Consider the following 57,243-nt stretch of genomic DNA (forward strand, 5'->3'; position numbering starts at 1 on the left):
CCCTGGAGTTCCGCATCCTGCGCGACCGTCTCTACCAGTACCTGGAGGCGGTCGAGCCGGAGGCCGAGTCCGGCTTCGACCTCACCGGCGAGGTGCTCACCGAGCCCGGCGCGCTGGCCGGTTGGCTGACCACGCACGTCGCGACCGGCACCCCGGTCGGGTTGGCGGTCAAGCTCGACACCGGCCCCAACCGCCGGCACACCGCCTCGATCACCGGTCTCGCGCTGGCCACCGCCGGCGGCGCGGCGGCCTGGGTCGACCCGGCGCAGCTCGACCCGACCGACGAGAGCGCCCTGGCCAGCTGGTTGGCCGACGAGCAGCGCCCCAAGGTGCTGCACGACAGCAAGCCGGCCGTGCTGGCCTGCGCCGCGCACGGCTGGCAGCTCGCCGGCATCGTCCGCGACACCCAGATCGCCGCCTACCTGGCCCGCCCCGACCAGCGGTCCTACGACCTGACCGACCTGGCGCTGCGCTACCTGCACCGGGAGTTGCGGGTCGACGTCCCGGAGTCCGGCCAGCTCACCCTCGACGGCCTCGGCGACGAGGGGGTGGTCGAGCAGAACCTGATGCTCCAGGCCCGGGCCACCCTCGACCTGGCCGACGCGATCGACGCTGAACTGTCCCGCGACGGCGAGCAGTCCGCCCGGCTGATGGCCGGCGTGGAGCTGCCGTTGATGCGGGTGCTGGCCACCATGGAGAGCACCGGCATCGCCGCCGACACCCACTATCTGTCCGAGCTGGAGGCCCACTTCGCCGCCGAGGTGAAGGCCGCCGCGCAGGGCGCGTACGAGGCGGTGGGCCGGGAGTTCAACCTCGGCTCGCCCAAGCAGTTGCAGGAGATCCTCTTCACCGAGCTGGGTCTGCCGAAGACCAAGAAGATCAAGACGGGTTACACCACCGACGCCGACGCCCTGCAGTGGCTCTACGCGCAGCAGCCGCACCCGGTGCTGGCCCACCTGCTGCGTCATCGGGACGTGGCCAAGCTCAAGTCGACGGTCGACGGGCTGCTCAAGTCGGTCTCCGACGACGGGCGGATCCACACCACGTTCAACCAGACGGTGGCCGCCACCGGCCGGCTCTCCTCCACCGAGCCCAACCTGCAGAACATCCCGATCCGCACCGAGGAGGGTCGTCGGATCCGGCGGGCCTTCGTGGTGGGGGAGGGCTACGAGAGTCTGCTCACCGCCGACTACAGCCAGATCGAGATGCGCATCATGGCGCACCTCAGCTCGGACGACGCCCTGATCGACGCGTTCAACTCCGGCGCCGACTTCCACGCCGCCACCGCCTCGTCGGTCTTCGGGGTGCCGCTCGACGAGGTCACCCCCGACCAGCGCCGCAAGATCAAGGCCATGAACTACGGCCTGGCGTACGGGCTCAGCGCCTTCGGCCTGTCCCAACAGCTCAGCATCAGCACCGAAGAGGCGCGCGGGCTGATGGAGAACTACTTCGCCGGCTTCGGCGGGGTGCGCGACTACCTCCAGCAGGTGGTCGCCCGGGCCCGCCAGGACGGCTACACCTCCACCATCCTGGGTCGACGCCGCTACCTGCCCGACCTGGTCAGCGACAACCGGCAACGCCGCGACATCGCCGAGCGGATGGCGCTCAACGCCCCCATCCAGGGCTCCGCCGCCGACATCATCAAGGTGGCGATGCTGCACGTCGACACCGCGCTCGGCGAGGCCGGGCTGCGTTCACGGATGCTGTTGCAGGTGCACGACGAGCTGGTCTTCGAGGTCGCTCCGGGTGAGCGGGAAGCGTTGGAGGCGCTGGTCCGGCGGGAGATGGGCGGGGCGTACCCGCTGTCGGTGCCGCTGGAGGTGTCCGTCGGTCTGGGCCGGGACTGGAACAGCGCCGATCACTGATCTTGTGTTGGTCGCGGCTCTGGTGGTTGCGGTGGGGGGTTTCGGGGCAGCCCGACCCACTCCGGGCGGTCAGGCTTGATCCCTGCGTGGGTCGGGCTGCCCCGAAACCCTGACCGGGCTGCCCTGGTCGCGACCGTTGGCGTTGGCGTTGTGGATCAGGGCCGTCGCCCTTGGTCTGATCTGTGGTGTGGTTATTTCAGGGGGTCGTGGCCCCAGTTCATGAGGGACCAGCGCCACTTGGTGTCCCGGACGTCGCCCGAGGGGCGCTGCGCCATGTGCCGGCGTACGTAGCCGACCACCTTGCGCATGTGCTTGTAGTCGCCCTCGGACAGGTCGCCGCGCTTACGACGGAGCAGATTGATGATCTTCCGGCCGGACTCGTGCCCGACCGACTCGCCACCACCGGCGTGACCGCCCTTGTGCCAGCCGACCTGCTTCGACTCGTCGGTCTCCAACCACGTGGACAGCTCACCGGGCTTCATGTTCACCGCTTCGGTGAACTCCCGGTAGGTGTCCCGGCCGTCGTCACTTCTGCTCATGACGCAACGCCTCGGGGCGGTGGGCCACGTCGCGGCCCGTGCCGTCACTGCGGACCCGGTACTGCGGGTCGTCGGGAGCCGCGTTCACGGCCCGCCCGCGGATCCGCGTCCGCTCGGTGATCGTCCCCCGCACCACGCCGTACGCGCGGCTGCCGTGGGCCGACCAGGAGACATGGTCGCCCTTGCGGAATCTCTGTTCGGCCATGGTCGTCGGCTACCCGAGGCGGCCAGGGCGAAACGACTACGGGGTGATCTCGGCGACCGGCAGCTTGATGTCGAACGGCTCGGTCAGCTCGATCACGTCGGCGCCGTCGGCGACCAGCTCGTACTGCCGCTCACCGCCCGGCCCCACCCGGTCGCCGATCCGGTACGCGTACACATGCACCGGGTCCTGCTCGATGCGCCAGTAGAACGGGATGCCGGCGGCGGCGTACTCGCCCGGCTTCGCGAACCGGTCGATCCGTCGCGTGCCGGGCGAGACGACCTCCACCGCGAGCACGACGTCGTGTGGTCGTAGCGAGGACCGGTCGGACAGCCGTCGCACTGTGCGTGCGGCGCTCAGTCGGCGGGCTTCTCGGTGACGAAGATGGCGGTGCCCGGGAAGAGTCGTCCGCGCAGCGGGCTCCACTGCCCCCAGATCCCCTCGTGTCCCTCCGGCCACTCCGGCTCCACCAGGTCCAGCAGCCGGAAGCCGGCGCCGACCAACTCGCGGATCCGGTCGCCGAGGGTGCGGTGCTGCTCGACGTAGGTGGCCACGCCGGTCTCGTCCTGCTCCACGTAGGGGGAGCGGTCGAAGTACGAGTGCACGGCCGTCAGGCCGCCCTCACCGGGGTCGTCGAGGAAGATCCACCGCATCGGGTGGGTCACCGAGAACACCCACCGGCCGCCAGGGCGCAGCACCCGGTGCACCTCGGCGAGCAGTGCCGCCGAGTCGTCCACGAACGGGATCGCGCCGAACGCGGTGCAGGCGACGTCGAACGACCGGTCGGCGAACGGCAGGGCGAGCGCGTCGGCCTGCACCAGCGGCACGCGTACCCCGGTGCGGTCGGCGGCCTCGGCGGCGTGCCGCAACATGCCGGCGGACAGGTCGAAGGCGACCGGCCGGGCGCCCTGGGTAGCGAGCCAACGGGCGGCGGCCGCGGCGCCGGCGCCCACCTCCAGCACCCGTCGCCCCGACACGTCGCCGAGCAGCCGGGCGTCGGCCTCGCGCAGGCCCTCGGGGCACCACACGAAGTCCACGTCGCCGAGGAACGCGCCGTGTTCGGCCTGGTAGTCGTCGGCGTCGGTGTCCCACCAGCCGCGGTTGGCGCGCCGGGCCTCGGCGTCACCCACCCGGCGCCGGGTAACCCGGCTGTCGTCATCCACGCGCTCACGCTAGGCCCCACCAACCCCGGTGGGTACGGCGACGCGTCCACGATCTGCCCGACCCCTCGCGCGACGGCCTTGATCGTCTCGTCTTCGGTGAAGTTCGGGGTGTCCGGGCGGGCGGACACGCCGGACACGCCGGGGACACCGGGTCGAGCAAGCGTGGCGCGCGGGGCTGCTGTGACGCAGGAGACAGCAGGGGTCATTTCCGGGCGATTGTTCGGCTTTCGCAGGTCATCGCACGAAGAGAACCCGGGAGGGCTTGCACGCTGTGGTAATGCGCACGGTAGGCTAGACGATGCGCTCGCGGATCGCGTTGCCTCGGCAGGGAGCAGGTGCGCGGTCGACGGAGCCACATCATGATCTCACTAGGCGATCGTTCGGTGTGCCCGGCGACGGATCCGCTGGCGCGAACAGGTCACTGCGACACACCAGCCTGCTGTGACAACCCACCGACCGGAGCAACCGCCCACATGACGAGCAGCATCGAGGCCCCCTCGAGCGCCACCCGGGTCACCCACGACGATCTCGGTTCCGAGGAGGCATTCCTCGCCGCGATCGACGAGACCATCAAGTACTTCAACGACGGCGACATTGTCGAAGGCACCGTCGTCAAGGTCGATCGGGACGAGGTCCTGCTCGACATCGGCTACAAGACCGAGGGTGTCATCCCCTCTCGGGAGTTGTCGATCAAGCACGACGTGGACCCCGCCGAGGTTGTGACGGTTGGCGACCACATCGAGGCCCTGGTCCTCCAGAAGGAGGACAAGGAGGGTCGTCTGATCCTCTCCAAGAAGCGGGCACAGTACGAGCGGGCCTGGGGCACGATCGAAAAGATCAAGGACGAGGACGGCGTCGTCCGCGGTTCGGTCATCGAGGTGGTCAAGGGCGGCCTCATCCTCGACATCGGGCTGCGCGGCTTCCTGCCCGCATCCCTGGTCGAGATGCGTCGTGTGCGCGACCTGCAGCCGTACGTCGGGCGGGAGCTCGAAGCCAAGATCATCGAGCTGGACAAGAACCGCAACAACGTGGTCCTGTCCCGCCGGGCCTGGCTGGAGCAGACGCAGTCCGAGGTGCGCACCGAGTTCCTCAACAAGCTGCAGAAGGGCCAGGTCCGCAAGGGCGTCGTGTCCTCGATCGTCAACTTCGGCGCCTTCGTGGACCTGGGCGGCGTCGACGGTCTGGTGCACGTCTCCGAGCTGTCCTGGAAGCACATCGACCACCCGTCCGAGGTCGTCGAGGTGGGCCAGGAGGTCGAGGTCGAGGTCCTGGACGTCGACCTGGACCGCGAGCGGGTCTCGCTGTCGCTGAAGGCGACCCAGGAAGACCCGTGGCGGCAGTTCGCCCGCACCCACGCGATCCAGCAGATCGTGCCGGGTAAGGTCACCAAGCTGGTGCCGTTCGGTGCGTTCGTCCGCGTGGACGACGGCATCGAGGGCCTGGTCCACATCTCCGAGCTGGCCGAGCGCCACGTGGAGATCCCGGAGCAGGTCGTCCAGGTCGGCTCCGAGGTCATGGTCAAGGTCATCGACATCGACCTGGAGCGCCGCCGGATCTCGCTGTCGCTCAAGCAGGCCAACGAGGGCTTCGTCGAGGGCGAGGAGCACTTCGACCCGACCCTCTACGGCATGGCCGCGACGTACGACACCGAGGGCAACTACATCTACCCCGAGGGCTTCGACCCGGAGACGGGCGAGTGGCTCGAGGGGTACGACAAGCAGCGCGAGACCTGGGAGAACCAGTACGCCGAGGCTCGTCTGCGCTGGGAGGCCCACACCAAGCAGGTGCAGACCTCTCGGGCCGCCGACGCCGAGGCTGCCGCCAACCCGACTCCGGCCGTTCCGGCCGCTGCCGGTGGCGGTGGCGGTGGCACCACCTCTTCGTCCAGCCCGGCCCCGAGCCGGCAGGCCGAGGAGCCGGCCGGCACGCTGGCCACCGACGAGGCGCTCGCCGCACTGCGGGAGAAGCTCGCCGGCGGTAAGTGACCCGCTGAACGACGACGGGCCCCGTCCCCGCGATCTCCGGATCGCTGGGGGCGGGGCCCTCGCCGTACCCGCCGTGCCCCGCGCGAGCTGCGGGCGGGGAGTTGCCCGGGCGAGTTGCGGCCTCGGGTGCCCCGGGCGAGTTGTGGGCGCGGCGCTCCCGCGGGCCGGGGCTCCGCCGTGGGCGCGGCATGCGCGGCTGGCGCCGACCGCCCAAGATCGCGCTCGATCCATGATGGAGGGGCCTCCCGGGCACCGAACACCACTACATCCTGGTTCGAGCGCGATCTTGGCGGCCCGTGGGCGCCCGAACCCTGGTCCCGGTCTGTCGGGGGGCGGCGTTCGTCGTCAAGATCCGCGCAATATCGGGGATGTTGCTGTCTCCTGCTTGTCGGAGGCAGCAACATCGGGGAAGTTGCGGAGATCTTGGCGCCGGGCGCCGGGCGCCGGGCGCCGGGCGCGGGGCGCGGGGCGCGGGGCGCGGGGCGCGGGGCGCGGGGCGCGGGGCGCGGGGCGCGGGGCGCGGGGCGCGGGGCGCGGGGCGCCGGGCGCCGGGCGCCCGGCGCGGGGCGCGGGGCGCGGGGAGCCGGGACGGGCGCGGTCGCGGCTTGGGGCGGGGTGGTTGGGAGGTCGCCGGGCCGTGGGTGGGTTTGGCGGCGGGCTTGTCGATCCGGTTGACTGTTCGGGTGCTGAGAGTGGGGTTGACCGGCGGGATCGGGTCGGGCAAGAGCGCGGTGGCCGCGCGGCTCGTCGAGCGGGGCGCGGTGCTCATCGACGCCGACCGTGTGGCCCGGGAGGTCGTGGCGCCGGGTACGGACGGGCTGGCCGAGATCGTGGCCGCCTTCTCCGACGCGGTGGTGGACGCCGATGGCGCGCTGGACCGTGCCGCCCTGGGAGCGGTGGTGTTCGCCGACGAGAGCGCCCGGCGTCGGCTGGAGGCGATCACCCACCCCCGGGTGCGGGCCCGTACCGCCGAGCTGGCCGCGGCGGCGGCACCTGACGCGATCGTCGTCAACGACGTACCGCTGCTGGTCGAGGTGGGTCTCGCGCCGACGTACCACCTGGTGGTCGTGGTGCAGACGGCCGTGTCGACCCGACTGGAGCGGCTGGCGCGCGACCGGGGGATGGGTCGCGCGGAGGCCGAGCGGAGGATCGCCGCCCAGGCCGACGACGCCCGCCGTCGGGCGGCGGCGGACGTGGTGCTGACCAACGACGGGAGTCTGACGGCGCTGCACGACGCCGTCGACCTGCTCTGGAAGCAGCGGCTGGTGCCCTATGAGGACAACCTGCGCCAGCGGCGGGTGGTTCCGCCGGCTCCGGCCGAGCTGGCGGGGGCCGACGCGAGTTGGCCGGAGCAGTACGCGCGGCTGGCCGCCCGGATCCAGCACGCGCTGGGTTCGGATGCCCTACGGATCGATCACATCGGTTCGACGGCGGTGCCCGGTCTGGCCGCCCAGAACGTCATCGACGTGCAGGTGGCGGTCTCCAGCCTCGCCGACGCCGACGGGCCGTTGACCGATCGGCTGGCGAACGCCGGGTTCCCGCGGGTGCCGGGGCAGTGGTGGGACGACCCGCGTCCGGCCGGCCGGGGCCGGTGGGAGAAGCGGCTGCATGGCAGCGCGGACCCGGCCCGCCCGGTTCGTCTGCACGTGCGGCTGGCGGATTCGCCGGGCTGGCGGTACGCGCTGCTGATGCGCGACCACCTGCGTGCCGACCCGGATCAGCGGGCCGCCTACCTGATGTTCAAGCGGGACCTGGTCGACGCGGCGCCGGAGGTCGGCGATTCCGGCACGGCCCGGAACCCGTGGTTCGACGAGGAGTACCTGCGGGCCGAGCAGTGGGCCGCCCAGACCGGCTGGCGCCCCTGAGGTCAGCGGGCACCGGGCCGAGGGGCCGAAGACCGAGGGGCTGACGGTCGAGGGGCGGCAGGCCGGGGGTTGGCGGCCAGCCGCGGTACGACGGCGGGGCGGAGATCCAGGTGGGCCCACGCACCGGCGTCGGTCCGCAACTCGAGCCGGCGGAGCGACCCGTCGCGGTCGATCCAGTAGCGCAGCCGCGCGTCCGCCGGACCCGACTCGATGACGTCCACGGTCCGTCCGGCGGCGACGTCCTCGCGGACCCGCACGGCGGTGCCGCGGTGCCCGACGGATCCGGCGGTCACGGCGGCGTCGACCAGCACGCTCAGGGCGTCCCGGCCGGGTCGGGAGACCCGCCACGCCACGGCCGGGGGCGGCAACGGCGGCCGGGCCGGCGCCTCAGCGGTGCCGCCGCCGGCACTGGCCGCCGGCAGGTCCGCCCGGGCCAGACCGGCGGCGTCGCGTCGCAGCAGGGTCCGGCGATCGGGTACGCCCAGGTCGGCGACCCCGAGGTACGCGGTACGGGCGGTCCAGCTCAGCCAGCCGGCGCCCCGCAGGTTCGTGGTCGTGCCCATCGGCGCGGTCAGCGTCAGCGTGGCGCCACCCTGGGCGCGGAGTCGGGCTGGCAGCCGGTCGAGCCGACGTTGCTCGGCGTCGGTCAGCGCGCGGGGCAGACCGGGTCGGCCGCCGAGTGCGTCCACCGGACGTAGTGTCGGCCGGTCGGCCCGGTTGAAGATCATCGTGACCGGGCCGGCGCCGGGCAGCCGGGTCACCAGCTTGTGCAGCCGGGCGTCCTGGTCCAGCCAGTACCGGGTCTGTCCGTCCGGGGCGGGCGTCGCGGCGCCGGGGGTACCGATCGCGGTGCTGGCGGCCGGCAAGCCGCGAGCCAGCGGTGCCTGTATGACGTCCAGTGCTCCGGCCGGCACCGTCTCCCGGGCGATCCAGCGTGCTCCGCTTGACGGCGCCGTCCGGGTCGTGGTGTCCGGGCGGTCGGCGGCGAGGTCGAGGAGCAGGTCGAGCACCGGTGCCAGTTGCGCCCCGGGTGCCAGTCGGTGCAGCCGCCACCGGTCCTCCGGGGCTACCAGTGGTGGCGCGGCGGGAGTGGGTACCGCCGCCGGATCGGGCCGGATCACCAGCACCGGGCCGCTCTTCTGCAACAGCCCGCGTTCGGCACCCGCGCCCGGCCCGCCAACGTCGAGGTAGAGCAGCGACCGGGACCAGTCCACCCAGCCCACCAGCTCGATGCGGGTGGCGTCGGTGCCGGCCGTGACGCGTACGCCGGCGCGCAGGTCCCGCAGGTTGGTGACCCGCACGGCGGCCAGCCGCTCGCTCTCCGCCACTGTCAGCGGCCGGGCCGGCTCGGGTGGGTCGGGCGCCCAGCTCAACAGCCCGAGCACCAGGGCCGTCGCGGACGTCACCGCCGTCAGACCGAGCAACAGCAGCACCGTACGCCGACGACGGCCGGCCGAGGTCGGGCCGGTGGTGTCGGCGGCGCCGGTGGTGTCGGCGGTGTCCGGGGTGTCGTCGCGGCGGGCGGTGTCACGGTTCTCCGCGAGGCTCCGCGCGGCGGCGGCCCGGCGCGTGTCGTCGGTCTTGCGGCCGGCGGTGGCTCGGCGCGCCCCGCCGGCGGACCGGCCGGTCGTGGACCTGCTCTTGGTGTCGTTGGTCCGGCTCGCCGTGGACCTGCTCTTGGCATCGTTGGTCCGGCCGGCCACCGAGGCGCCACCGGCCGAGCCGGTGTGGTGCCGCCCGCTGCCGCTGGCCGGGCCGCTGCCACCACTGGTTGGGCCGCTGCCCCCGCCGGCCGGGCCGTTGCCGGTGCTTCCGGCCTCCGGTCGGGGTGTGGCGGTGCGGGCGGTGTCGGGCGCCGGGGTCGGAGAGGTGTCCACGGAGGTGAAACGGGCGGGGAGGCGCCGGGGTGACGAGCAGGGGCGCTCGCGGCGGCCGGTCTGCGCCTCGAGCGCGACCACACGGGTGCGCACGCCGGACGAGCCGGGTGCTGCGACCGCAGTGCCGGGGGTGATCGGCCGTGATGTTGGCCTGGCCACCGGCCCGGTCGGCCGCCGCGAGCGGCCTACATGAAGAGGGTAGTCCCGGTGACATGGGCCACACAATGGGAATATTGAAGCTGATCACGTACCTGCCGTGACGGCCGTTCCTGTCGGACCTCCGGCGTACCGTTGACGGCATGGCGCTTGACATTCCCCGGCTGGACAGCCGCTTCCAGGTCGTCAGTGAGTTTCAGCCGGCCGGCGACCAACCGGCAGCCATCGACGAACTTGAGCGCCGGGTTCGGCGTGGCGACCGCAACACAGTGCTGCTCGGCGCGACCGGCACCGGCAAGAGCGCCACCACGGCGTGGCTGATCGAGCGGCTGCAACGCCCCACCCTGGTGCTCGCCCCGAACAAGACGCTCTGTGCGCAGTTGGCCAAGGAGTTCAGCGAGCTGCTGCCGCACAACGCTGTCGAATACTTCGTGTCGTACTACGACTACTACCAGCCCGAGGCCTACATCCCGCAGACCGACACCTACATCGAGAAGGACTCCTCGATCAACGAGGAGGTGGAGCGGCTGCGGCACTCGGCGACGATGTCGCTGCTCACCCGCCGCGACGTGATCGTGGTGGCGACCGTCTCGGCGATCTACGGTCTGGGCACCCCGGAGGAATACCTCAACCGGGCGGTGAAGGCACAGGTCGGGCAGGAGCTCGACCGTGACCAGTTGCTGCGCCGGCTGGTCGACATCCAGTACACCCGCAACGACATGGCCTTCCAGCGCGGCACCTTCCGGGTCCGCGGCGACACCCTGGAGATCATCCCGGCGTACGAGGAGCTGGCGATCCGCATCGAGCTCTTCGGTGACGAGGTGGAGAAGCTCTACTACCTCAACCCGTTGACCGGTGACGTGGTCCGCGAGGTCGACCAGCTGGTGATCTTCCCGGCCACCCACTACGCGGCGGGTCCGGAGCGGATGGAGCGGGCGATCCGCGACATCGAGGTGGAGCTGGCCGAGCGCCTCGCCGAGCTGGAGCGGCAGGGCAAGCTGCTGGAGGCGCAGCGGCTGCGGATGCGCACCACCTACGACATCGAGATGATGCGGCAGGTGGGCTTCTGCTCCGGCATCGAGAACTACTCGATGCACATGGACGGGCGGCTGCCCGGCAGCCCGCCGCACGCCCTGCTCGACTACTTCCCCGACGACTTCCTCACAGTGGTCGACGAGTCGCACGTGACCATCCCGCAGATCGGCGGCATGTACGAGGGCGACGCGTCGCGCAAGCGGATGCTCATCGACCACGGCTTCCGGCTGCCCAGCGCGGCCGACAACCGGCCGTTGCGCTTCGACGAGTTCCTGGAGCGGGTGGGCCAGATGGTCTTCCTCTCCGCGACCCCCGGCACGTGGGAGATGGAGCAGGCCCAGGGCGAGTTCGTCGAGCAGGTGATCCGACCCACCGGTCTGGTCGACCCGGAGGTCGTGATCAAGCCGACCAAGGGCCAGATCGACGACCTGATGCACGAGATCAAGCTGCGGACCGACCGGGACGAGCGGGTGCTGGTCACCACGCTGACCAAGAAGATGGCCGAGGACCTGTCCGACTACCTCCTGGAGAACGGCATCCGGGTGCGCTACCTGCACTCGGAGGTCGACACGTTGCGCCGGGTGGAGCTGCTGCGCGAGCTGCGCAAGGGTGACTACGACGTGCTCGTCGGCATCAACCTGCTCCGCGAGGGTCTGGACCTGCCCGAGGTGTCGCTGGTGGCGATTCTCGACGCCGACAAGGAGGGCTTCCTCCGCAGCGGCCGGTCGCTGATCCAGACCATCGGGCGGGCCGCCCGTAACGTCTCCGGTCAGGTGCACATGTACGCCGACAAGATCACCCCGTCGATGGCGGCGGCGATCGACGAGACCGATCGGCGTCGGGCCAAGCAGATCGCGCACAACGAGGCGCACGGCATCAGCCCGGAGCCGCTGCGCAAGAAGATCCACGACATCCTGGACGACATCTACCGCGAGGCGGAGGACACCGAGAATTCCCGGGTCGGGGGCGCGGTGCGTCAGCTCTCCCGGGGCAAGGCGCCGGTCAAGGAGACCCGCAGCCGGAGCCGGTCCGCCGCCGGCACCACCTCGCGGGAGGGGATGGCCCGCGCCGACCTCGCCCAGCTCATCCAGGAGCTCAACGACCAGATGTTGGCCGCCGCCCGCGAGCTGCAGTTCGAGTTGGCGGCCCGGATCCGCGACGAGGTCTCCGACCTGAAGAAGGAGCTGCGCGGCATGGACGCCGCCGGGGTGAAGTGACGGCCACCCGGTCGGCCACGCCCAGCGCTCCGTTGGGGTCCGGCCGACCGGGTCACGCGAAGGGCGGGCACTGTTGACGACGGTGGTGCCGATCGGCGAGATGGTCCTCGGTCTGCCCGATGCCAGCCTGCGTCCGTTCGTCGACAGGTACGTGGGCTACCGGGAACGGGCGGACCTGCCACTGGTCCGTCAGGAGTCGGCGGGCGTCTTCGTGGTGCTGATCCTGGGTTGGGGCGCTCCGCTGGACGTGACCGACCCGCGCAGCGCGGAGCGCGGTGTCACAGCTGTCGACTCGTTCGTGGCCGGCACCTTCGACAGTTGGTGCACCACGCGCACCGTGGGTGTGGGGGAGGGCGTCGAGTTGCTGCTCGCCCCGCTGACCGCCCGTCGGCTCCTCGGCCTGCCACTGAGCGAGCTGACCAATCGGGCCGTCGGCGTCGGGCAACTCCCGGGCCGTTGGCTGGACCGGCTGCGCGGCCGGCTCGCCGAGGCCCCCGGCTGGCCGGAGCGGTTCGCCCTGCTCGACAGGGTGCTCACCGCCCGGCTGGCGGCGTCCCCGCCGGTGGACCCGCGGCTCGACTGGGCGTGGCGGTGGCTCGTCGCCAATGCTGGGCGGGGGAGCGTCGGGGTGCTCGCCGACGAGTTGGGCTGGAGCCGGCGGCACCTCGCGTCCCGGTTCCGGCAGGAGGTCGGGCTGCCGCCCAAGATGGCCGCCCGGCTGCTGCGTTTCCAGCAGGCCCACGCGGCGTCGACCCAGGTCGGCGCGACCGGGCGGGCCGTCGACTGGGCCGCCGTGGCGGCGGGCTGCGGCTACTACGACCAGTCCCACCTGATCCGGGACTTCCACCAGTTCGCGGGGGCGACGCCGGCCGCGCTGCTCGCCGCCCGCTGACGCGGGCCGGCTGACCGCAGCCGCGTCGGCGACCAGCGGAGGTCACATTCGTCCAATCCGGATCGGCGCCGCCGGCAGCAGAATCGGGTCATGCGAACCATCTATCCGATCTTCCGTTATCCCGATCCCCGCGCCGCGATCGACTGGCTCGGTGCCGCCTTCGGTTTCCAGGTGCATGCCGTGCACGAGGCGCCGGACGGCACTGTGGCGCACGCCGAACTGGTCCTCGACACCGGCATGATCATGCTCGGTGGACGAGCCGACGCCCGGCCCCGGCCGGCCGACGACGACTGGTCGGTCTACGTGGCCGTGCCGGACGTCGACGCGCACTGCGCCCGGGCCCGCGCGGCCGGCGCCGAGATCACCCGCGAGCCGTTCGACACCGACTACGGCTCCCGTGACTACGCCGCCCGCGATCTGGCCGGCAACGTGTGGTCCTTCGGCACCTACCGACCCTGAGCCCCCGCCGCACCGGCGGGACGCACGGCCCGCCGGGATCGGACCTCGCCGGCCGTAACCGCTGCTGACCTGTGGAAACGGTACGTGTGGGCCGGCCCGGCCGGTCAGCGGCACCGATTGCCCTGATTGCGGTGTGCGAGCGCGCTATTGCACTGGGTGATCGTCCTGCGTAGTCTCCCTCGGTGGGGAGGCCGGGATGCCGCTGCCAACAAGTCCTGTTATTCGACGTGCACGTCTCGGCGCAGAACTGCGCCAACTCCGTCGGCGCGAGTCGCTGACCCTGGAGCAGGTCTGCGACCGGTTGGGCTGGGCCTCGACGTCGAAGCTGTCCCGCATCGAGCTGGGCCAGAGTCGCCCGGACCTCGCCGACGTGCTCGATCTGCTGGACGTCTACAAGGTTTCCACGCCCGCCCGGGAGGCGCTGATCGTCATCGCCCGGGACGCGGCGACCAGTCGGGGCTGGTGGAAGACGCTGGGCGAGATGAGCGAACGGCAGCGCACGTACGCCGAGTTGGAGGCGGGCGCCGCCGACATCGTGGAGTACCAGCCGTCGGTGGTGCCAGGGCTGCTCCAGACGCCCGCGTACGCCCGGGTGCTGGTGGCGGCCGGCGCCCAGCTCACGCCGGAGGTCGATGTGGAGGCCGAGGTGCGCGCTCGGGCCTTGCGGCAGGAGGTGCTGCGGCGGGCCTATCCGCCGCGCTACACGGCGGTGCTCGCCGAGGCCGTCTGCGACCCCGGTGACCTGCCGGTGGAGATCTGGCGCGAACAGCTGCGGCATCTGGTCACCGTGACCGGCCTGTCCCACGTCACGGTGCGGCTGTTGCCCCGCGGGGCGGCCGGTGGCGGGCTGCACCCGCTCACACCGTATTCCTGCTACGCCTTTCCCGACCCGGCGGACCCGCGGACGGTGATGCTCGAGGCGTTGACCACCGACGTCCGGTTGGCCACAGTGCTCGACGTCGACCGCTACGAACGGATGACCGCGGCGCTGCTGGCCGCGGCGCTGTCACCGGAGGAGACGGTCACCGTGCTGGCCCGCCGCGTCGGCGAGTAACGGCTGCGGGTGTCGACGGTGCGGCGCCGCGCGGCCACCGGGCCCGGCGCCCCCGAGCCCGTCGGGACCGGCGGCCGGCGCGTGCGCCCGGCACGATAACCCTGGGGTACGACAGCTCGGCTCAGGCCGGTACGTCGAGGAAGTGTTCCACCACGGGCGGTCCCGCGAAGTGGGGCCCGATCAGCGCCCGCCACTGCTCGAACCGTTCGGTGGCCCGGAAGTTCTCCTCGTGCGCCTCGACCGAGTCCCATTCGACGAGCAGCACGAAACGGGTCGGTGACTCGATTCCTCGGGTCATCCGCACGGACCGGCAGCCGGTCGCCCCGGCGAGCACCGGGTGACCCTCGGCGTACGCCTTGGCGAACGCGTCCTCGTGTCCGGGAAGTACATCGATTAGCGCGACCTCAAGCACCATGTCGGACAGCCTCCCACGGTGGCCGGGGCCGGTGGTGTCGCGGGGGTCTGTTCCGGCGCCGGCTCCGCACCTAGGGTGGCCTCGTGATCATCGACTGGCTCACCGGCACCGCGTTTCGGGTGGCCGGTACGGGCACCACCTGGGCGGAGCTGCTGGGGTTTGCGACCGGTGTGCTCAACGTGTGGCTGGTGGCCCGGCAGAAGATCGCCAACTGGCCGATCGGCATCGCCAACGTGCTGCTGCTCATGGTGCTGTTCTGGACCGCCGGGCTGTACGCCGACGCGGGGCTCCAGGTCGTCTACGTCGCGCTCGGCTGCTACGGCTGGTGGCACTGGCTGTTCGGTGGCGAGCGGCGTAGCCGGCTCACTGTGAGCCGGACGGGGCGGCGGGAGTGGCTGGCGCTGGCCGCCGCCGGGGTGCTGCTCACCGGCGCGCTCTGGGTGCTGCTGGACCGGGGCACCGACTCGACGGTGCCGCTGCCCGACGCGTTGACAACGGCGCTGTCCCTGCTGGCCACGTACGGGCAGACCCGCAAGCGGGTGGAGAGTTGGTGGCTCTGGATCGCCGCCGATCTGATCTACATCCCGTTGTACGCGTACAAGGGACTGCACCTGACCGCAGTCCTCTACCTGGTCTTCCTCGCCCTGTGCGTACTCGGGTTGCGGGCCTGGCGGGCCGACCTGCGCCGGGCCGACCGGCCGAGCGCGGTCCCGCCCGGCCCGGCGCCGGTCACCGCGTGAACGCCGAGACGTCCGGCCCTGCTCCGGTGCCTCGCGGGCCGGCCCGCTCGGCGGAGTTCGGGCACGGGATGGTGGTGGGAAAGTTCTATCCGCCGCACGCCGGGCACCACGCGCTGATCGGGGCCGCCGCCGCCCGCTGCGCCGAGGTGACGGTCGTCGTGGCGCCCTCACGTCGGGAGTCCATTCCGCTCCCGCTGCGCCTCGGCTGGTTGCTGGAGGTGCACGCGGACACACCGTGGGTCCGTTTCGTCGGCCGGTACGACGATCACCCGGTGGACTACGCCGATCCGGCGGTCTGGGACGCGCACTGCGCGGTGTTCCGTGCCGCGGTCGGGTCGAGGCCGGTGGACGCGGTCTTCTCCTCTGAGGCGTACGGGGCCGAATTGGCGCGCCGCTTCGACGCCGTACCCGTGTCGGTGGATCCGGACCGGCGGACGGTGCCGGTGTCCGGGACGGCCGTGCGCGCGGACCCGGCAGCTCACTGGCGGTGGCTGAGCCCGCCGGTGCGGGCGTGGTTCGTCCGGCGGGTGGTGGTGGTCGGGGCCGAGTCGACCGGGACCACGACGATGGCGGCGGCGCTCGCGGGGCACTACGGCACGTCCTGGGTGCCGGAGTACGGCCGGGAGTTGACCGCTCGCAAACTGGCAGGGTTGCGCGAACGCACACCGGAGGCGACCGTCTTCGACGTCACCTGGGACCGGGACGACTTCCGCGCCGTGGTCCGCGAGCAGCAGGCGGCCGAGGACGCGGCGGCCCGGACGAGCGGGCCGCTGCTGGTCTGCGACACCGACGCGCGGGCGACGGCGGTGTGGGAGGAGCGCTACCTGGGCAGCGCATCGGAGGAGGTGCGGGCGGCGGCCCGCCGGCCGGCGCTGTACCTGTTGACCGATCACCGGGGGGTTCCGTTCACCGATGACGGGCTGCGCGACGGTGAGCACCTGCGGGCGTGGATGACCGAGCGGTTCCGCGCCGAGCTGGCGGGGTGCGGGGTGCCTGTGGTGGAGCTGACCGGGTCGCACGCCGAGCGGTTGGCCCGGGCGGTGCGGGCCTGCGACGACCTGCTCGCCGCCGGCTGGTCGCTCGCCGACCCGATCGCCGCACCCGACCTGCACTAGCCTCCTAGGAAGCCCTAGGCGAGGTGTGCCAGGCCGCAGGTGGTCAGCGCCACCCGGTGCCCGGGGTGCGATCACGGGGCGTGGTGGGCAACAATGGTCACCGAGGAGGGGAGTATTCCCCCGCAACGGAGTCGTCAGCACGGTCGATCGCCGGAACCACGGTGACCCGACCCGGCCCCGTAGGTCGCCGCCCCACTTCGGGGCGACGGCGGAAGAGACCTCCGACAGTCACCAGAGTGAGCGACAGCGGCACGCCGGCTCCCGCAGGGGCGTACGGTGTGCCCGACGCCGCGTGTCTGCCGGAGGAATGAACGTTGGACGTGTCCGGATTGGTGTGGGCGGGGACGCTTGTCGCACTGACTGCGGTCCTGCTCGTCGACCTGTTGATCATTGGTCGGCGCCCGCACGAGCCGAGTGTGCGGGAGTCGAGCCTCTGGGTCGCCTTCTACGTCGGTCTCGCCCTGCTCTTCGGCGCGGGTGTCTGGCTGACCTCCGGGGCCAGCGCGGCCGGCCAGTTCTACACCGGCTGGCTCACCGAGTACAGCCTCTCGGTGGACAACCTCTTCGTCTTCGTGATCATCATGGCCCGCTTCGGGGTGCCTCGGCAGTACCAGCAGAAGGTGCTGCTCGTCGGCATCGTGCTGGCGCTGGTGATGCGTGGCGGGTTCATCGCCGCCGGTGCGGCGTTGATCACGCAGTTCTCCTGGGTCTTCTACATCTTCGGCGCGTTCCTGATCTACACCGCGGTGAACCTGGCCCGGCAGGGTGAGCCGGACGAGGACGAGTTCTCCGAGAACGTGCTGATCCGGTGGAGCCGCAAGGCGCTGCCGATCTCGAAGGACTACGACGGCGCGAAGCTCACCACCCACGTGGCCGGGCGGCGGCTGTTCACCCCGATGCTGATCGTGATGATCGCGATCGGCACCACTGACCTGATCTTCGCGCTGGACTCGATCCCGGCGATCTTCGGCATCACCCAGGAGCCGTACCTGGTCTTCACCGCGAACGTCTTCGCGCTGATGGGCCTCCGGCAGCTCTACTTCCTGCTCGGTGGCCTGCTCGACCGGCTGATCTACCTGAGCTACGGCCTGGCCGTCGTGCTCGGCTTCATCGGGGTCAAGCTGGTGCTGGAGGCGCTGGCCGACAACCAGCTGCCGTTCATCAACGGTGGCGAGCACGTCGGCTGGGCGCCGCACATCCCGATCTGGTTGTCACTGCTGGTCATCATCGGCACCCTGGGCATCGCCACCGCCGCCAGCCTGATCAAGTCCTCCCGGGACCGGCGTCGCGAGTTGGCCGACGCCCGACGCTGACCGGTCACCGGCCGGGTGCGGACACGCGCCCGGCCGGTGAAGGGCGGCTTCCGAAACGCGCCCTAGACCCGGTGCGCGCCGACCAGCGTGGCGGTCCGGTCGGCCGGCAGTTCCTCTTCGATGACCCGCCGCCGCCGGTAGCAGGCGTGCAGCATCCGGCGCTGACCGCCGTCGCCCGGCGTGGCGGTGACGATGCCGATGTGGTGGATCTTGCGGCCGGGTCGGGCGAAGAAATAGAGGTCGCCGGGGCGTTCCGCGCCCAACGGCAGTGGGGTCGTGGCGACGGCCTGGTCGTCGGCGTCGCGGGGCAGCAGTACCCCGAACCGCCGCCAGGCCAGATGCACCAGCCCCGAGCAGTCGATGCCGTGCGCGGAGAGCCCGCCCCAGATGTAGACCACGTCCAGCAGTCGCTGTGCCACAGCGAGCGCCTGCTCGGCGGGCGGCGTCGCTGCCGCCGCTGGGACCAGGTGCCCGTCCGGCAGCCAGAGCGGCGTGGCCCGGCCGGGGACGTGCACCGGCCGCCAGCCGTCCTGCGCGGGGCCGGCCGGGACGAGGCGGGTGCCGACGACGACGCCGGGCAACTCCACCGGCCCGTTCGGGGCGGCGTGCAGCCCGGTGACAGTGGCATCGACCACCAGCGGGTGGTCGATGCCGGTGTGGGCCGGGTCGGGGACGGCCAGCTGCCCGGCGGGCAGCCAGCCCGGGTAGCCGCGCGGGTCAAGCTTGGCGGCTGGTTGTTCGACGGCGACGACCCGGGCCCAGCCGTCCGGGCGGAGCTCGCTGACGAGGACCCGTTCGCCGAGCAGGAGTTGGCTCAGCACGCAGTCACCGACCTGCTGGTCGGTGTCCAGTCCGGAGACCCAGGTCGGGATGTCGACACCGGCGGTCAGCGCTGGGCAGTCGACCGGGCGGACCGCCTCGGGGGAGGTCCACAGCGTCGCCACGGCGACCCGGACGACGGCCTCACGGCCCGGTTGCAGCTCCACGTCAACCCCCAGATCGTGTCGGCTGTCCAGGGAACCCTATGAAAGAAACCGACAGTCATCAACCACGAGCCTGCACTTTTGCTTCAGCGAGGCCGGAGATGCCCAGGCCAGGGGCATCCGGCAACACCACTGTCGCCCCGTCGTAGCGTATGCCGCCCTGCACCGGTGACCAGGCCAGCCACCAGGCGGCGTCCAGGTCGGCGACCGCCGTCGTGCCGTACGCGGCGACCAGACTCGCCGCCGCCCCGATGCCGACCTGGCTCTCCATCATCGAGCCGACCACAGTGCCGAGCCCGTGGGCGGTGGCCAGGTCGAGGAGGGTGCGGGCCGGATGCAGTCCACCGCACTTGGCCAGCTTCACGTTGACCAGGTCGGCGGCCCGGCGACGGATCACCTCCACCAGGTCACGAACCCCGAAGACCGCCTCGTCGGCGAGAATCGGCACTGACACCCGGTCGCTGACCCAGGCCAGCCCGTCCAGGTCCCAGCGGGCCACCGGCTGCTCGACCAGCTCCACGTCCAGCCCGGCGTCCTCGATGCCGCGGATCACCCGCACCGCCTCCCGGGGCGTCCAGCCCTGATTGGCGTCCAGCCGGATCCGGATGCCCGGGCCGACGGCCGCCCGTACCGCCCGCACCCGGTCCAGGTCACTCGCCGCGTCGGTGCCGACCTTCAACTTGAGCACGCCGAAGCCGTCGGCCTGCCGCTGCCGCGCCGCGGCCGCCAGGTCCACCGCGTCGCCCGCCGCCAGCGTCACGTCCGTCGGGACCCGCAGCGTGGTGCCCCCGAGCAACCGCACCAGGGGTACGCCCAGCCGCCGCGCGGCGAGGTCGTGCAGGGCGACGTCCACCGCCGCCTTCGCTGCCTCGTTGCCGACCACCGCGCGCTGCACCTCGCCGCAACGGGTCACCAGGTCGTCCGGGTCACGGCCGATCAGCTGCGGGCCGAGCAACTCGCTGACACACGCCTGTGCGCCAGCGACCGACGCGCCGGTGACCTGCCAGACCTGGGGGGCCTCGCCGAAGCCGGACCGGCCGTCGCTGTCGACGAGTTCGACGACAATGGTGTCCACTGTGGTGGTACGGCGCAGTGCGGTGACGAACGGGGTGTGTAAGGGGGCGGAAACCCGGTGGGTGCGTACCGCCGAGATCGTCATGTCAGGCACCCTATACGGAGGTCCACCGCGGGAGGGGAGACCGGATGACCGGGCAGAGCTGGGAACTGGTGGGTGCACCGAACGCACGTGACCTGGGTGGGCTCGTCGGCGCGGACGGGCGGCGGGTCCGCGTCGGCCAGTTGATCCGCACGCCGGCGCTGGGCCGGCTGACCGACGACGACCTACCGGTGCTGGCGAAGCTGGGGCCGGCGTGCGTGGTCGACCTGCGCGACGGCACCGAGATCGCGGTCGCCCCGGAGGACCGGTTCGCCGGTGAGCCACGGGTGGTGCGCCTGCCGGTGCACGACCCGGAGCACCCGGTCTTCACGTACGTCTCGGCGGTGCTGCTCGGTCACGACCTGGACGCGTACGCGGAGCTGGCCCGGCAGGGCACGGCGGGGGCGATGGCGGCGATCTACCGCTGGTTCGTGACCGGTGAGTCGGCGCGGGTCGGTTTCGCCGAGGCGGTGCGGCTGGCGGCCCAGCCGGAGAACCTGCCGCTGGTCTACCACTGCTCGGCTGGCAAGGACCGCACCGGTTGGCTCACCGTCATCCTGTTGACGGCGCTCGGGGTGGACGAGGCGGCGATCCGCGCCGACTACCTGCGCAACAACGAGCTGACCGAGAGCCTGCGGGCGGTGATCGTCGAGGCGATGCGACGGCGGAATCCCGAGCTGGACGTCGACGCGGTGCTGCCGGTGCTGGAGGTTCGCGCCGAGTACCTCGACGCCGGCTACGCCGAGGTGCGTCGGGTGCACGGCTCGTTCGACGCGTACCTGCGCGACGGGTTGGGGCTCACCGACTCGGACCTCAGCGCGCTGCGGGTGCAACTGCTGGAGTGACCGGCGCGCCCGGTGGTGTGTCGACGCGGGTGGCCCAACCGGTGACGATCAGCGCCTGACCGGCGGCGTAGGTCGCCATGACCAGCACCGGCGCGCCGGGTGGCTGGGCGACCTCGGCCACCCCGGCGGCGATCAGCAGGTCGGAGCCGAGGAAGAGCGCGGCGCCGAGACCGATCCGCCAGCCCTGGGTGGTGGCGGTGGTGGCCATGGCGGCCAGTGCGATCGCGTAGCCGGCCACCGGTACGGCCAGCCCGACGTCGGTCAGCCCCGCCCACATCCAGGTCAGGGCGACGACGGTCAGCACCGCGTACCCCAGGGGGACGGCGACCAGCGGCGTGCGGCGCAGCGCGGTCGCGGCGCCGTGTCGGGTGAAGGCCGCGAGGTAGCAGAGGTGCGTGCCGAGGAAGCAGGCCATGCCGGCGAGGAACCAGTAGGTGCCGTCGATCATCAGGGCGACGTCGCCGCCGGTGGCGAAGGCCAGCGCGGCGAGCAGCAGCCGGTCCGGTCGGGCCGCGCGTTCGGCGCTGACCCGCCAGAGGTACGCCGCCAGCAGCGGCATCAGCAGCGGCTTGGTGAGCAGGAAGGCCAGGCCGACGCCGGTGGCGTTGGCCAGCAGGTTCGCGGCCGTCACGACGAGGAAGGCGATCAGCACGGTGCGACTGCGGGGCATCGGCGGCTCCGGGGTGGGGGTGCGAGCAGCGTAGCCGCAGTCGGCGGCGTTGGCCTCGCCGCCGAGGCTGTCGGGTCAGAGTTGGTGGCGGGCGGCCCAGACCTGCGCCGAGATGTGCGCGAGCAGCAGGCAGGCGTCGTCCTCCACCTGGTCGTCGCCCCCGGCCAGGTCGGTGGTGGTGCAGACGGCGATCAGGTACGGCGGGGCGTCGTCGGGCAGCACCACGCCGGCACCGTGACGGACGCCGCGTACCCACCCGTTCTTGTGCGCGATGCGGGTGCCCTCGGGCAGGCCGGCGGCGAGGTCCTCGCGGTGTTCCTGGGCGAGCAGGACGTCCAGCATGGTGGTGCAGGCCGCCGGTGAGGCGAGTGGGCCGGGGGTGTCGGCCCCGGTGGCCAGGGCGCCGAGCAGGGCGGCGAGGTCGGCGGCGGTGACCGTGTTGGTGATGCCGGCCTCGCGGGCGGCGAAGTCCTCGATGCCGCGGCCGGTGACGCTGGTGCGGGCGCCGGCGAGCGCCCAGACCTCGGCGACCGCGGGCAGCCCGACGTGGCTGAGGACGAGGTTGGTGGCGAGGTTGCTGGAGCGCACGATCATCCGGTCGGCCAGCCAGCGCAGCGTCGCGGTGCCGCCGATGCGGTCCCAGACCGCGTCGTCGTTGTCATAGGGCTGCGCGCACGTGAAGCGGGGCACGCCGGACTGGGCGGAGTCGAAGTCGTTGACGACCGGAACAGGGGCGTCCAGGTCCAGGGTGCCGGCCTCGGCGGCGCGGTGCAGCGCGGCGAGCACCGCCACCTTCATGGTGCTCGCGGCGTAGTGGGCGGCGTCCGCGTGCCGGGTCCAGGTCGGCGGCGCGTCGAGCCGCCCCACGTACGCGGAGACGGTGCCGGGCACCCGGTCCAGGTGGGCGTCGAGATCATCCCAGGTCATGACGGTGACCGTAGCGGATCACCTGTGGACGGGCCCGGGTACCCGTCGGGGGGGAAAGCGAACGGGCGCGCCGGCCGCAAGCGGCCGACGCGCCCGGTGTTCGGGTGCTGGTGGGTCAGCCGGCGTGCTTGCGGCGGGCGGCGGCCCGGCCCCGCAGCTGCTGGTCGAGCACCACCTTGCGGATGCGCACCGCGGTCGGGGTGACCTCGACGCACTCGTCCTCGCGGCAGAACTCCAGGGCCTGCTCCAGCGAGAGCTTGCGCGGCGGGATCAGCTTCTCCGTCTCGTCGGAGGTCGACGCCCGCATGTTGGTGAGCTTCTTCTCCTTGGTGATGTTGACGTCCATGTCGTCGGAGCGGGAGTTCTCCCCGACGATCATGCCCTCGTACACCTCGGTGGTGGGGTCGACGAAGAGCTGGCCGCGCTCCTGGAGGTTGATCATCGCGAAGGCGGTGACCGCGCCGGCCCGGTCGGCGACCAGCGAACCGTTGTTGCGGGTACGCAGCTCGCCGAACCACGGCTCGTACGACTCGAAGACGTGGTGCAGGATGCCGGTGCCCCGGGTGTCGGTGAGGAACTCGGTGCGGAAGCCGATCAGGCCGCGCGCCGGCACCAGCCACTCCATCCGGATCCAGCCGGTGCCGTGGTTGACCAGCTGCTCCATGCGGCCCTTGCGGGTGGCGAGGAGCTGGGTGATCGCGCCCAGGTACTCCTCCGGGGCGTCGATGGTCAGCCGCTCGACCGGCTCGCAGGTCTTGCCGTCGATCTCCTTGGTGACCACCTGCGGCTTGCCGACGGTCAGCTCGTAGCTCTCCCGGCGCATCTGCTCGACCAGGATGGCCAGCGCCAGCTCGCCGCGGCCCTGCACCTCCCAGGCGTCCGGCCGCTCGGTGGGCAGGACCCGCAGCGACACGTTACCGATCAGCTCCTTGTCGAGCCGGTCCTTGACCATCCGCGCGGTGACCTTGGAGCCCTTGACCCGGCCGACCAGCGGCGAGGTGTTGGTGCCGATGGTCATCGAGATGGCCGGCTCGTCGACGGTGATCAGCGGCAGCGCGACCGGGTTCTCCACGTCGGCCAGGGTCTCACCGATCATGATCTCCGGGATGCCGGCGACGGCGATGATGTCACCCGGGCCGGCGGTCTCGGCCGGCTTGCGCTCCAGGCCCTCGGTCATCAGCATCTCGGAGATGCGGACCCGCTGGGTGCTGCCGTCGGTGCGGCACCAGGCCACCGTCTGACCCTTGCTGATGGTGCCCTGGCGGACCCGGCACAGCGCGAGCCGACCGAGGAACGGCGAGGCGTCGAGGTTGGTGACGTGCGCCTGCAACGGCGCGCCGTCCTCGTACGCGGGCGCCGGGATGGTGTCCAGCAGGGTGCGGAACAGCGGCTCCAGGGAGGTGCTGTCGTCGGGCACCGAGCCGTCGGCGGGCTGGGTCAGCGAGGCGATGCCGTCGCGGGCGCAGGCGTAGACGATCGGGAAGTCGATCTGCTCCTCGTCGGCGTCCAGGTCGAGGAAGAGCTCGTAGGTGTCGTCCACGACCTCCTTGATCCGGGCGTCCGGACGGTCCACCTTGTTGATCACCAGGATGATCGGCATCCGGGCCCGCAGCGCCTTGCGCAGCACGAAGCGGGTCTGCGGCAGGGGGCCCTCGCTGGCGTCGACGAGCAGCACCACACCGTCGACCATGGTCAGGCCGCGCTCGACCTCGCCGCCGAAGTCGGCGTGGCCGGGGGTGTCGATGATGTTGATGGTGACCGGGTCGGAGCCGTCCGCCGGCAGGTAGTGCACGCCGGTGTTCTTGGCCAGGATCGTGATGCCCTTTTCCCGCTCCAGGTCCCCGGAGTCCATCACCCGCTCGGTGTTCTCGCCGCGTGCGCCGTACGCGCCGGCCTGCCGCAACATGGCGTCGACCAGGGTGGTCTTGCCGTGGTCGACGTGAGCGATGATGGCGACGTTGCGGAGGTCGGTGCGAAGCTGCATACCCTCTATCCTTCCGCCTGCGCTCGCGCAGGCTGCGTCGGGGTCACCCCCAGGTGCCCCTGATCTATGGTGAAACCGCTGTGCCGGTGGTTCCCCCGGCTGGCATGCTGGCTCCCGTGTCCCGGGGGCCTGAGTGCACGACCTGCTGACCTGGGTGCAGGGTCTGCCCACCCTGTGGATCTACCTGGTCGCCGCGCTGATCGTGGCGGGCGAGACCGCGGTGATCTTCGGCCTGCTCGTGCCGGGTGAGGCTACCCTGCTGCTGGTCGGCTTCCTCACCTACAACGGTACCTTGCGGCTCGGGCCGGCGTTGCTCGCGATGATCGTCGCGGCGGTCCTCGGCGATGGGCTGGCCTTTCGCGCCGGACGGCGGTACGGCTCCCGGCTGCGCGCCGGGCTGGGTCACCGGGTCGGGCCGCAGCGGTGGGCCCGCGCCGACGCCATGCTCGCCCGCCTGGGTGGGCGCGGGGTGTTCGCCGCCCGGTGGGTGGCTTTCGCCCGCACCCTGGTGCCCCGGCTGGCCGGAGCGGCCGGCATGCCGTACCGGCGGTTCGCCCTGTGGAACCTGGCCGGGGTGGTGACCTGGGTGGGCGGCTCGGTGCTGCTCGGTCACCTGGCCGGTGAGTCGTACGACACTGTCTCCCGTCTGCTCGGCCGGGCCACCGGGGTGGCGTTCCTGTTGCTGGCCGGCCTGGTCGGTGTGGTGCTCGTCGGCCGGTGGCTGGGTCGTAACCCCGACCCGGTGCGCGCGCTGCTGTCCCGGGCGGGCGCGTTGCCCCCGGTGCGGTGGCTCACCGCCCGCTACGGGGTGCTGTTCTTCCTGGTGGCCATGCGGATCGGCCCGGCGTGGACGCTGCTGCTCAATCTGGCCGCCGGGCTGCTGTTGCTGTTCGCCGCCGGGCTCGCCATCGCCGGTCTGCTCGCGGTGGCGGTGCGCAACAGTGGGCTGGCCGCGTTGGACGGCGCCATCGCGGGGTGGTTCGCTGCCCGGCGGACGCCGGACGCCGCCGACGCCGTGCTGGTCGTGGTGTCGGTGGTACGCGGGTCGGTGCTGATCCTGTTGGTGGCGCTGGTGGCGGCGGTGCTGGCGTGGCGCAACCGGCCCTGGCGGGCGGACCTGCTCAGCGTGGTCGGCACGGTGGGCGCGTTCGTGCCGTTGGTGGTGCTGGCAGTGGTGGCCGAGCTGACCGGCCCGAACGGGACCGCCCCGGGCGGCGGTGAGGCGGCCCCGCTCTCGACCCAGAACGCCGTGGTCGCGGCGAGCTTCTGCACCCTGGCCTGGCTGGTGTCGCGCAGCGCCCACTGGCCGGTGGCCGTGGCCGCCTGGACCGCCGCCGCTGCGGGGGTGCTCGGTGTCGGCGGCGCGCGGCTCTACCTGGGGTTGGACACGGCGAGCGGGACCGCCGCGGCTGTGCTGCTCGGTGTGCTCTGGACGGTGGTGTTCATGGTCGCGTGGGCGACCCGGGACCGGGCGGTGGGCAGTGGTCAGCCCCCGGTGGACCAGGCCCGGCGGCCGTCGGAGGGGCACCGCCGCCCGGTGGAACCTTGTTAGGGTGCGGCGACAGTCACACGGGGGAGGCAACGGCATGGTCCGACGGACCGATCGGCTGGCCGCCGCGGTGCTCGCCGGGCTCCTGCTGGCGAGCGCGCTGGTCGGCTGCGCCGGCAAGGGGGAGAGCCCATCGGGTCTGGCCGCGCCGGTCGCCGTCGCCGACGGGGCGACGGATGCCCCGTCCGACGAGGCCGGTGGGGAGCCGAGCCCGTCGGTGAGCGCCGTGGAGGCGATGGGTTCCGCGCCGAGTCGTAGCGCGACCCCGACCCCGAAGCCGACGAAGAAGCCGACCACTGTGGCGCCGAAGCCGCGTGCGGTGGCGAAGCCGCCCACCGAGACCGAGGTTCCTCCGGCGCCACCGAAGCCGGCGCCGAGCTCCTGCAAGCCGACGTACAAGGGCAGCCAGGCGACCCGGGCCGAGGTGAAGGCGGCGCTGACCGACGCGGCCAACCGCACCTACTGGCCGGTCTCGGCGCCGGACATCACGATCCCGCTCACACTTCTCAAGGCCACCGCCTGGCAGGAGAGCGGTTGGCAGTCCAACATCTACGCCTGCGACGGTGGGGTAGGGCTGTTGCAGGTGATGCCGGACACCGCGACCTGGATGAACCAGCGGTTCGAGAAGAGCTACAAGATCGACGCCTACCGGGACAACGCCTACCTCGGGGCCACCTACCTGGCCTGGGCGACGAAGTACATCGGCGACATGTACTTCGAGTCCGACTTCCGTCTCGACCCGGCACTGTGCACCAGCGAACTGGATTCCTGCCTGCTCAACGCGGTCATCGCCGCGTACAACTTCGGGCACGGCGCGGTGGCGCAGGAGGGGAAGCCACTGGCCATCCCCAACCCGTCGTACGTGCGCAACGTGCGGGCGCTGATGAGCGAGTGCGTCTGCCTGGCGTACTGACCTCGTCGGGGCCGTGCCGGATTGGCCACGGCCCCGACGTGTCGGTCAGTCGTGCGCGGCCACCGGCTCGGGCGAGCGCGGGGTGTCCGGCACCGGGTCGCGGGTGATGCGGCCGGGCCACCAGAAGCGGTCACCGAGCAGGAACGCCAGCGCCGGCACCAGGACCGTGCGGACCAGCAGGGTGTCGAGCAGGACACCGATGCAGACGATGATGCCGATCTGGGTCAGGGTGATCAGCGGCAGCACGCCGAGTACGGCGAAGACCGCGGCGAGCAGCACTCCGGCACTGGTGATCACGCCGCCGGTGACCCGCAGGGCGGAGAGCATGCCGTCGCGGGTTCCGGCGCTGCGGGCGTCCTCCCGGGCCCGGGTGACCAGGAAGATGTTGTAGTCCACCCCGAGCGCCACCAGGAACACGAAGGCGAGCAGCAGCACCCCGCTGTCCAGGGCGGGGAAGCCCAGCACGTGGTCGAAGAGCAGCCAGGCCGCGCCGAGGCTGGCGAAGAACGACGCGATCACGGTGAGCACCAGCAGCAGCGGTGCGAGCAGGCCGCGCAGCAGGAGCACGAGCACACCGCCGACCAGCAGCAGGATGATCGGCAGGATGAGGCGTAGGTCACGGTCGTTGGCCTCGTCGGAGTCGTAGGTGGCGGCCACGGAGCCACCGACGATCGCCCCGGACGGGGCGTCGGCGCCGGCGGCGGCCGGCGGCGCGGAGTCAGGCACGGCGGCGACAGCTGCGCGCAGCGCCTCGATCGCCCGGTCCGAGGCGGTGGTGCCGGGTTCGGCGTCGAGGACCACGTCGACCTGGGCGACGGCCGCGCCGGCGTCGCCGGGGCGCGCCGAGGCGACACCGGGAACCGCGGTGGCGGCGTCGGTGACCGCCCGCACCGCCGCCGGGGTGGTGATCACGGCGACGGGTTGGGTGCTGCCGGCGGGGAAGGCCCGCGCCAGGGTCTGCGCCCCGGTCACCGCCTCGGGCTCGGCCCGGAACTGTTCGGTCTCGGACAGGCCGGTGCGGATGCCCAGCCCACCCAGTGCCAGGCCGCCGAGCAGCACTGTGGCCAGCGTGGCGACCACCACCGGGCGGCGTTGCACTGTGGCGCCGAGTCGACCCCAGAGGCGGCCCTCGCGGACCGGCCCGCCGATGCGGGGTACGAACGGCCAGAACAGGCCGCGACCGAAGAGCACCAGCACGGCGGGGAGCACGAACAGGGCCGAGAGCATGGCGAAGACCACACCGGTGGCGCAGGCCACCGCCAGTGCCCGGTTGGTCTCCTGCTCACTGAGCAGCAGGGTGAGAACGCCGAGCACGACCGTGCTACCGCTGGCCAGGATGGGTTCCGCGGTGCGGCGCAGCGCGGCGCGCATCGCCGCGAACCGGTCCTCCTCGCGGCGCAGCTCCTCCCGGTAGCGGGCGATGAGCAGCAGCGCGTAGTCGGTGGCGGCGCCGAAGACCAGCACGCTGGCGATGCCGGTGACCTGGCCCTGCTGAAGGTTGATGCCGACGGCCGGCACGATGACGTCCACAGCGCGCAGGGTGAGCTGTTCGGTCGCGGCGACCACGACCAGCGGCACGATCCACAGGAACGGGCTGCGGTAGGTGATCAGCAGGAGCAGCGCGACAACGGCGGCGGTCACCGTGAGCAGGGTGATGTCGGCGCCGTCGAACACCGAGGAGAGGTCGGCGGTGAAGGCCGGGGAGCCGGTCACCTCGGCGGTCAGCCCGCCGGGCAGGTCCGCGAGGGCGGTGCGCAGCTGGGTCACCGTGTCGGTGACGGCCTCCTGCCCACCGGCGGTGTCCAGTGGCACGGCGACGAGGGCCACCGCGCCGTCCGGGGAGAACTGGGCGGGGCTGACCTGCCCACCCGCCGCGAAGCGGCGCAGGTCGTCGGCGCGAGCGCCGACGGTGGCCCGGTCGGCCTCGCTCAGCGCACCGCCGTCGCCCCGACTGACCACCACGATGGCCGGCTGCACGTCGCTGGAGGGCAGTTGGTCCTGGAGACGCTGCACCTGGGTCGACTGCCACTGCACGGACAGTCCGGTGGCGGAGACCGGTGCCGGGTTGTCCGGCTGGGGCGTTGCGAAGACGGCCGCGCCCACGACGATCGCGGCGGCCACTGTGAGCCAGGCGGCCAGCCGGCCACGAGCGACTCTGGTGAACACAGACATCAGATGACCCCAAAGTCTTTCGAAAGTCGAGTATCTTGATAGCCGAGATTATCCAGAGCTGTTCTATGCTGCAACCCGGGGGACCGACGACGGGAAGAGCGGCGCGAGGTGGCGACTCACGGCATGTACCGACGGCGCGACACGCGCCGCGAGCAGCTGGTCGCGGAGATCACCAACAACCTTCGGCGGTACGCGGTGGACGCCCAACAGGTCGGCCACGCCTTCGCCAACCTGCACGGCCTCAACCCGACCGACCTCCAGGCGTTGATCGCGGTGATGGACGCCGAGCTGCTCGGTGACCCCATCACCCCCGGCCGCCTCGGTGAGCAGCTCAACCTCTCCTCCGGCTCGGTCACGGCCCTGATCGACCGGCTGGAACGGGCCGGGCACATCCGCCGCGACCGGGACACCGTCGACCGGCGCAAGGTGCTGCTGCACTACGCCGACCAGGGCGCCGCCCTGGCCATGGAGTTCTTCCAACCGCTGGGCGCCCGTACCGACACGGTGATGGCCCGCTTCGGCGAGGACGAGCTGGAGGTCGTGCACCGGTTCATGGCCGAGATGAGCGAGTCGCTGCGGGGGCACCGCGACGCGGTGCGCGCCGCCCGGCCGGAGTCACCCCGCCGACCGACGGGCTGACCGGTGCCGGACCGGCTCGTCACCCGCCTCGCCAGCGCCGCGCTGCGCCTGCCACCGACCCGCCCCGGCCCGGTGCGGGTCACCCGTGACCTCCCGGTGCGGGCCCGCGACGGTGTGGTGCTGCGTACCGATCACTACGCCCCGGCCGTCGGCCCCGCGCCGACAGTGCTGATCCGCACCCCCTACGGGCGCGGTGGGCCCCTGCGGCTGCTCGGTCGGCTGCTCGCCGCCCGTGGTCGACACGCGGTGATCCAGTCCTGCCGCGGCACCGGTGGCTCCGGTGGGACGTTCGCCCCGCTGGTGCACGAGCGCGACGACGGGGTGGACACCCTGGACTGGCTGCGTCGCCAACCCTGGTGGTCCGGGCAGCTCGGCATGTTCGGGGTCAGCTACCAGGGCTTCGCGCAGTGGGCACTGGCCGCCGACGCCGGCGAGGAACTGCGCGCCATGGTCGCCGTGGTGACCGCCTCGGCCACCCGCGACTCGACGTACGCGGGGGAGTCCTTCGCCCTGGACACCGTGCTGACCTGGGCCGAGCTGCTGCACGCGCAGACCGTGCCGTGGCTGGCCCGGCAGTGGGAACTCAAGCGTGGGCAGCCCCGCCTGGCCGCCGCGCTGGAGCACCTCCCGCTGGCCGACGCCGACCGGGTGGCCACCGGGGTGACCATCCCGTTCTTCCAGGAGTGGCTGCGCCACCACACCCCGCAGGCCGCGTACTGGCGGACCCGGGTCTTCGCCGACCGGGTCGCCCAGGTGCGGGCGCCGGTGGTCATGGTCACCGGTTGGCACGACATCTTCCTGCCCGCCCAGCTCGACGACCACGCCGTGCTGCGCGCCGCCGGCACACCGTCGCGCCTGGTGATCGGCCCGTGGACGCACGGCAGCCCCGGCCTGTTCGTGGCCGCGCTGCGCGAGGGGTTGGCCTGGCTCGACGAGCACCTCCCGGCCGCGCCCCGACCGAACGGGCGGGCACGGTCAACCGTGCCACCCGTCCGGCTGTACGTCGGCGGGGCCGGCGGTGGCTGGCGGGACCTGCCGGACTGGCCGCCACCGGCGGTCGAGACCGCCTGGCACCTGCAACCCGGTGGTGGGCTGGCGGCGCGCCCTCCGGTCGCGTCGACGCCGGACGAGTTTCGCTACGACCCCGCCGACCCCACTCCGTCGCTGGGCGGGCCACTGCTCGTCGCCCAGCGGGCCGGCCCGGTGGACAACCGGAGCGTCGAGGCCCGGCGCGACGTGCTGACCTACACCAGCGCCCCGCTGACCGGGCCGGTCGAGGTGGTCGGCCCGGTCCGCGCCGAGATCCACGTCCGCAGCGACCTGCCGTACCTGGACGTCTTCGTTCGTCTGTGCGACGTGGACCGCCGGGGTCGCTCGTGGAACGTGTGCGACGGTCTGGTGCGGGTCACCCCCGAACGGTTCCCCGCCGACCCCTCCGGGGCGCTGCGGATTCCGGTGCCGCTCTGGCCGACCGCGTACCGGTTCGCCTCCGGGCACCGGCTGCGGGTGCAGGTCTCCGGTGGCGCCCATCCACGGTGGGCCCGCAACCCCGGCACCGGGGAACCCCTCGGCGCGGCGGTGACGCTGCGTGCCGGCCAGCGGCAGGTTCTGCACGACCCGGCACATCCCTCGGCGCTGCTGCTACCGATCGTCCACTCTGCCCCACCGCAACCTCCAATCTGAACAGACCCATCCTGAGCTGGGCGTTTGCCGAAAACGCGGGCTATGGTTGAGTCAACGCCCGGCGCCGTGCACCAGTAGGCCGGGCTCGTCCGAAGCCCAGCACCGCGTACGCGGTGTGATGTCGTGCCCGGTCCCCACCTCTCGGAAAGGGGGACCCCATGACCCGGGCCCCGGCTAATCTTCTGGCCGTCCGAAGCCTCCTCCTCACTCACCTCGACAACGCCCCCGGGCCGGACGACCTGGACCCGGGCGAGGTCGGCATCGTCGGCGACTCGGCCCACCGGGGCGGCTACCACTGCGGATCGGATCGGGTGGTCACCAACGACTACTCGGTGGTCGAGTCGCCCCGCGACCGGGCCGGGCTGACCCTCGACGCGGCGGCGCTGGATGTCGGCCAGTTCAATGTCCGCTCCGGTGGTCGTACGAACACCCTGCCCAGCTTCTCGGTCTGGTGCGTGGCGCAGTGCGCCGCGAACGCTGCCGACACCCGGGACATCCGCGAGATCATCTACAGCCCCGACGGCACCACTGTGAAGCGGTGGGATCGCCTCGGCAAGCGCACCAGCGGCGACAGCTCCCACCGCTGGCACACCCACTTCAGCTTCTTCCGCGACGCCATCAAGGCGGGCCGCGACCAGCGGCCCCTGTTCCGCCGCTACCTCAGCTCCATCGGACTCCTGGAGGACGACGACATGACCCCCGAAGAGCACAACTGGCTGGCCACCGTCCACAAGAACCTCACAGTGCTGGACGGCCGCAACCCGGTCGGGCAGATCTACACCCGGATGGCGATGGGTGAGGACGCCACCGTGAAGAACTACAAACCGGCCCACCCGACGCTCAGGACGCTCGCCGCTCAGCTGACCGCGGTGCAGACGGCGCTGACGGCGCTGTCCAACCAGGACTTCACCGACGAACCGGCGATCGCCCAGGGCGTGCTGGCCTCGCTGACGCCGGAGAAGATCGCCGCGGCCATCCCGCCCACCATGGCCAAGCAGGTCGCCGACGAGCTGGCCCGCCGGCTGGCCGCCTGAGCGAGGGCGGCCCGGGGCCGCCCGGGCCGCCCTTTCGGCGCATGTCCGCAACAGCTGTTGAGCAACAGATATTGCACAAGAGCTGTTGCGGATGCCATGCTCCTCGGCATGGACAGCTCCGACGTACGCCAGATCACCGACTCCCGGGTGCTGGCCGCCATGTCCCACCCCCTGCGCCGACGGCTGATGGACGTGTTCAAGGTCCACGGGCCCTCCACCGTCGGGATGCTCGCCGAGCGCACCGACCAGGCCCCCGCGAACGTCAGCCACCACCTCAAGGTCCTCGCCGCCGCGGACCTCGTCACCGAGGCGCCCGAGCTGGCCCGGGACCGGCGCGAGCGGTGGTGGCGCCTGGTCACCCGAGGGCTGCGCTGGTCCAACGCCGACTTCGACGCCGACCCGGCCTCCCGGGCGGTCGCCGACGCCGCCACCTCGCTCAACCTGGACCGGCACGTCGCCCTGGCCCGGGCCTGGCACGCCGCCGACGAGGTCGAGCAGGCATCCTGGCACGACGCCGCGTTCTCCACCGACCACTGGCTGCGCCTCACACCCGAGGAACTGGCCGAGCTGAGCCGCGAGATGATCGACCTTCTCGCGCGCTGGGCCGACCGGGACCTGCCCGACGACGACGCCGAGCGCAGGCCCGTCTTCGTGTTCGTCCACGGCGTGCCGGCTCGACCGTGACCACAGTCACCCGCGGCGATCCCACCGACGTCCGGCCGACCGGAGGGCTGCTGCGCCACCGCGACTTCCGACTGCTCTGGGCCGGCCAGGCGGTCAGCAGCGTCGGCAGCAACGTCACCACTGTCGCGTTGCCCCTGGTCGCGGTCGCCGTCCTCGACGCCGGCACCTTCCAGGTGGCGGTGCTCACCGCCGCGGCCTGGCTTCCCTGGTTGCTGATCGGCCTGCCGGCCGGCGCGTGGGTCGACCGACTGCCCCGACGACCGGTGATGGTGGTCTGCGACCTGCTCTGCGCGGCGGCCTTCCTCAGCGTGCCGCTGGCTGCCCTGCTGGGCCGGCTCACCGTCGCGCAGCTGCTGGTGGTCGCCCTCAGCGCCGGCGCCGCACGGGTCTTCTTCGAAACCGCCGACCAGGTCTACCTGCCGGTGCTGCTGCGACCGGGTCAACTGCCGGAGGGCAACGCCAAGCTCCAGGCGACCCAGACCGTCAGCTACGTCGTTGGCCCCGGCCTCGCCGGCCTGATCGCCCAGCTCACCGGTGCCGTCGCCGCACTGCTGCTGGACGCGCTCACGTTCCTGCTCTCCGCGGTGTTCCTGCTGCGCATCCGCACCCGCGAACCACGCGCACGCCGCGCGGAGCGGTCCCGATCGCTGCGCCGGGACATCACCGAAGGGCTGCGCTTCGTCATCCGGGATCCGTACCTGCGGGTGCTCACGGTCTTCGGCGCGGCCAGCAACATCGGGCTGACCGGCTACCAGGCCGTCCTGGTGGTGTTCCTGGTGCGTGACCTGCGTCTCGAGCCGGGCCTGGTGGGAGCGCTCGTCGGCGTGATGAGTGCCGGCGGTATCATCGGAGCGCTGGTCGCCACCACTGTGGCCCGGCGCTGCGGCACCGCGCGCGCCCTGCTGATCGCGGCGGCGCTCACCGGCCCGCCCGCGCTGCTCATCCCCCTCGCCGCGCCCGGCATCGGGCTGGCCTGGCCGGCCCTCGGCGGCCTGCTGATCGGCCTGGGGGTGGCCATCGGCAACGTGGTGAAGGGCGCCTTCCGGCAGACGTACACGCCGCACCACCTGCTGGGCCGGGTGACGGTGAGCATGCATCTGCTCAACTACGGCACGATCCCGCTGGCAGCCGTGCTGGCCGGTGTGATCGGCGCGCGCTACGGCGTCGGGACGGCAATCGTCGTGATGACCGCCTGGCTGGCGCTCACCCCGTTGATTCTGTTCGTTGGGCCAATCCGGAGGCGGCGGGACCTGCCCGCCGCCCCGGTGGCGTCTTGAGTGCGCTGCGACGGCGGCCGGAGAACCGACCGCCGCCACCGGCACGGAGCTACATCGGGCGGACGTTGTCCGCCTGCGGACCCTTCTGCCCCTGGGTCACCTCGAACTCGACCTTCTGGCCCTCGTTGAGCTCCCGGTAGCCGCTCGAAGCGATGGCGGAGTAGTGGACGAACACGTCCGGCCCTCCACCGTCCTGCTCGATGAAGCCGAAGCCCTTTTCCGAGTTGAACCACTTAACCGTGCCGGTTGCCATGCATCTCTCCCTGTTCAAAGCGGCTGACCCTCGGCCTCTGGCCGATGATCGCCCGTACCTGTTCGACAGTAACGGGCAAAACCCCGATCCGCTGGCCGAAGTGCCGTAGGTCTTTGACTGAACTCGGGTGAACTCTGCGCGGCGGCACGCGAAACCCGCCCCGACCAACCGCCGCTGGGGCATGCTTGCGCCGATGAGGGATGCCGCAGCCGACGCGCTGACCGAGCTGGAACGCGAGATCAACTCGCCCGGCGCCGGTCTGGACCGGCTCCGGTTGATGCCCACCCCGTTCGTCCCCGAGGTGCGGCTGCACCTGGCCGAGGACGCGATCGTCTGGTGGGCCCGGATGGAAGCCGTCGCCGGGCACGCGCTGCCGGCGCCGTACTGGGCGTCCGCCTGGGCCGGCGGGCAGGCCCTGGCCCGCCACCTCCTGGACCATCCGGAGCTGGCCGCCGGTCGCCGGGTGCTCGACCTCGCCTCCGGATCCGGGCTGGTGGCCATCGCCGCCGCGCTGGCCGGCGCCGCAGAGGTCACCGCGAACGACATCGACCCGTACGCCGTCGCCGCCGTCACCCTCAACGCCCGGGCCAACCACGTGGCCGTCGACGCCACCGGGGACGACCTGCTCGACAGCACCGAGGCGAAGGTCGACCTCGTGGTCGCCGGAGACGTCTTCTACGACCGCGCGATGGCCGACCGGGTGCTGCCCTTCCTGCAGCGGGCCGCCGCCGCAGGCGCCGACGTGCTGGTCGGCGACCCCGGCCGCGGACACCTACCGACGGACCGCCTGAGCGTGCTGGCCGACTACCCGGTGCCCACGACCGAACCGTCGGTCGACTCGTCGCTACGCCACGTGCAGGTGCTGCGCCCCGTCTGAGGCGGTACCCCGACTCAGGGGCGACCCCGAGGCGGATACCAGGGGTCACTGGGGGCTACGACCCGATGTCCGAAGTGGCACGTTGGCCATAGCGTCGACGCATGACGCAATGGCTGGCCCAGATCGGAGAACTACCGGTTCTGCTGCTGATGGGTGCGCTCGGGCTCGTCATGCTCTTCGACGCCGTACCCCTGCTGGGTGTCCTCATCCCCGGCGACATCGCGATCCTCGCCGCGGTCGGCGTCGGCCGCCCGAGCACCGGGCTTGCCACCTTCGCCGCGGTGCTGATCGGCTGCCTGGCCGGCTGGTCGCTGAGCTTCCTGATCGGCCGTCGTTACTCCGACCGGCTGCGCCACAGCCGCATCGGCGGCTGGATCGGCGAGACCCGCTGGACAGCGGCGGAAGGCATCCTGCGCCGCGGCGGCGGCCGGATGATGGTCGTCGCGCCGTTCCTGCCGGTCTTCAACGCGCTACTGCCACTGGCCGCCGGCGGGCTGCGGATGTCGTACCGCCGATTTCTCGGCTGCGCGACGATCGGCGCGGCCGCCTGGGCCGGTCTCTACCTCGCTCTGGGCACCGCGTCGCGGTCGGTGGCCGCGCTGCTGCCGGGCGACCCCAGCCCGCTGGTGGTCACGATGGGGGTCGGGCTGGTGCTGGCCTCCGTCGCGTTGCTGGGGGCGCGGCGGCGGCTCTTCGCTGTTGTCTCGTGATCGTTGGTGGTTGCGGTGGTGGGGCGGGGGCCCGCCGTGCCCGGCTCCGGGCGGTCAGGCTTGATCCCTGCGCCGGGCACGGCGGGCCCCCGCCCCCGTCGTGGTGCCGGTTCGTGCGGGGGTTCCGCCTACGCCGGTGGTTATTGATCTTGGTGGTTCTCGGTCGACGTTGGGTCTTCTGGTTGGCGGTGGGTTACCAGCCTCTTGCTTTCCACTGGGGGAGGGCGGGGCGTTCGGCACCCAGGGTGCTGTCCTTGCCGTGGCCCGGGTAGAACCAGGTGTCATCCGGTAGCTGGTCGAACAGCTTCTGCTCGACGTCACCGATCAACGCCGCGAAGCGCTCCGGGTCCTTGTCCGTGTTGCCAACGCCACCTGGGAAAAGGCTGTCCCCAGTGAAAAGATGTGGGGTGCCGGCCGGGTCCCGGTAGAGCAGCGCGATCGAACCCGGGGTGTGCCCCTTGATGTGGATGACCTCCAACGCGCAGTCGCCGACCGCCACTGTGTCGCCGTCGGCCAGCCGCTCCGCCTCGATCGGCAGCCCCACCGCGTCGTCGGCGTGCACCAGCGCCCGCGCACCGGTCTTGGCGACGACCTCCTCCAGCGCCACCCAGTGATCCATGTGCTGGTGGGTCGTCACCACGGCGGTGAGCCCACCGTCACCGATCAGTTCGAGCAACCGGGGGGCCTCGTTGGCGGCGTCGATCAACACCTGATCACCGGTGCCCGTGCACCGCAGCAGGTAGGCGTTGTTGTCCATCGGGCCCACCGAGAGCTTGCTGATGGTCAGCCCGTCCAGCTCCCGAACCGCCGGTGCGCCGCCGTGCGTGACGTCTCCGCTGTATGTCATGACGTTTCTAGATCCATTCCGGTGGAGTAGGCAGGGGGCCGTCGGGGATGACGGAGAGCGGGGCGCCGTCGGCACGGCCGATCAGCCAGGCGGCGAGATCGGGGGCGGGACCGGCGACGATCGGGGCGCCGACGCGTTCCCCGATCACCACCTCGTGCTCGGTGTCGTCGAGGCGCAGCACCATCGACGGCGGTGTCGGCCCCATGGCGTGGTGGCTGGCCGCCTCGCGCAGCAGTCGGTGGGCGAACGTCTCCGACCAGTGCGCGGCCCGGTAGTCGGCGGCCAGATCGAGGTGGTGAACCTCGATCTCCCGCAGCCGACCCCAGACGAGCAACGCGGCCGGCCAGGGGCCTTTACGCGCCTGCACCGTCGCCGCCCAGGCGTCGGCCGGCATCGCCGCGACCGCCTCGGCGAACAGGTCCGCGGTGCGGCGCAGGTCGTCCAGATGCTCGGCCGCTGGCCGGCTCGAACCGGCTTCGATGTCTGCCGTGCGGGCCTCCAGCGAGGCGTACATCGGCAGCGCCTCCCCGGTGCGGGCCGAGGTGAGCAGGTTGACGAAGCCGTCGGCGTTGCGCGCCAGATGCGCCAGCACGTGGCCGCGCGTCCAGCCGGGCAACAGCGACGCGGCGGCAAGGTCCGCGGCGTCGAAAGACGCAGCGGTACGGAGTAGTCGGCTGGTGGCCGCGTCCACCTCGCCCATCAGCAGCAGCGGATCCGTGGTCACCCGTCGACCCTAGCGGTCCGCCGTCGCGCCGTCGCCGGGGAAATCGCTTTCGGCGCGTCGGCGCGCGACCTACCGTCAGCGGCAGACGCGGCACCGGGACATCGGACGGAGGTGGTGATCATGCCGGACGTGGCACGCGTGTTCCGCCATCACCAGCTTCGACACCGATGAGGATGCCATGACGATCGATCTGACCGCCCTCGGCTGGGACGCCGAGCGGACGGCGTACGCCGCACGCCGCGGCGAGCACCAGCCGGGGCGGGTGGCCCGGGTGGACCGGGGGGTCTGCACAGTGCTCAGCGCGGCCGGCCCGGTCCGGGCCAGCCTGGGTGGGGCGGTGCTGGCCGCCGCGGCGCGGGACCCGTCCGCGCTGCCCTGCGCCGGGGACTGGGTACTGCTCACCCACTGGCCGGACCGCCGCGTCACAGTGGAGGTGGTGCTGCCGCGGCGTGGCGCGCTGATCCGGCGTACCGCGGGCAAGGACGCCAGCGGCCAGGTGCTGGCCGCCAACCTCGACGCCGCCGCCGTGGTGGAGCCGGTGCACCCCGAACCGGACGTGGGCCGGATCGAGCGGCTGCTCTCCCTGGCCCACGAGTCCGGCGCCCGGCCCCTGGTCGTACTGACCAAGGCGGACCTCGCGGCCGACCCGGCCGCGCTGGCCCGCCAGCTGGCCGCGGTCGCCCCCGGAGTGCCGGTGCTGCCGGTCAGCGCCGAACTCGGCCTCGGGCTGGACCCACTGCGCGCCGAGGTGGCGCCCGGTCGCACGCTCGGCCTGCTCGGCCCGTCCGGGGCGGGCAAGTCGAGCCTGGTCAACGCCCTCGTCGGGGCGGTGATGATGCCCACCCAGGCGATTCGGCGCGTCGACGGCAAGGGTCGGCACACCACCACCTGGCGGGCGCTCGTACCGATCCCCGGCGGCGGGGCGGTGATCGACACACCCGGCGTGCGGGCGGTCGGCCTGCTGGACGGCGCGGTCGGGCTCGACCGGGCATTCGCCGACATCGCCGGGCTGGCCGAGGGCTGCCGGTACGCCGACTGCGGCCACGACGGCGAGCCCGCCTGCGCCGTCAGGGAGGCGCTGCACACCGGCGAACTCTCCACCCGCCGGTGGGAGAGCTGGCGACGGCTGCAGGGTGAGGTGGCCCACGAGAGCCGACGGCGGGAGGCCCGGGTGGCGGCCGAGCGGCGCGGCGGGTGGCGTTCGGCCCGACGCCGGGCCGCGCGCCCGCCGACGCCCGGCGGCTTCTGACCGGGCGCCCGCCGACGCGCGGGCGCCCGGGCTTCCGGGTGGCGCGTGTTTTCGGGTGGCCCGGGCTTCCGGATGGCGCGGCCGACCGGGCTGAGCTGGGGGAATGTGCGGGCGAGGGAAACTGTCGTACCTCGGGGCTAGAGTTGCCGAGGCGTGTTTTCCGCGCCCGCACGACCGCTCAAGACCGCCCAGAGCGGGACACATCCTTCGCTTTTTCTTCTCCCGGGAGTACACGCACCGTGGCCGACCGACTGATCATCCGTGGCGCGCGCGAGCACAACCTGCGTGACGTCAGTCTCGACCTGCCCCGGGACGCACTCATCGTGTTCACCGGGCTGTCCGGGTCGGGCAAGTCGAGCCTGGCCTTCGACACGATCTTCGCCGAGGGGCAGCGCCGCTACGTCGAGTCGCTCTCCTCGTACGCCCGGCAGTTCCTCGGCCAGATGGACAAGCCGGACGTCGACTTCATCGAGGGCCTGAGCCCGGCCGTCTCGATCGACCAGAAGTCCACCTCGCGTAACCCGCGTTCGACTGTCGGCACCATCACCGAGGTCTACGACTACCTGCGCCTGCTCTACGCCCGCATCGGTGAGCCGCACTGCCCGGTCTGCGGCGAGCGCATCTCCCGGCAGAGCCCGCAGCAGATCGTCGACCGGGTCCTCGCCATGGCCGAGGGCACCAAGTTCATGGTGCTCGCCCCGGTGATCCGCGGCCGCAAGGGCGAATATGTCGACCTCTTCGCCGAGCTGCAGGCCAAGGGCTACGCCCGGGCCCGGGTCGACGGCGTGGTGCACCCGCTGACCGAGCCGCCGAAGCTCAAGAAGCAGGAGAAGCACACCATCGAGGTGGTGATCGACCGGCTCACCGTCAAGCCGAGCGCCAAGCAGCGGCTCACCGACTCGGTCGAGGCCGCGCTGGGCCTCTCCAGTGGCCTCGTCCTGCTCGACTTCGTCGACCTCCCCGAGGACGACCCGGACCGCGAGCGCCGCTACTCCGAGCACCTGGCCTGCCCCAACGACCACCCGCTCGCCATCGAGGATCTCGAGCCGCGGGTCTTCTCCTTCAACGCGCCCTACGGCGCCTGCCCGGAGTGCACCGGCCTGGGCACGAAGAAGGAGGTCGACCCGGAGCTGCTGGTCCCCGACCCGGAGCGCAGCCTGCGTGAGGGCGCCATCCAGCCCTGGTCCACCGGGCACAACCTGGAATACTTCCTGCGCCTGCTGGAGGCGCTCGGCGAGGCCCAGCACTTCGACATCGACACGCCGTGGCGGGCGTTGCCGGCGCGGGCGCAGAAGACGATCCTGCACGGCTCCGACGACCAGGTGCACGTGCGCTACCGCAACAAGTACGGCCGCGAGCGCTCCTACTACACCGGCTTCGAGGGCGTGGTGCAGTGGATCGAGCGCCGGCACTCCGACACCGAGTCCGAGTGGTCCCGCGACAAGTACGAGGGCTACATGCGCGACGTGCCGTGCGCGGCGTGCGGCGGTGCCCGGCTCAAGCCCGAAGTGCTCGCTGTCACGTTGGCCGGCAAGAGCATCGCCGAGGTCTGCAACCTGTCCGTGGGGGAGTGCGCCGATCTGCTCGCCGGCATCGAGCTGACCGACCGGCAGAAGATGATCGCCGAGCGGGTCCTCAAGGAGATCAACGCCCGGCTGCGGTTCCTGCTCGACGTCGGCCTGGACTACCTCTCCCTGGACCGCCCGGCCGGCACGCTCTCCGGCGGTGAGGCGCAGCGCATCCGGCTGGCCACCCAGATCGGTTCCGGCCTGGTGGGCGTGCTCTACGTGCTCGACGAGCCGTCGATCGGGCTGCACCAGCGCGACAACCACCGGCTGATCGAGACCCTGATCCGGCTGCGCGGGCTGGGCAACACGCTGATCGTGGTCGAGCACGACGAGGACACCATCCGCACCGCCGACTGGATCGTCGACATCGGGCCGGGCGCGGGTGAGCACGGCGGCAAGATCGTGCACAGCGGTTCGGTGCCGGCGCTGCTGAAGAACAAGGAGTCGATCACCGGGGCGTACCTGTCGGGTCGCCGGTCGATCCCGACGCCGACGGGCCGCCGTCCGCAGGATCCGGCCCGCGAGCTGGTGGTGCACGGCGCGCGGGAGCACAACCTGCGCAACCTGACCGTCTCGTTCCCGCTGGGCCAGCTGATCGCTGTCACCGGGGTCAGCGGCTCGGGCAAGTCGACGCTGGTCAACGACATCCTGTACGCGGTGCTGGCCAACCAGATCAACGGCGCCCGGCTGGTGCCCGGCCGGCACACCCGGGTCTCCGGTCTGGAGCACGTGGACAAGGTCGTCGGCGTGGACCAGTCGCCGATCGGCCGGACGCCGCGCTCCAACCCGGCCACCTACACCGGAGTCTGGGACCACGTCCGCAAGCTGTTCGCCGAGACGACCGAGGCGAAGGTACGCGGCTACGGCCCGGGACGGTTCTCCTTCAACGTCAAGGGCGGCCGCTGCGAGGCGTGCTCGGGTGACGGCACCATCAAGATCGAGATGAACTTCCTCCCCGACGTGTACGTCCCCTGCGAGGTCTGCAAGGGCGCCCGGTACAACCGGGAGACCCTGGAGGTGCACTACAAGGGCAAGACCGTCTCGGACGTGCTGGAGATGCCGATCGAGGAGGCCGCCGAGTTCTTCTCCGCCATCCCGGCCATCCACCGGCACCTCAAGACGCTCGTCGACGTCGGCCTGGGCTACGTCCGCCTCGGTCAGCCCGCGCCGACCCTCTCCGGTGGTGAGGCGCAGCGGGTCAAGCTCGCCTCCGAGCTGCAGAAGCGCTCCACCGGGCGGACGGTCTACGTGCTCGACGAGCCGACCACCGGTCTGCACTTCGAAGACATCCGCAAGCTGCTGATGGTGCTGGAAGGGCTTGTCGACAAGGGCAACACGGTGATCACCATCGAGCACAACCTCGACGTGATCAAGACCGCGGACTGGCTGATCGACATGGGTCCCGAGGGTGGCCACCGCGGCGGCACCGTGCTCGCCACCGGCACCCCCGAGGAGGTCGCCGAGGTGGCCGAGAGTCACACCGGCGAGTTCCTGCGCCAGGTGCTCAAGCTCGACGGCAAGGCCAAGGGTGCAGCTGCCGCCACCACCCGGGCCGCCAAGGCCAACGGCGCGACCAAGGCGCGGGCCAGCCGTAAGGTGCCGGCCGGGGCGCGCTGACCTCTGTGCGTGTTCGCGTGGCGGGGCGGGGCGGGTCGGTCGACGACCCGCCCCGCCCCATTTGCCGGGTCGGACGAATGCCGCGATGAACCATCCGGCACAGTTGCCCGTGTGGAGAAGTGTGGCCGGCTATCGACCGGCAGCGGGCTAGAGAGAGGCGAGGCATGAGTGACGATCAGGCGCTGACCGGTCCGGGTACGCAGACACGCCGTACCCTGCTCACCGGCGTCGGGGCGGTCGGCGCGGCCGTCGTCCTGGCTGCCTGCGGCAGCGACGACGGCGGCACCGGCAGTGACGCACCCACCAGTGGTGGCCCCGCCGTGCCCAGCACGGGTGACGCCGGCGGCGGCGACCGCCAGGGTTCCCAGTCGTTGGCCACCACCGCCGACATCCCGGTCGGTGGCGGCAAGGTCCTCGCCGCCGAAGGTGTGGTCATCACCCAGCCCACGGCCGGCCAGTTCAAGGGCTTCAGCCCGATCTGTACGCACCAGAACTGCCCGGTGACGAACGTCGACGGCGGCACCATCAACTGCACCTGCCACGGCAGCAAGTTCTCGATCGAGGACGGCTCGGTGAAGGGCGGCCCGGCCACAAAGCCGCTGCCGCCGAAGAACATCAAGGTCACCGGCGACCAGATCTCGCTGGCCTGATCCGACGCGGGGCCAGCGGGCTGGCCCCGCCGCCGGACGCTGACCGGCCGGTCGGCCCGGCGCCGCACTATCGAATCGCGTTTCGGCAAGTCGGGGTGTCTGCGGTGTGCCGGCACCCCGACTTCCCGGACGCGGAGTGGATCACGCTTGCGGTGGGCTGTCGGTGCTGCGGACTAGGCTTGTTGGCGTGGCTGACCCCTCGACCTACCGTCCCGCACCCGGCACCATCCCGGAGCTACCGGGGGTCTACCGCTTCCGCGACGGCACCGGCCGGGTGATCTACGTCGGCAAGGCGCGAAATCTGCGCAGCCGACTCAACTCCTACTTCGGCGACGTCTGGAACCTGCACGAGCGCACCCGGCAGATGGTCACCACCGCCGAGTCGGTGGACTGGATCACCGTCGGCACCGAGGTCGAGGCGCTCCAGCAGGAGTTCACCTGGATCAAGCAGTACGACCCGCGGTTCAACGTCCGCTACCGCGACGACAAGTCGTACCCCTATCTCGCCGTCACCCTCGACGAGGAGTACCCACGGCTGCAGGTGATGCGCGGCGCCAAGCGCAAGGGCGTGCGGTACTTCGGCCCCTACTCGCACGCCTGGGCCATCCGGGAGACCCTCGACCTGCTGCTGCGGGTGTTCCCCGCGCGGACGTGCTCCGCCGGGGTGTTCAAGCGGGCCGGCCAGGTCGGTCGTCCCTGCCTGCTGGGCTACATCGGCAAGTGCTCGGCGCCGTGCGTCGGCACCGTCTCCGCCGACGAACACCGGGCCATCGTCGACGGGTTCTGCGACTTCATGGCCGGGCGCACCGACACCATGGTCCGCAAGATCGAACGCGAGATGACCGAGGCGAGTGAGCAGCTGGAGTTCGAGCGGGCCGCCCGGCTGCGCGACGACGTGGCCGCACTGCGCCGGGCCATGGAGAAGCAGACAGTGGTGCTCGGCGACGGCACCGACGCGGACGTCGTCGCGTTCGCAGACGACCCACTCGAGGCGGCCGTGCAGGTCTTCCACGTCCGGGACGGCCGGGTCCGCGGCCAGCGCGGCTGGGTGGTGGAGAAGACCGAGGATCTGACCACCGGGGACCTGGTGCACCACTTCTGCACCCAGGTGTACGGCGGCGAGCACGGTGAGGCCGACGTGCCTCGCGAACTGCTGGTGCCCGAGCTGCCCGCGGACGCTGACGCGCTGGCCGAATGGCTCTCCAACCACCGGGGCAGTCGGGTGTCGCTGCGGGTGCCGCAACGTGGCGACAAGCGCTCCCTGATGGAGACGGTGGAGCGCAACGCCAAGGACGCGCTGGCCCGGCACAAGCTGAAGCGCTCCGGTGACCTGACCACCCGGGGCAAGGCGCTGGACGAGATCAGCGAGGCGCTGGGCATGAGCACCTCGCCGCTGCGCATCGAGTGTTTCGACATCTCCCAGATCCAGGGCACCGACGTGGTCGCCAGCATGGTGGTCTTCGAGGACGGGCTGCCCCGCAAGAGCGAGTACCGGCGGTTCATCGTCCGGGGCGCCACCGACGACCCCTCCGCGATGTCCGAGGTGCTCCGGCGCCGCTTCGCCCGCTACCTGGACGCCAGGGCCGAGACGGGCGAGGTGGGCGTGGAGTCGGCCGACGACTCGGCCGCCCCGGGAGGCGCCGTCGATCCGCAGGTCGGTGTCCTGATCGACCCGACCACAGGCCGGCCCCGAAAATTCGCGTACCCGCCGCAGCTGGTGGTCGTCGACGGCGGCGCCCCACAGGTCGCGGCCGCCGCACAGGCCCTCGCCGACCTGGGCATCGACGACGTGGCCCTGTGCGGGCTCGCCAAGCGGCTGGAGGAGGTGTGGCTCCCGGACGACGAGTTCCCGGTCATCCTCCCGCGCACCTCCGAGGGGCTCTACCTGCTGCAACGGGTGCGCGACGAGGCTCACCGGTTCGCCATCACCTTCCACCGGCAACGCCGCTCCAAGCGGATGACCGAGTCGGCGCTGGACCACGTACCCGGCCTGGGTGAGGTGCGGCGCAAGGCGCTGCTGCGGCACTTCGGCTCACTCAAGCGACTCTCGGCCGCGACGGTCGAAGAGATCACCGAGGTGCCGGGGGTGGGTCGGCGCACCGCCGAGGCGATCCTGGCCGCCCTGGACACTGACACGAGGGCCGGCGACGGCGCGGAGGCGAAGGCCGGCGACGACACAACGGCGAAGGCCGGCGATGGCACAACGGCGAAGGCCGGCGATGGCACAACGGCGAAGGCCGGCGACGGCGCGGAGGCGAAGCCCAGCACCTGAGCGCGGCTCGCGCTCGCCCTCGTCGGGTGGTCGCGACCCCGCATGATCGTGCTCGATCCTTGTTGTAGTGGCCTCGTGGCATGGGGAAGGCCCTGTTTCCTGGATCGAGCGCGATCTTGGGCTGGGTTCGCGCGGTGTTTCTATCCCGAAGTGGGCCTGCGCGCGTGGCGATCTGCACCCGGGGTGGCGCTCCGCGCCGGGGTGGCGATCTGCACCCGGGGTGTGGCATGTCCACGATCTGCGCACTATCGGTGAAAGTGCTGCCTCACGGCGTGCCGAGGCAGCACTTTCACCGACGTTGCGCGGATCTTGGGGCGGAGCGGCGTGGTGTGGGTTTCAGACAGGTCGGTGGGTTCGGGGCTGGGTCGGTTTGGGCCGGGCCGGGTCGGGCCGGGTCGGGCCGGGTGCACCAACGGCGCAGACCGGCTTGATCCACTCGGCTTTCATGATGTCGGGGTATCCCCGGCACCTGGACGCCGCGTTTTCAATGAACCCGAGTCGATCACCCCGCCCTGACCGCCGGTCCGTTTCGCCGGCTGGGTGCCTTGTCCGGTTTGACCCCGGTTGTCGGGTGGTCGGGGCCACCCCGGCGGTGGAATCGGGGGCCGGCCGGGGTCGTTATACCTGGCATGCCACCGCGACCGCCGGGTCGTGGGGCCACGGTAGCCGCCGGGAACATCCGGCAGGCCGCCCCGGTTACATCCCCGCACGGCCGAGCACCACAACGGCCAGCGGCCGAGCACCACAACGGCCAGCGGCCGAGCACCACAACGGCCGACCCCCAGCAGGTAGGCGGAATGACCCGCCACCGGCAACCGTTACACCCTGTCCCGACGCCGACCCCCCTCGCGGGTCGCCGGGCAACAAGCTTCCCCCGCACGACCACACCCCCTGAGGTTGTGCGGGCACCCCCGATGCAGAGGAGCACGCCATCATGCGTACCGATCTGATCCGTAAGACCGCCCTGACCGCTGCCGGCCTCGCGTTCACCGGTGGCGCCATCGCCGGCCCCGTCACCACCGCCTTCGCCGCCCCCACCACCGGCAAGCCGGCCACCCAGACCCAGACCGACCGCAAGGGCCACGGCGAGCGCGAGCTCGGTGTGCGCTACGAAGCGCAGCCGAACTTCTACTACTGCGGCCCCGCCGCCACCCGTAACGCCCTGTCCGTGCAGGGCAAGGACATCAACGTCGATGACATGGCCAAGGAAATGGGCACCACCGAGGCCGGCACCAACTCCATCAACGACATCACCCCCGTGCTGAACAAGGAAACCGGCAAGAACGACGCCTACCGGTCGGTCGAGATCAGCACCCCCGACGCCAACACCAAGCAGACCGACACCCTGCGCGCCGACATCGTCAAGACCGTCGACGACGGCCGGGCCGTGGTCGCGAACATCGCCGGCACCAGCACCGACACCGACGGCGGCGTGCACTCCTACGAGGGCGGGCACTACATCAGCGTCGTCGGCTACCGCGACAACGGCAACACGGTGAAGATCGCCGACTCCGCCGACCCGAACACCGCCTCCTACTGGATCAGCGTCGAGCACCTCGCGGACTGGATCGCCACCCGCGGCTACGCCACCAGCTGACCCACCGCACCACGACGAAGGGCCGGACCCCACCACCGGGGTCCGGCCCTTCGGCATGACGTCAGTCGGTGGCGAGGACGGCCAGGATCTGCTCGCCGTACTTGGCGAGTTTGTTCTCGCCGACGCCGCTGACCCGGGACAGCTCGGCCAGTGTGCTGGGCGCGTCGCTGGCGATCTGTCGCAGCGTGGCGTCGTGGAAGATCACGTACGCCGGGACGCCCTGCTCCTTGGCGGTGGTCGCGCGCCAGCCGCGCAGCCGCTCGAACAGTGACGCGGCGGCCGGGGTCAGCTCGGCCACGACTGTGGACGCGCCACGCGGCTTCGATGAGCGGCTCGACGCCGGCTTCTCCGGCTCACGGCGCAGGGTGACAGTGCGGCGGCGGCCGAGGACGTCGGCGCTCGCCTCGGTGAGCGCCAGCGTGCCGTAGTCGCCCTCCACGGCGAGCAGCCCTTCGGCGAGCAGTTGCCGGACCACGCCCCGCCACTCGGCCTCGCTGAGCTCGGAGCCGATGCCGAATACCGTCAGCGAGTCGTGACCGTACTGGCTGATCTTGTCGGTCTGTTTGCCGAGCAGGATGTCGATGCAGTGCCCGGCGCCGAAGCGTTGGTTGCGTTCGCGGTCGAGCCGGAAGACGGCGGAGAGCAACTTCTGGGCGGGGACGGTGCCGTCCCAGGACTCCGGTGGGGTGAGGCAGGTGTCGCAGTTGCCGCAGGCGGCGGTCGTCGTCTCGCCGAAGTATTCGAGCAGTTGGACCCGTCGGCAGCGCACCGTCTCGCAGAGGGCCAGCATCGCGTCCAGGTGCGCGGCCAGGTTGCGGCGGTGGGCGAGGTCGCCGTCGGACGTCTCGATCATCTTGCGTTGCTGGACCACGTCCTGCAGCCCGTACGCCAGCCAGGCGGTGGACGGCAGGCCGTCGCGGCCGGCGCGGCCGGTTTCCTGGTAGTAGCCCTCGACGGACTTGGGTAGGTCGAGGTGGGCGACGAACCGGACGTCGGGCTTGTCGATGCCCATGCCGAAGGCGATGGTGGCCACCATGACCAGGCCGTCTTCCCGCAGGAAGCGCTGCTGGTTGGCGGCGCGGGTGCCCGCGTCAAGCCCGGCGTGGTACGGCAGGGCGGCGACCCCGTTGGCGGTGAGGAACTCCGCCGTCTTGTCGACCGAGGCCCGGGACAGGCAGTAGACGATGCCGGCGTCGCCGGGGTGCTCGTCGCGCAGCAGGGTCAGCAGCTGCTTGCGGGGCTCGCGCTTGGGCACGATCCGGTACTGGATGTTGGGCCGGTCGAAGCTGGCCACGAAGTGCCGGGCGTCGTCCAGCTTGAGCCGGGTCGCGATCTCGGTGCGGGTGGCGCTGGTCGCGGTGGCGGTCAGGGCGATGCGGGGCACCTGCGGCCAGCGTTCGTGCAGCATCGACAGCGCGAGATAGTCGGGGCGGAAGTCGTGCCCCCACTGGGACACGCAGTGCGCCTCGTCGATCGCGAACAGGGAGATGCGGCCCCGGTCGAGCAGGGCGAGGGTGGATCGGACGCCGAGCGCCTCCGGGGCCAGGTAGAGCAGGTCCAGCTCGCCGGCGACGAAGGCGGCCTCGACCCGCCGCCGGGCGTCCAGGGTCTGGGTCGAGTTGAGGAACCCGGCGCGTACGCCGACCGCGGTGAGGGCGTCGACCTGGTCCTGCATGAGCGCGATCAGCGGGGACACGACGACGGCGACCCCGTCGCGGACCAGGGCCGGGATCTGGTAGCACAGGGACTTGCCACCACCGGTGGGCATCAACACCAGCGCGTCGCCGCCGGCGACCACATGGTCGATCACGTCCTGCTGGAAACCACGGAACGCGTCGTAGCCGAAGACCCGGCCCAGCACGTCCAGGGCGTCGGAGGCGGCACGCAGGTCGGTGGGAGAGGCCATCCGGGGAGTCTACGAGCCCACCCCGACGGCGCCTGTCCGGCGCACCCGGGCCGGGTGCACCGGACGTGCGACGCGGTCAGCCGGGCTGGCTGGACCGGTTGGCCAGGCCGCGTGGCGGGGCCTTCATCCCGACCACGATGTCGACGATCTCGATGTAGCGGGCCTTGTTGCCCATTCGGAAGGCGGTGGCCGCCGCGTTGATCTCCTCGAGGGTGTCGGCCTCGACCATGGTGACCTGGTCGTACTTGCCGTTCACCCCGGTGCAGACGACGTGGGTGAGCTGCTTGGCGAAGCGGCCCAGGTCGCGGGCGTGCTCGGCGGAGATCTCGTGGATGCCCTCGCGGCCGAGGGCGAAGTACTCGGGGCTGATCCGCATGAACAGGAAACCGACGTACTTGTTCTTGTCCGCCAGGTCGTGCATCGCACCCTCCAGATGTCGGTCTGACCTGCGACGATCACGTTGAGCGTATTGACAACTACTGATCGTCATCAAGTGCCCTCGGGTGTCGGGAGGGCGACCGTCGAAGAGGTCAGCGGGCGCCGCCCGGCCACGGGTGCCGGGTCGCGACCCGGTGGCGGGATAGAGTCGCTGATTGACCAATCGCGGCCGAGGGCGGCCGCGGCGCCACGGCTTGGGGGTACGGGTGAGCGAGGCGCGCACAACCGGTGACCGGATCGACGGCCCGGATGCCGGTGACGAGCAGGTGGCGGCCGAGTCGGAGACCACCCTCGTGGTGGTCACCGGCCTCTCCGGGGGTGGCCGCAGCACTGTCGCCCGGGCGTTGGAGAACGTCGGCTACTACGTCGTGGACAACCTGCCGCAGGCTCTGATGTTGGACATGGCCGAGCTGGCGTTCAAGGCGGGCGGCGCGGCCCGGCGTACCGCCATGGTGCTGGACGTGCGGTCGCGGGCCTTCTCGACGGACCTGGCCGGGGCGATCCGGGAGCTCAAGGAGCGCGGGTTCTCGCCCCGGGTGGTCTTCGTCGACGCCGACGACGAGGTGCTGATCCGGCGGTTCGAGAGCGTTCGGCGTTCGCACCCGTTGCAGGGTGACGGGCGGCTGGCCGACGGCATCGCCGTGGAGCGCGGTCTGCTGGAGGAGGCCCGCGACCAGGCCGACGTGATCATCGACACCAGCCACCTGAACGTCAACCAGCTCCGACGGCGCATCGAGGAGTTGTTCGGCGGCGAGGACGCCCGCCGGCTGCGGCTGACCGTGCTGTCGTTCGGCTTCAAGTACGGCCTTCCGCCGGACGCCGATTTCGTGCTGGACGCCCGCTTCCTGCCCAACCCGTACTGGGTGCCGGAGCTGCGTGAACACACCGGGCGGGAGGAGGCGGTCAGCGCGTACGTGCTGGGTCAGGAGGGCGCGGACGCCTTCGTGGCCTCGTACGCCGACCTGGTCAACGCCACCACGACCGGCTTCGAGCGGGAGGGCAAGCGCTACCTCACTGTCGCCGTGGGCTGCACCGGCGGCAAGCACCGCAGCGTGGCCATCGCCGAGGAGTTGGCCAGCCGGCTGCGTCACTCCGGGCTGGCGGCGAACGCCCAGCACCGCGACCTGGGGCGGGAATGACGGCCCGGCGGGTGGTGGCGTTCGGCGGCGGGCACGGGCTGTCCGCCTCGTTGCGTGCGCTGCGCCACTGCGCTCCCGAACTCGACCTCGACATCACCGCTGTGGTCACTGTGGGGGACGACGGCGGCTCCAGTGGCCGGCTGCGGGCCGAGCGGGGCGGCCTGCCCCCGGGAGACCTGCGCCAGGCCCTGGTGGCGTTGGCCGGGGACCACCCGGCCACCCGGCGCAGCGCCGGGCTGTTCCAGCACCGCTTCGCCGCCGTACCCGTGGGCGTACCCGAAGCTGGAGCGACCGAGCCGGGCCCGGCGGCGGGCGACGGTCCGGACCGCGACGGCGCGGCCCGGCGGGGCACCGACGGAGCGTCGGCCGGCACCGACGGTCTGACCGGTCACGCGGTGGGCAACCTGGTGCTCTGCGGCCTGATGGAGCTGCTCGGCGACCCGGTGGCCGCGCTGGAGCACGCCGGCGCGATGCTCGGCGCGGTCGGCAGGGTGTTGCCGATGTCCCGCCAACCGGTCGGCATCGAGGCGCGGGTACGCGGTGCCGACCCGGCCGCCCCCGACGAGGTGCGCACTGTGAGTGGCCAGCACCAGGTGGCCGTCACCACCGGGCGGGTCGAGTCGCTGCGTCTCACCCCGAGCGCCCCACCGGCCTGCGCCGAGGCCATCGAGGCGATCCGGGCGGCCGACTGGTTGATCTTCGGGCCGGGCAGCTGGTACACCAGCGTGCTTCCGCACCTGCTGGTGCCGCAACTGGCCGACGCGATCGTGTCCACCTCGGCCCGGCGGCTGGTCACGCTGAACCTCGCCGCGGAGAAGGAGACCCTCGGGCTCTCCGTCGCCGACCATCTCGCGGCGCTGCACTGGTACCTGCCCGAGCTCAAGGTGGATCTTGTGCTCGCCGATGCCAAGGCGGTGGGTGACCCCGAACCGGTCGAACGTGCGGCAGAATCGCTGGGTGCCCGCCTGGTCCTCGCCCCCGTCGCCGTTGTCGACGGGACTCCCCGCCATGATCCGGCTGCCCTGGGCGCCGCGCTGGTGCCTGTCCTGGGCGCCGATCGTTAGACACGTACGTAATCTCCGGCGACACGCCGGAACAGGTCCGTGAGGGGACGCACAATGGCGATGACGGCCGCGGTCAAGGACGAGCTGAGTCGGGTCGACGTGCCCAAGCCCTGCTGCCGACGGGCGGAGATGGCCGCACTGCTGCGCTTCGCTGGCGGGCTGCACATCGTCTCCGGCCGCGTGGTGGTGGAGGCTGAACTGGACACCGGGGCGGTCGCCCGGCGGCTGCGCCGGGAGGTCGCCGAGGTCTACGGCTACCCCAGCGAGATCCACGTGCTGGCCTCCGGTGGGCTGCGCAAGGGCAGCCACTTCATCGTGCGGGTGGTCAAGGACGGCGAGGCCCTGGCGCGGCAGACCGGTCTGCTCGACGTGCGGGGTCGCCCCGTGCGCGGGCTGCCCCCGCACGTGGTGGCGGCCAACGTCTGCTGCGCGGTTTCCGCGTGGCGGGGCGCGTTCATGGCTCACGGCTCGCTCACCGAGCCGGGTCGCTCCAGCGCGCTGGAGATCACCTGCCCGGGGCCGGAGTCGGCGTTGGCGCTGGTCGGGGCGGCCCGCCGGATCGGCATCACCGCGAAGAACCGCGAGGTACGCGGGGTGGACCGGGTGGTCGTCAAGGACGGTGACGCGATCGCCGCGCTGCTCACCCGGATCGGCGCGCACTCCAGCGTGCTGGCCTGGGAGGAGCGTCGGGTACGCCGCGAGGTGCGGGCCACCGCCAACCGGCTCGCCAACTTCGACGACGCCAACCTGCGCCGTTCGGCGCGGGCAGCGGTCGCCGCCGCCGCCCGGGTCACCCGTGCGCTGGAGATCCTCGCCGACGAGGCGCCCAACCACCTGACCGACGCCGGTCGGCTGCGCCTGGAGCACCGGCAGGCGTCGCTGGAGGAGTTGGGGGCGCTGGCCGAGCCGCCGCTGACCAAGGACGCCATCGCGGGGCGGATCCGCCGGCTCCTGGCGTTGGCCGACAAGCGGGCCCGCGACCTTGGCATCCCGGATACGGAAGCAGCCGTCACGCCCGACATGCTCGTGGTCTGATAGGACGGTGGGGCCGCACGGTGCGTCCGGGAGCACGACCCGGCGCAGCGTGGTCTCGCGCGCTCGGATAGGGTCGCTGCGTACGGCAAGGGGGCCGACACCGGCATTCCTCGTCGTGCCCCACCGCCTCGGGCGGTCAGGTCCTCAGACCGCGCGGCGGGGTGGCCGAGATGAACCGTCGACGGCCGGCTCCAACGGTCGGCGCACACCATTCCCGCCGGCCCGTTGTCTGAAGCCGGCGGACCAGAACGCGAGGAGATGGGACCTGTGACCATCCGGGTTGGCATCAACGGCTTTGGCCGAATCGGCCGTAACTTCTTCCGGGCAGTGCTGGCGTCTGACGCCGACATCGAGGTCGTGGCGGTGAACGACCTTACCGACAACGCCACGCTCGCCCACCTGCTCAAGTACGACAGCATCCTCGGTCGCCTGCCCTACGAGGTCAAGGCCACCGCCGACGAGATCACCGTCGGTGGCAAGACCATCAAGGCGTACGCCGAGAAGGACCCGTCGAAGCTGCCGTGGGGCGAGGTCGGCGCCGACGTCGTCATCGAGTCGACCGGCTTCTTCACCGACGCCACCAAGGCCAAGGCGCACGTCGACGGCGGGGCCAAGAAGGTCATCATCTCCGCCCCGGCGAAGAACGAGGACGTCACCGTCGTCATGGGTGTCAACCACGACACCTACGACCCGGCGAAGCACACCATCATCTCCAACGCCTCGTGCACCACGAACTGCCTCGCCCCGATGGCGAAGGTCCTGCACGACACGTTCGGCATCCAGCACGGTCTGATGACGACGATCCACGCGTACACCCAGGACCAGAACCTCCAGGACGCGCCGCACTCGGACCTGCGTCGGGCCCGCGCCGCCGCGCTGAACATCGTCCCGACCTCGACCGGCGCCGCCAAGGCGATCGGCCTGGTCCTGCCGGACCTCAAGGGCAAGCTCGACGGGTACGCCCTGCGGGTGCCGATCCCGACCGGCTCGGTCACCGACCTCACCGTCAACGTGGGTCGCGAGACCACCGTGGACGAGGTCAACGCTGCGCTGAAGGCCGCCGCGGACGGCCCGCTCAAGGGCATCCTGGTCTACAACGAGGACCCGATCGTCTCCACCGACATCGTGACCGACCCGGCGTCGTGCATCTTCGACGCGCCGCTGACCAAGGTCGTCGGCAACCAGGTCAAGGTCGTCGGCTGGTACGACAACGAGTGGGGCTACTCCAACCGGCTGGTCGACCTCGTCAAGCTGGTCGGTTCGTCGCTGTGAGCATCCGGACCCTCGACGACCTGCTCGCCGAGGGGGTGTCGGGTCGGCGCGTGCTGGTGCGCGCCGACCTGAACGTCCCGCTCGACAAGCAGACCGGTGCCATCACCGATGACGGCCGGATCCGCGCGGTGCTGCCGACTCTCGGCGCGCTGGTCGAGGCCGGCGCGAAGGTGGTCGTCTGCTCGCACCTGGGCCGCCCGAAGGGCGCTCCGGACCCGCAGTTCAGCCTGGGCCCGGTCGCCGGGCGGCTCGGTGAGCTGCTCGGCGCGCCGGTGCACTTCGCCACCGACACCGTCGGTGACTCCGCCCGCTCCACAGTCGCCGACCTGGCCGACGGTCAGGTCGCCCTGCTGGAGAACCTGCGCTTCAACGCCGGTGAGACCAGCAAGGACGAGGCCGAGCGGGGTGCCTTCGCCGACCAGCTCGCCGCGTTCGGTGACGCGTACGTGGACGACGCGTTCGGTGCCGTGCACCGCAAGCACGCCAGCGTCTTCGACGTGCCGGCCCGGTTGCCGCACGTCGCGGGTCGGCTGGTGCTGCGTGAGGTCGAGGTGCTCTCCAAGCTCACCGGTGACCCCGAGCGCCCGTACGTGGTGGTGCTCGGTGGGTCGAAGGTGTCCGACAAGCTCGCCGTGATCGAGGCTCTGCTGCCGACGGTCGACCGGCTGCTCATCGGTGGCGGGATGTGCTTCACCTTCCTCAAGGCCCAGGGCCTGGAGGTGGGCACCTCGCTGCTGGAGAAGGACATGGTCGAGACCTGCCGCAACCTGCTGGAGCGGTCCGGCGGCAAGATCATGCTTCCGGTCGACGTGGTGGTCGCGGACGCGTTCGCTCCGGACGCGGCGCACGACACGGTCCGGGTCGACGGCATCCCGAGTCACCGGCTCGGCCTGGATGTCGGCCCGGAGACGGTGGCGGGCTTCAGCGCCGCGCTGTCCCAGGCGAAGACGATCTTCTGGAACGGCCCGATGGGCGTGTTCGAGATGCCGGCCTTCGCGGCGGGCACCCGGGGGATCGCCGAGGCGATCACCAAGGCCGACGCGTTCAGTGTCGTCGGCGGCGGTGACAGCGCGGCGGCGGTCCGTGCCCTGGGGCTGGACGAGTCGTCCTTCGGGCACATCTCCACCGGTGGTGGCGCCTCCCTGGAATACCTCGAGGGCAAGACCCTCCCCGGCATCGCGGCCCTGGAGAACTGAATGTCGAGCACCACCCGCCGGCCGCTGATGGCCGGCAACTGGAAGATGAACCTCAACCACCTCGAGGCCAACCTGCTGGTGCAGAAGCTGGCGGCCAGCCTCACCGAGAAGCAGCTCACGGCCGTCGAGACGGTCGTGCTGCCGCCCTTCACCGACCTGCGCACCGTGCAGACCGCTGTGGACGGGGACAAGCTGCTGATCGGCTACGGCGGGCAGGACCTCTCCCCGCACGCGTCCGGCGCGTACACCGGGGACATCTCCGGGCCGATGCTGGCCAAGCTCGGCTGCACGTACGTGGTGGTCGGGCACTCCGAGCGGCGGGCCTACCACAACGAGGACGACGCGCTGGTCAACGCCAAGGTCAAGGCGGCGCTGACGCACGGCCTGACGCCGATCCTCTGCGTGGGGGAGGGGCTGGACATCCGCGAGCAGGGCACCCACGTGGCGCACTGCTCCGACCAGCTCGACGGGGGCCTCGCCGGGCTCACCCCCGAGCAGGTGCGGCAGGTCGTGATCGCGTACGAGCCGGTCTGGGCGATCGGCACGGGCAAGACCGCGACGCCGGAGGACGCCCAGGAGGTCTGCGGGGCGGTCCGTCAGCGGCTGGCGGAACGCTTCGACCAGGAGACCGCCGACCAGGTGCGGGTCCTCTACGGCGGCTCGGTCAAGGCGTCCAACATTGCCTCGATCATGGCGCAATCGGACGTGGACGGGGGCCTGGTGGGGGGCGCCAGCCTGGACGCGGAGGAATTCGCTCAGATCTGCCGGTTCCCGGAGCACCTCGCCCGCTGATCGCTCGGTATCCTTGACACCGCCCGTCCGCCGGTCGGTGCCGCCGTGCCCGATCAGACCGGGCGAGGATCGCTACGAGAGGAACTGACCCCAGCCATGCCGATCTGGTTCGCATACACGTTGATCGTGTTGCTGGTCATCACGAGCATTCTGCTCACCCTGCTGATCCTGCTGCACCGCGGCAAGGGCGGCGGTCTGTCGAGCATGTTCGGCGGTGGCGTCAGCTCCAGCCTCGCAGGCTCCTCGGTCGCGGAGAAGAACCTGGACCGCTACACCGTTCTGGTGAGCGTCGTCTGGTTCGCCGCGATCATCGGGCTCGGGCTCTGGCTGCGCCTCCAGATGAACAGCGTCACCTGAGCAGGCTCAGTAAGTCGTACAATCTGCGCGCGGTCCGTCACTCGACGGGCCGCGCGCAGGCTTTTCTCCGCTGCACCGCGTCGCCCGCCGCTCCACCCCCGAAGACGGCGGGTCCCCTCCGACGACAGGAGCGAGCAGCCGTGCCGAATGGCAACGTTATCCGGGGAGCCCGGGTCGGATCCGCACCGATGCGCCCGGACGAGCGGCACCAACCCGCCCCCCGACAGGACGTCAGCTACTGGTGCCGTAACGACCACCGGGTCGACATCCGGATCGCCGCGGACGTCGAACCGCCAGCCCTGTGGGACTGCCCCCGCTGCGGTCTACCCGCCGGTCGGGACGCCCAGAACCCGCCGGGCCGGGTCCGCGCCGAACCGTACAAGAGCCACCTGGCGTACGTGAAGGAGCGGCGTACCGCCGAGGAGGGGGAGGCCCTGCTCGCCGAGGCGCTCGCCGCACTACGACGTCGACGCGGCGAGTAGCGGGCTCCCCCTCACGCTCAGCGCAGGCTACGCAGCCGGGCGGGCACGTCTACTGCCGCCGCCCGGTCCAGCAGCCAGCGGGTGCGGCCCACGCCCCGCACGCCGGCCGCAGGCAACTGCACCGGCCCGGCGCCGGCCAACGCCATACCCACCGCGCGAGCCTTGTCGGCGCCGGCGGCCACCAGCCAGATCTCCTCGGCGGTGTTGATCGCCGCCAGGGTGAGGGTGGTCCGCGTCGGCGGCGGCTTGGGGCTGCCCCGCACCGCGCTGACCGGCCGGGTCTCGTAGCTGACCGGGTGCTCGGGGAAGACCGAGGCCACGTGGCCGTCCTCGCCGACGCCCAGCATCAGCACGTCGAAGTGCGGCAGGGTGGCGTGCCCGGGCCGGGCGGCACGGGCCAGCTCCTCCGCGTACGCGGCAGCGGCCGCCTCGGGGTCGTTGCCGGCCGGGCCGTCCGTGGCCGGCATCGGGTGCACCCGGGCCGGGTCCAGCGGCACCACGTCCAGCAGGGCGGCCCGCGCCTGGGTCTCGTTGCGGTCCGGGTCACCGGCGGGCAGGAACCGTTCGTCGCCCCACCACACGTCGACCCGGGACCAGTCCACCGCGTCGCGGGCCGGCAGCGTCGCCACCGCCCGGTACACGGCCGCGGCGACCCGACCTCCGGTGAGCACCACCGAGGCTTCGCCCCGGTCGGCCTGAGCGTCGAGCAGCTTCACCAGCAACCGGGCCGCCACGGCCTGCGCCAGCAGGTCGGCGTCGGCGTGGACGGCGACACTCGCCTCACTCATGG

The 57,243-nt window shown here is 71.8% G+C and carries 50 protein-coding genes and 1 pseudogene (1 of these 51 running past the window's edge); 33 read left to right on the plus strand and 18 right to left on the minus strand.

Translation table 11 applies throughout. The annotated features are described in order from the left end of the window. A protein-coding gene (gene polA / locus OH804_RS02995) for a DNA polymerase I (RefSeq protein WP_406062584.1) crosses the window boundary here: on the plus strand, positions 1-1,865 show its 3' portion. The gene continues 835 nt to the left of window position 1, outside the view; only the last 1,865 of its 2,700 coding nucleotides appear in the window; its start codon lies beyond the left edge, outside the window; it ends in the stop codon at positions 1,863-1,865. A 194-nt stretch (positions 1,866-2,059) separates the two neighbouring features. On the opposite strand, the pseudogene OH804_RS03000 reads toward polA, so the two are convergent. The 4 genes and pseudogenes from OH804_RS03000 to OH804_RS03015 form a co-directional block, all read right to left on the minus strand. Continuing rightward, positions 2,060-2,404: pseudogene (locus tag OH804_RS03000) on the minus strand (DUF3140 domain-containing protein); the annotation flags it as partial. Further along, positions 2,391-2,609, minus strand: a complete 219-nt coding sequence (locus OH804_RS03005) for a DUF2945 domain-containing protein (protein ID WP_355426866.1) — start codon at positions 2,607-2,609, stop codon at positions 2,391-2,393. The pseudogene OH804_RS03000 and the gene OH804_RS03005, both read right to left, overlap by 14 nt. A gap of 36 nt (positions 2,610-2,645) precedes the next feature. Beyond that, positions 2,646-2,903, minus strand: coding sequence for a Uma2 family endonuclease (locus OH804_RS03010; RefSeq protein ID WP_406062587.1), 258 nt, complete (start codon positions 2,901-2,903; stop codon positions 2,646-2,648). A 59-nt stretch (positions 2,904-2,962) separates the two neighbouring features. Then, positions 2,963-3,769: a class I SAM-dependent methyltransferase gene (locus tag OH804_RS03015; protein ID WP_355010253.1), complete on the minus strand. Its 807-nt coding sequence runs from the start codon at positions 3,767-3,769 to the stop codon at positions 2,963-2,965. Positions 3,770-4,242: 473 nt separating this feature from the next. Between OH804_RS03015 and rpsA the strand changes: the two genes are divergently transcribed. Next, positions 4,243-5,754 (plus strand): 30S ribosomal protein S1, encoded by a 1,512-nt coding sequence (gene rpsA / locus OH804_RS03020; protein ID WP_091407939.1) that lies wholly within the window; start codon positions 4,243-4,245, stop codon positions 5,752-5,754. 683 nt (positions 5,755-6,437) lie between these two features. Beyond that, on the plus strand, positions 6,438-7,619 hold the full coding sequence (gene coaE / locus OH804_RS03025) for a dephospho-CoA kinase (protein ID WP_406062590.1): 1,182 nt from the start codon (positions 6,438-6,440) through the stop codon (positions 7,617-7,619). A gap of 2 nt (positions 7,620-7,621) precedes the next feature. On the opposite strand, the gene OH804_RS03030 is transcribed toward coaE, so the two are convergent. Beyond that, the gene (locus OH804_RS03030) at positions 7,622-9,589 is read right to left on the minus strand and encodes a hypothetical protein (protein WP_406062592.1); all 1,968 of its coding nucleotides are present in this window, start codon (positions 9,587-9,589) and stop codon (positions 7,622-7,624) included. Between the two features lie 206 nt (positions 9,590-9,795). Here OH804_RS03030 and uvrB point away from each other — a divergent pair, with 206 nt between their 5' ends. The 4 genes from uvrB to OH804_RS03050 all read left to right on the plus strand — a co-directional run bounded on the left by uvrB (position 9,796) and on the right by OH804_RS03050 (position 14,309). Continuing rightward, complete coding sequence (gene uvrB / locus OH804_RS03035) at positions 9,796-11,904, plus strand: excinuclease ABC subunit UvrB (RefSeq protein WP_196924453.1); 2,109 nt, start codon at positions 9,796-9,798, stop codon at positions 11,902-11,904. An 82-nt stretch (positions 11,905-11,986) separates the two neighbouring features. Then, positions 11,987-12,796, plus strand: a complete 810-nt coding sequence (locus tag OH804_RS03040) for a helix-turn-helix domain-containing protein (protein WP_406066401.1) — start codon at positions 11,987-11,989, stop codon at positions 12,794-12,796. A 90-nt stretch (positions 12,797-12,886) separates the two neighbouring features. Beyond that, positions 12,887-13,255, plus strand: coding sequence for a VOC family protein (locus OH804_RS03045; RefSeq protein WP_366340831.1), 369 nt, complete (start codon positions 12,887-12,889; stop codon positions 13,253-13,255). A 196-nt stretch (positions 13,256-13,451) separates the two neighbouring features. Then, positions 13,452-14,309: a helix-turn-helix domain-containing protein gene (locus OH804_RS03050; RefSeq protein WP_406062594.1), complete on the plus strand. Its 858-nt coding sequence runs from the start codon at positions 13,452-13,454 to the stop codon at positions 14,307-14,309. 121 nt (positions 14,310-14,430) lie between these two features. On the opposite strand, the gene OH804_RS03055 is transcribed toward OH804_RS03050, so the two are convergent. Next, positions 14,431-14,724, minus strand: coding sequence for an antibiotic biosynthesis monooxygenase (locus tag OH804_RS03055; protein ID WP_196924450.1), 294 nt, complete (start codon positions 14,722-14,724; stop codon positions 14,431-14,433). An 83-nt stretch (positions 14,725-14,807) separates the two neighbouring features. Between OH804_RS03055 and pnuC the strand changes: the two genes are divergently transcribed. The 3 genes from pnuC (at position 14,808) to OH804_RS03070 (ending at position 17,892) form a co-directional block, all read left to right on the plus strand. Then, positions 14,808-15,464 carry a nicotinamide riboside transporter PnuC gene (gene pnuC, locus OH804_RS03060; RefSeq protein ID WP_406062597.1) on the plus strand — a complete coding sequence of 219 codons (657 nt, stop codon included), beginning with the start codon at positions 14,808-14,810 and terminating at the stop codon, positions 15,462-15,464. Beyond that, positions 15,461-16,579: an AAA family ATPase gene (locus tag OH804_RS03065; protein WP_406062599.1), complete on the plus strand. Its 1,119-nt coding sequence runs from the start codon at positions 15,461-15,463 to the stop codon at positions 16,577-16,579. The genes pnuC and OH804_RS03065 overlap by 4 nt, the downstream gene beginning before the upstream one ends. 314 nt (positions 16,580-16,893) lie before the next feature. Then, positions 16,894-17,892, plus strand: coding sequence for a TerC family protein (locus OH804_RS03070; protein WP_406062601.1), 999 nt, complete (start codon positions 16,894-16,896; stop codon positions 17,890-17,892). 62 nt (positions 17,893-17,954) lie between these two features. Here OH804_RS03070 and OH804_RS03075 read toward each other — a convergent pair whose 3' ends face one another. Together OH804_RS03075 and OH804_RS03080 are read right to left on the minus strand one after the other, a co-directional pair. Then, positions 17,955-18,878: an NlpC/P60 family protein gene (locus tag OH804_RS03075; RefSeq protein WP_406062602.1), complete on the minus strand. Its 924-nt coding sequence runs from the start codon at positions 18,876-18,878 to the stop codon at positions 17,955-17,957. Between the two features lie 58 nt (positions 18,879-18,936). Continuing rightward, on the minus strand, positions 18,937-20,034 hold the full coding sequence (locus OH804_RS03080; protein WP_196924446.1) for a mandelate racemase/muconate lactonizing enzyme family protein: 1,098 nt from the start codon (positions 20,032-20,034) through the stop codon (positions 18,937-18,939). A gap of 44 nt (positions 20,035-20,078) precedes the next feature. Here OH804_RS03080 and OH804_RS03085 point away from each other — a divergent pair, with 44 nt between their 5' ends. Continuing rightward, positions 20,079-20,876 carry a tyrosine-protein phosphatase gene (locus tag OH804_RS03085; RefSeq protein WP_196924445.1) on the plus strand — a complete coding sequence of 266 codons (798 nt, stop codon included), beginning with the start codon at positions 20,079-20,081 and terminating at the stop codon, positions 20,874-20,876. On the opposite strand, the gene OH804_RS03090 is transcribed toward OH804_RS03085, so the two are convergent. The 3 genes from OH804_RS03090 to typA form a co-directional block, all read right to left on the minus strand. Further along, positions 20,845-21,546 (minus strand): lysoplasmalogenase, encoded by a 702-nt coding sequence (locus tag OH804_RS03090; protein ID WP_196924444.1) that lies wholly within the window; start codon positions 21,544-21,546, stop codon positions 20,845-20,847. The two genes, OH804_RS03085 and OH804_RS03090, sit on opposite strands and share 32 nt — an antisense overlap. Positions 21,547-21,621: 75 nt before the next feature. Then, entirely contained in the window at positions 21,622-22,473 is an 852-nt protein-coding gene (locus OH804_RS03095) for a serine hydrolase (protein ID WP_196924443.1), read from the minus strand. Positions 22,474-22,588: 115 nt separating this feature from the next. Then, complete coding sequence (typA, locus tag OH804_RS03100) at positions 22,589-24,457, minus strand: translational GTPase TypA (RefSeq protein WP_196924442.1); 1,869 nt, start codon at positions 24,455-24,457, stop codon at positions 22,589-22,591. A 133-nt stretch (positions 24,458-24,590) separates the two neighbouring features. Between typA and OH804_RS03105 the strand changes: the two genes are divergently transcribed. After that, entirely contained in the window at positions 24,591-26,009 is a 1,419-nt protein-coding gene (locus OH804_RS03105; RefSeq protein ID WP_406062605.1) for a DedA family protein, read from the plus strand. A 34-nt stretch (positions 26,010-26,043) separates the two neighbouring features. Further along, positions 26,044-26,919: a lytic transglycosylase domain-containing protein gene (locus OH804_RS03110; RefSeq protein ID WP_406062607.1), complete on the plus strand. Its 876-nt coding sequence runs from the start codon at positions 26,044-26,046 to the stop codon at positions 26,917-26,919. Between the two features lie 45 nt (positions 26,920-26,964). Here OH804_RS03110 and OH804_RS03115 read toward each other — a convergent pair whose 3' ends face one another. Then, positions 26,965-29,091: an MMPL family transporter gene (locus OH804_RS03115; RefSeq protein ID WP_406062609.1), complete on the minus strand. Its 2,127-nt coding sequence runs from the start codon at positions 29,089-29,091 to the stop codon at positions 26,965-26,967. 123 nt (positions 29,092-29,214) lie between these two features. On the opposite strand from OH804_RS03115, the gene OH804_RS03120 reads away from it, so the two are divergent. The 5 genes from OH804_RS03120 to OH804_RS03140 all read left to right on the plus strand — a co-directional run bounded on the left by OH804_RS03120 (position 29,215) and on the right by OH804_RS03140 (position 34,408). Next, positions 29,215-29,730 carry a MarR family winged helix-turn-helix transcriptional regulator gene (locus tag OH804_RS03120; RefSeq protein ID WP_184187997.1) on the plus strand — a complete coding sequence of 172 codons (516 nt, stop codon included), beginning with the start codon at positions 29,215-29,217 and terminating at the stop codon, positions 29,728-29,730. 3 nt (positions 29,731-29,733) lie between these two features. Beyond that, the gene (locus tag OH804_RS03125) at positions 29,734-31,413 is read left to right on the plus strand and encodes a CocE/NonD family hydrolase (RefSeq protein ID WP_196924438.1); all 1,680 of its coding nucleotides are present in this window, start codon (positions 29,734-29,736) and stop codon (positions 31,411-31,413) included. 158 nt (positions 31,414-31,571) lie between these two features. Next, complete coding sequence (locus tag OH804_RS03130; RefSeq protein WP_406062611.1) at positions 31,572-32,447, plus strand: hypothetical protein; 876 nt, start codon at positions 31,572-31,574, stop codon at positions 32,445-32,447. A 108-nt stretch (positions 32,448-32,555) separates the two neighbouring features. Then, the gene (locus tag OH804_RS03135) at positions 32,556-33,131 is read left to right on the plus strand and encodes an ArsR/SmtB family transcription factor (protein WP_406062613.1); all 576 of its coding nucleotides are present in this window, start codon (positions 32,556-32,558) and stop codon (positions 33,129-33,131) included. Then, a complete protein-coding gene (locus OH804_RS03140) occupies positions 33,128-34,408 on the plus strand; it encodes an MFS transporter (RefSeq protein ID WP_406062615.1) in 1,281 nt (426 codons plus the stop codon). The genes OH804_RS03135 and OH804_RS03140 overlap by 4 nt, the downstream gene beginning before the upstream one ends. 49 nt (positions 34,409-34,457) lie before the next feature. On the opposite strand, the gene OH804_RS03145 is transcribed toward OH804_RS03140, so the two are convergent. Beyond that, positions 34,458-34,661, minus strand: coding sequence for a cold-shock protein (locus tag OH804_RS03145; RefSeq protein WP_007462771.1), 204 nt, complete (start codon positions 34,659-34,661; stop codon positions 34,458-34,460). 193 nt (positions 34,662-34,854) lie between these two features. On the opposite strand from OH804_RS03145, the gene OH804_RS03150 reads away from it, so the two are divergent. After that, positions 34,855-35,538 carry a methyltransferase gene (locus tag OH804_RS03150; protein ID WP_372433019.1) on the plus strand — a complete coding sequence of 228 codons (684 nt, stop codon included), beginning with the start codon at positions 34,855-34,857 and terminating at the stop codon, positions 35,536-35,538. A 101-nt stretch (positions 35,539-35,639) separates the two neighbouring features. Next, positions 35,640-36,248, plus strand: a complete 609-nt coding sequence (locus OH804_RS03155; protein ID WP_406062617.1) for a DedA family protein — start codon at positions 35,640-35,642, stop codon at positions 36,246-36,248. Positions 36,249-36,441: 193 nt separating this feature from the next. Here OH804_RS03155 and OH804_RS03160 read toward each other — a convergent pair whose 3' ends face one another. Together OH804_RS03160 and OH804_RS03165 are read right to left on the minus strand one after the other, a co-directional pair. Then, the gene (locus tag OH804_RS03160; protein WP_196924433.1) at positions 36,442-37,095 is read right to left on the minus strand and encodes an MBL fold metallo-hydrolase; all 654 of its coding nucleotides are present in this window, start codon (positions 37,093-37,095) and stop codon (positions 36,442-36,444) included. A gap of 7 nt (positions 37,096-37,102) precedes the next feature. Continuing rightward, positions 37,103-37,819: a maleylpyruvate isomerase family mycothiol-dependent enzyme gene (locus tag OH804_RS03165; RefSeq protein ID WP_406062619.1), complete on the minus strand. Its 717-nt coding sequence runs from the start codon at positions 37,817-37,819 to the stop codon at positions 37,103-37,105. 178 nt (positions 37,820-37,997) lie between these two features. Here OH804_RS03165 and rsgA point away from each other — a divergent pair, with 178 nt between their 5' ends. The 5 genes from rsgA (at position 37,998) to OH804_RS03190 (ending at position 46,772) form a co-directional block, all read left to right on the plus strand. Beyond that, positions 37,998-39,068: a ribosome small subunit-dependent GTPase A gene (rsgA, locus tag OH804_RS03170; protein WP_196924431.1), complete on the plus strand. Its 1,071-nt coding sequence runs from the start codon at positions 37,998-38,000 to the stop codon at positions 39,066-39,068. A 239-nt stretch (positions 39,069-39,307) separates the two neighbouring features. Beyond that, positions 39,308-42,253 carry an excinuclease ABC subunit UvrA gene (gene uvrA / locus OH804_RS03175; protein ID WP_196924430.1) on the plus strand — a complete coding sequence of 982 codons (2,946 nt, stop codon included), beginning with the start codon at positions 39,308-39,310 and terminating at the stop codon, positions 42,251-42,253. Positions 42,254-42,417: 164 nt separating this feature from the next. Continuing rightward, positions 42,418-42,903, plus strand: coding sequence for a Rieske (2Fe-2S) protein (locus OH804_RS03180; protein ID WP_406062622.1), 486 nt, complete (start codon positions 42,418-42,420; stop codon positions 42,901-42,903). 187 nt (positions 42,904-43,090) lie between these two features. After that, complete coding sequence (uvrC, locus tag OH804_RS03185) at positions 43,091-45,175, plus strand: excinuclease ABC subunit UvrC (protein WP_406062624.1); 2,085 nt, start codon at positions 43,091-43,093, stop codon at positions 45,173-45,175. 934 nt (positions 45,176-46,109) lie between these two features. Then, entirely contained in the window at positions 46,110-46,772 is a 663-nt protein-coding gene (locus OH804_RS03190; protein ID WP_196919247.1) for a C39 family peptidase, read from the plus strand. Positions 46,773-46,833: 61 nt separating this feature from the next. On the opposite strand, the gene recQ is transcribed toward OH804_RS03190, so the two are convergent. Together recQ and OH804_RS03200 are read right to left on the minus strand one after the other, a co-directional pair. Further along, positions 46,834-48,678 (minus strand): DNA helicase RecQ, encoded by a 1,845-nt coding sequence (gene recQ, locus OH804_RS03195; RefSeq protein WP_406062626.1) that lies wholly within the window; start codon positions 48,676-48,678, stop codon positions 46,834-46,836. Positions 48,679-48,754: 76 nt separating this feature from the next. After that, positions 48,755-49,099, minus strand: a complete 345-nt coding sequence (locus tag OH804_RS03200; protein WP_091403656.1) for a hypothetical protein — start codon at positions 49,097-49,099, stop codon at positions 48,755-48,757. Between the two features lie 253 nt (positions 49,100-49,352). On the opposite strand from OH804_RS03200, the gene rapZ reads away from it, so the two are divergent. From rapZ to OH804_RS03240, 8 genes are all read left to right on the plus strand, one after another. Then, positions 49,353-50,255 carry an RNase adapter RapZ gene (gene rapZ / locus OH804_RS03205; protein WP_406066403.1) on the plus strand — a complete coding sequence of 301 codons (903 nt, stop codon included), beginning with the start codon at positions 49,353-49,355 and terminating at the stop codon, positions 50,253-50,255. Continuing rightward, positions 50,252-51,319, plus strand: a complete 1,068-nt coding sequence (locus OH804_RS03210) for a 2-phospho-L-lactate transferase CofD family protein (protein ID WP_406062628.1) — start codon at positions 50,252-50,254, stop codon at positions 51,317-51,319. The genes rapZ and OH804_RS03210 overlap by 4 nt, the downstream gene beginning before the upstream one ends. Positions 51,320-51,373: 54 nt before the next feature. Beyond that, the gene (gene whiA / locus OH804_RS03215) at positions 51,374-52,354 is read left to right on the plus strand and encodes a DNA-binding protein WhiA (protein ID WP_053656981.1); all 981 of its coding nucleotides are present in this window, start codon (positions 51,374-51,376) and stop codon (positions 52,352-52,354) included. A 267-nt stretch (positions 52,355-52,621) separates the two neighbouring features. Further along, the gene (gap, locus tag OH804_RS03220) at positions 52,622-53,626 is read left to right on the plus strand and encodes a type I glyceraldehyde-3-phosphate dehydrogenase (RefSeq protein WP_124853956.1); all 1,005 of its coding nucleotides are present in this window, start codon (positions 52,622-52,624) and stop codon (positions 53,624-53,626) included. Continuing rightward, entirely contained in the window at positions 53,623-54,822 is a 1,200-nt protein-coding gene (locus OH804_RS03225) for a phosphoglycerate kinase (protein ID WP_091403664.1), read from the plus strand. Before gap ends, OH804_RS03225 begins: the two co-directional genes overlap by 4 nt. After that, on the plus strand, positions 54,823-55,614 hold the full coding sequence (gene tpiA, locus OH804_RS03230) for a triose-phosphate isomerase (RefSeq protein WP_406062630.1): 792 nt from the start codon (positions 54,823-54,825) through the stop codon (positions 55,612-55,614). 96 nt (positions 55,615-55,710) lie between these two features. Then, complete coding sequence (gene secG / locus OH804_RS03235; RefSeq protein WP_196924424.1) at positions 55,711-55,971, plus strand: preprotein translocase subunit SecG; 261 nt, start codon at positions 55,711-55,713, stop codon at positions 55,969-55,971. Between the two features lie 140 nt (positions 55,972-56,111). Beyond that, positions 56,112-56,453 (plus strand): RNA polymerase-binding protein RbpA, encoded by a 342-nt coding sequence (locus OH804_RS03240; RefSeq protein WP_196924423.1) that lies wholly within the window; start codon positions 56,112-56,114, stop codon positions 56,451-56,453. Positions 56,454-56,470: 17 nt separating this feature from the next. Here OH804_RS03240 and pgl read toward each other — a convergent pair whose 3' ends face one another. Next, the gene (pgl, locus tag OH804_RS03245) at positions 56,471-57,241 is read right to left on the minus strand and encodes a 6-phosphogluconolactonase (RefSeq protein WP_406062632.1); all 771 of its coding nucleotides are present in this window, start codon (positions 57,239-57,241) and stop codon (positions 56,471-56,473) included. Between the last annotated feature and the right edge of the window lie 2 nt (positions 57,242-57,243).

The organism is Micromonospora sp. NBC_00860, assembly GCF_045207375.1.
Lineage (GTDB): Bacteria > Actinomycetota > Actinomycetes > Mycobacteriales > Micromonosporaceae > Micromonospora > Micromonospora vinacea.

Excerpts from the sequence above, each read along its gene's own strand:
- OH804_RS03005 (WP_355426866.1), bottom strand. The coding sequence starts at position 2,609 with ATGGCCGAACAGAGATTCCGCAAGGGCGACCATGTCTCCTGGTCGGCC.
- rpsA (WP_091407939.1), top strand. The coding sequence starts at position 4,243 with ATGACGAGCAGCATCGAGGCCCCCTCGAGCGCCACCCGGGTCACCCAC.
- uvrB (WP_196924453.1), top strand. The coding sequence starts at position 9,796 with ATGGCGCTTGACATTCCCCGGCTGGACAGCCGCTTCCAGGTCGTCAGT.
- OH804_RS03045 (WP_366340831.1), top strand. The coding sequence starts at position 12,887 with ATGCGAACCATCTATCCGATCTTCCGTTATCCCGATCCCCGCGCCGCG.
- OH804_RS03050 (WP_406062594.1), top strand. The coding sequence starts at position 13,452 with ATGCCGCTGCCAACAAGTCCTGTTATTCGACGTGCACGTCTCGGCGCA.
- OH804_RS03055 (WP_196924450.1), bottom strand. The coding sequence starts at position 14,724 with ATGGTGCTTGAGGTCGCGCTAATCGATGTACTTCCCGGACACGAGGAC.
- OH804_RS03080 (WP_196924446.1), bottom strand. The coding sequence starts at position 20,034 with ATGACGATCTCGGCGGTACGCACCCACCGGGTTTCCGCCCCCTTACAC.
- OH804_RS03085 (WP_196924445.1), top strand. The coding sequence starts at position 20,079 with ATGACCGGGCAGAGCTGGGAACTGGTGGGTGCACCGAACGCACGTGAC.
- OH804_RS03090 (WP_196924444.1), bottom strand. The coding sequence starts at position 21,546 with ATGCCCCGCAGTCGCACCGTGCTGATCGCCTTCCTCGTCGTGACGGCC.
- OH804_RS03095 (WP_196924443.1), bottom strand. The coding sequence starts at position 22,473 with ATGACCTGGGATGATCTCGACGCCCACCTGGACCGGGTGCCCGGCACC.
- typA (WP_196924442.1), bottom strand. The coding sequence starts at position 24,457 with ATGCAGCTTCGCACCGACCTCCGCAACGTCGCCATCATCGCTCACGTC.
- OH804_RS03110 (WP_406062607.1), top strand. The coding sequence starts at position 26,044 with ATGGTCCGACGGACCGATCGGCTGGCCGCCGCGGTGCTCGCCGGGCTC.
- OH804_RS03115 (WP_406062609.1), bottom strand. The coding sequence starts at position 29,091 with ATGTCTGTGTTCACCAGAGTCGCTCGTGGCCGGCTGGCCGCCTGGCTC.
- OH804_RS03120 (WP_184187997.1), top strand. The coding sequence starts at position 29,215 with ATGTACCGACGGCGCGACACGCGCCGCGAGCAGCTGGTCGCGGAGATC.
- OH804_RS03130 (WP_406062611.1), top strand. The coding sequence starts at position 31,572 with ATGACCCGGGCCCCGGCTAATCTTCTGGCCGTCCGAAGCCTCCTCCTC.
- OH804_RS03135 (WP_406062613.1), top strand. The coding sequence starts at position 32,556 with ATGGACAGCTCCGACGTACGCCAGATCACCGACTCCCGGGTGCTGGCC.
- OH804_RS03145 (WP_007462771.1), bottom strand. The coding sequence starts at position 34,661 with ATGGCAACCGGCACGGTTAAGTGGTTCAACTCGGAAAAGGGCTTCGGC.
- OH804_RS03150 (WP_372433019.1), top strand. The coding sequence starts at position 34,855 with ATGAGGGATGCCGCAGCCGACGCGCTGACCGAGCTGGAACGCGAGATC.
- OH804_RS03155 (WP_406062617.1), top strand. The coding sequence starts at position 35,640 with ATGACGCAATGGCTGGCCCAGATCGGAGAACTACCGGTTCTGCTGCTG.
- OH804_RS03160 (WP_196924433.1), bottom strand. The coding sequence starts at position 37,095 with ATGACATACAGCGGAGACGTCACGCACGGCGGCGCACCGGCGGTTCGG.
- rsgA (WP_196924431.1), top strand. The coding sequence starts at position 37,998 with ATGACGATCGATCTGACCGCCCTCGGCTGGGACGCCGAGCGGACGGCG.
- OH804_RS03180 (WP_406062622.1), top strand. The coding sequence starts at position 42,418 with ATGAGTGACGATCAGGCGCTGACCGGTCCGGGTACGCAGACACGCCGT.
- OH804_RS03190 (WP_196919247.1), top strand. The coding sequence starts at position 46,110 with ATGCGTACCGATCTGATCCGTAAGACCGCCCTGACCGCTGCCGGCCTC.
- recQ (WP_406062626.1), bottom strand. The coding sequence starts at position 48,678 with ATGGCCTCTCCCACCGACCTGCGTGCCGCCTCCGACGCCCTGGACGTG.
- OH804_RS03200 (WP_091403656.1), bottom strand. The coding sequence starts at position 49,099 with ATGCACGACCTGGCGGACAAGAACAAGTACGTCGGTTTCCTGTTCATG.
- OH804_RS03210 (WP_406062628.1), top strand. The coding sequence starts at position 50,252 with ATGACGGCCCGGCGGGTGGTGGCGTTCGGCGGCGGGCACGGGCTGTCC.
- whiA (WP_053656981.1), top strand. The coding sequence starts at position 51,374 with ATGGCGATGACGGCCGCGGTCAAGGACGAGCTGAGTCGGGTCGACGTG.
- tpiA (WP_406062630.1), top strand. The coding sequence starts at position 54,823 with ATGTCGAGCACCACCCGCCGGCCGCTGATGGCCGGCAACTGGAAGATG.
- secG (WP_196924424.1), top strand. The coding sequence starts at position 55,711 with ATGCCGATCTGGTTCGCATACACGTTGATCGTGTTGCTGGTCATCACG.
- pgl (WP_406062632.1), bottom strand. The coding sequence starts at position 57,241 with ATGAGTGAGGCGAGTGTCGCCGTCCACGCCGACGCCGACCTGCTGGCG.